The sequence below is a fragment of the Ekhidna sp. genome, from assembly GCF_964218185.1.
GTDB lineage: Bacteria > Bacteroidota > Bacteroidia > Cytophagales > Cyclobacteriaceae > Ekhidna.
Window position 1 is genome coordinate 1 of sequence record NZ_CAXPLV010000006.1, and the last position, 42993, is coordinate 42993.

The window sequence follows — 42993 nt, forward strand, 5'->3', positions numbered from 1 at the left end:
GATGTCGGCTCGTCACATCCTGGGGCTGGAGAAGGTCCCAAGGGTTGGGCTGTTCGCCCATTAAAGTGGCACGCGAGCTGGGTTCAGAACGTCGTGAGACAGTTCGGTCCCTATCTGTTGTGGGCGTAAGAAATTTGAGTAGATCTGACTTTAGTACGAGAGGACCGAGTTGGACTAACCGCTGGTGTACCAGTTGTTCCGCCAGGAGCACTGCTGGGTAGCTACGTTGGGAAGGGATAAGCACTGAAAGCATCTAAGTGCGAAACCCACTACAAGATGAGATTTCTTTTAAGGGATGTTCTAGATTAGGACGTAGATAGGCTACAGGTGTAAAGGCAGTAATGTCAAAGCTGAGTAGTACTAATTACCCGTAAACTTTTTTGAAGCGTTTCGATAAACTCGCGTTTTTCATGTGAATCTTTCATTTTTAATGTCAAGACATTAAGTCCTGTCCATAAAGGATATAGGCAAATTTTATGGTGATTATAGCGACGGGGTCCACCTCTTCCCATTCCGAACAGAGAAGTTAAGCCCGTCAGCGCTGATGGTACTGCCGTAACAGGTGGGAGAGTAAGTCGTTGCCAGTTTATTATAAAAGGGATATTGTGTAAACAATGTCCCTTTTTTTATGCTCATATGTTAATTGGAGTTTTTATCTTCAGTGAAGGAAAAATGTATGAAGCCGGCCACCACATTTGTATAACTTGCTAGCAAATGAAATCGTTAGACATTCAAATTAATTTGTTGACGTGAGTTTTTGGTGGTTTTTTATTCCTTTTTTGCTGGTACCAATCCTGGTACATCTATTCGATTTCCGCAGAGCTAAGAAGCTGCTTTTTTCCTCTATCCAGTTTATTTCAAAGTTTTCTACTAAGGCTAAGTCGGTATCAAGGCTTAAGTATTTACTAATTCTGAGCAGCCGTCTCTTTATCTTTTTGTCTGTTATTGCTTTTACTTACTTGATAATAACCATTCAAGGTAAAAGCTCGGAATTAGATATTGCCATTTATTATGATAATTCGTTTAGTTCAGCTGTCTCCTCAAAAGGCATAATGCCGATTGATTTCTTGACCAAAGGCTCAATAGTGTACTTTGATAATGATGAACGCCAACTCAGATCGGTTTCCGATCTTGTTTTGAGTGATCCATCATTGACTGATGGTACTTTTAATAGCAGACTTTCAAGCGTTCTATCAAATGGTAGTAATTTAACTTATGTTTTATCTGATTTTCAACTTCAAGATTCTGACAATCTTAGATCAATGTTGAGTGATTCATCCAAAAGGTTTCATTTAGCTATTACACAAGATATTAATCTAGCTAGGAATGTAAGTGTGGATACTTTATATATTCAGCCCAATCCTGATAATTTGACTGAGCTAAAAATCATTGTTGTGTTTAGTGTATATAATATCACTGATGGGAATATTGTTGTTAAGCTGATGGATTCCGGAAAGCAATTGAGTTCACTTGTTCGAGATATCTCAGAATTGGACATTCTAGAGTTTTCTATTCCTAAATCTGAATTTGGTAATTATTTGATAAAGATAGATGGCGATGATGTTGTATTTGACAATTCATTTTACTTCTCAATTGGTGAGCAGGTCAAGCCGTGGATTACTATCATAAATGAATCGGGATTTAAGTTTGTTGATGCAGTTTATGGTAACTCTGAATTGTTTAATCGTGATTTTCAAAGCTTGAGTAATTTGGATTATGAAAGATTGAGTAAGTCTTCTTTGATTGTATTGGGAGGAGTGAAAGAAATTCCATCGGGGATAATAGAGCAGTTGGATGTTCCACTTTTGATTTTTCCTCCCGGAGAAATTGATAAGGAGAACTATAGCGGAACTTTAGGTATTAGTATAGAGAAATCCGAGAGACTTGTTCTTAATGAACTGGATATTGATTTTAATCATCCTTTGTTGCGTGGGGTTTTTGATGAAAATAATGATGAGCAAGATCGTCAGACTGCCAATGTATTTTCAAGGATTTCAGGTGAGTATGAAACGATTATTCCATTCAGGGGAGGGACTCCTTTCCTTCTGAAGACTAATAAAGCATATTTTTTTAACACAAGTTTTATTGGAGAACATGATGAGTTTCACACCAAAGCTCTTTTCCTTCCTATTTTGTATCAAATAGCTTTTTCGGAAAATAACAGAATTGAATCAGCATATTTATATCCTGGAGATTTGTTGAGAATAAGAGGGACAGCTTCTGATACTCCTCCAAATATCATTGGAGCGGATTATGAAGTAATACCATCATTTAGCTCAGATGGCAGAGATTTAATCCTTGAAATTCCCTCAACTATTGATCCTGGATTTTATACTCTGGTGCATGCTGGTGATACCTTGAAGAACATAGCGATTAATATCCCTAAGTCTGAATCAATAATGAAGGCCCCAACCCTAGAGCAGTTAGAAAAAGCATTTGAGGATTATGATCATGTAACTGTGACATCTTTATCAGATAAGGGGGGGATATTGAACGCTGGAGTTAATTCTAAGTCAAGCTTATGGAAATATGCATTAATTTTGACCTTGTTGTTTGTTCTGACTGAAACAATGCTGCATAGATATCTCAAATGAGCTTATTGCTAAAGAACGTACTCGTCCTAGATACAAATTCTCCCGCTCACCAACAGCAAGCCAACATACTTATTGAGAAAGGACTGATTACATCCCTTAATGGAAAGTCTGCTAAAAAAGAAATTGATCTAAAAGGACATCAGTTGAGCTGTGGCTGGTTTGATTTGAATGCTAATTTCAATGATCCTGGAAATGAACATAGAGAGGATATTGAATCTGGAATAAAAGTAGCTCAGTCTGGAGGCTTTACGGATGTCTGTCTTACTCCAGATACTTCACCTCCCATTGAATCAAAAAGTGATGTAAACTATCTGATTAGAAAGGGCAATAACGCGGTAGAACTTTACGTCTCAGCGGCTATTAGTGAGGGATTGAACGGAGAAGGATTGACTGAAATTCTGGATCTGAATGATGCTGGTGCGGTTTCTTTTTCCGATGGTGATAAACCAATCTGGAATGCAGAATTACTACTGAAAGCTCTCCAGTATACCAAGAATTTGAATACTCCTGTTATTCAAAATGCGAGAGAGGTAAATATTTCCAGAAATACGCATATGCATGAGGGGCGGATGAGCACCAATCTTGGTCTTAGGGGGGAGCCTTCTCTTTCGGAAGAATTGATCATTCAAAGAGATATTGAGATACTCAGATACAGTGGCGGGCATCTTCACTTTTCACGGGTTTCTAGCGCCAAAGGAGTAGATCTAATTAAACGAGCTAAAAAAGAAGGACTTTATATCACATGTGATGTAGCTATTCATCATTTGATTTTTACAGATGATTCAATTGGCGAGTTTGACACTAACTTCAAAAGCCTGCCACCTTACAGAACGGAGAAAGATCGGAAGGCACTTATAAAGGGACTTAAGGAGGATGTGATTGATGCCATTTGTTCGAATCACAGGCCCTTAGATCAGGAGAGTAAACAGCTAGAGTTTGACCTTGCAGAACCTGGTAATATTTCACTGCAAACCTTCTTGCCAGCACTATTGAGTGTTTCTAAAGAGATTTCATTGGATATCCTGATAGACAAAGTAGTGAACGGGCCAAGAAGTATTCTAAACTTGCAGCCTGCATCAATTGATGTTGGTCAGGAGGCTAAACTCACCATATTTGACCCGAAAGCGAAGTGGACGCTGAATGACTCAACAAACATCTCAAAGTCAAGGAACTCACCATTTTGGAACAAAGAAGTTGAGGGAAAAGTGGCAGGAACTGTCAATCGGTCTTATTTTAAAATCAATAAGTAGAAGTGATAAAATCAACTTTAAAGTATTCCATACTTTGTGGTCTATTCCTGATTGGCCTTTTCTTTATTTCCATCAATTTTGGTAGCAATCCCTTGCTGGATAGTCGTCATTTTTGGTTCGACCTAGGGGTTTATTTCTTGTTTATATTTTTTGCAGGCAAAGAATACAAGGACTTTAGAAATGGTGGGTATCTACATTTTTGGCAAGGGATATCTATTGGATTTATAGTATTTATACCTGCGATTATACTTTTCGGAGGTGTCTTGCTTGTTATGCTCAATATTGACGATGCAATATTAGAGGCGTATAAAGAAGGAGCGGAAGCATTGCTAAAAAGTAACGAAGATTTTTACAAAGAAGAGCTGGGTGAGGAACTCTTAAATGAGCGATATACCGATATAGCCAGCATGACACCCACTCAACTAATCCAAATGACCTTTCGGAATAAACTGTTCTCTGCTTTTTTGATTACGCCTGTGGTTGCCATAATTTTAAGAAAAAAACCTAAATAGATATGAAAAATCACGCAATCAAGTCAGGGGTAATGATCGGTGTAATCGGAATCATCATCACATTACTTCTATATATTGTAGATCCCACCACGTTTGCAAAATGGTGGCTTATGATGTTGCTGGGTGTGTTGAACCTAACTTTAATTGCCGTCTTTGGAGTGAAATATCGAAATGAGATTGGTGGTTTTATGAGCTTCAAAGATGCTTATGTGTATTCTCTTATTACCATGGTTGTTATGGTTTTGGTGGGTACTTTATTTAGTATAGTTATGTTCAATGTGGTTGATCCGGGTATATCTGAGACTGTAGCTGATGCAGTAGCTGAGAATACTGAATCTATGATGAGAAATTTTGGAGCTCCTGAAGATGGAATGGATGAAGCGATTGATAAAGCACGAGCTGATACGTTGGATAGATTTACTATGGTGGGAATGATTAAAGGAGCTGGAATTAGAATATTAATTAATGTAGTTTTCTGTTTAATTCTTGGAGCAATCATCAAAAAGAATGAACCAGAACTTGAAGGATAAAAAATTATCAATAGTAATACCCGTTTACAACGAGGAAGAATCCATTCCAGAGCTTTTGGAATGGATTTTTCGTGTTGTAGACTCGCAAGATATTTCTACCGAAGTACTCCTTATAGACGATGGTAGTACTGATTCTTCCTGGGCGATCATCGATGAGTCTGCAAAGAAGGACTCTCGTGTAGTAGGCCTTAAGTTTAACCGGAACTACGGGAAGTCAGCAGCCCTGCAAACAGGCTTTGATCATGCCTCTGGTGAGGTAATCATCACCATGGATGCGGATATGCAGGATAGCCCGGATGAGATTCCAGCATTAATGGATATGGTGCTGGCGAAGAATCTTCATATTGTTTCAGGATGGAAGAAGAAAAGACATGATCCTATAGGAAAAACAATCCCATCGAAGTTCTTTAACTGGGTGACGAGAATGGTTTCAGGCATCAAGCTTCATGATTTTAATTGCGGGCTGAAGGCTTATCATCGCGATGTGGTGAAAAACATCAATGTGTATGGTGAGATGCACCGATATATACCATTGATAGCTAAGTGGAACGGTTATAACAGGATTGGAGAAAAAGTAGTAGTGCACCGTGCGCGAAAATATGGCACTACAAAATATGGAATGAAAAGATTTGTAACTGGATTCCTCGATCTTTTGTCGGTTACTTTTGTTTCCCGCTTTAAGAAAAATCCGATGCATTTCTTTGGAGTATTTGGTAGTCTATCCTTTATAGGGGGCTTTTTCATAACTATCTGGGTGATTGGTGAAAAACTCTACAGGCAATATCATCAAATGGAAAGAAGAGATGTGGTGGATCAGCCACTGTTTTTTCTCGCACTTGTCGCACTCATTGTGGGTATGCAGCTGTTTTTAGCTGGATTTATAGCTGAGATGATGATTCAGGTCAATCAGCGAAAGGGTGATTATCTCATCATTGAGAACACCAGTAAAAAGGATTAACCCGGCTTTTATGCCTACTTTTTCAATCATCATACCTGTTTATAATCGACCTGATGAAATAATGGAATTGCTGGATAGTCTATGCCAGCAAACCAATACCGATTTTGAGATAATAGTCATTGAGGACGGGTCGAATCTGACTTGTGCGAAAGTGGTGGAGGATTATGCTTCCAAACTGAATATCAGCTATCATTTTAAGGAAAACTCGGGTCAAGGTTTTAGTAGAAATTATGGGGCTGTGGATGCGAAAGGGGACTGGCTTGTTTTTTTTGATTCGGATTGTGTCATACCTGAGCGTTACATTGAAAATTTAAGTAAGCTGATAGAAGTTGAGAATTTCAAAGCATTTACCGGACCAGATGCTGCGCGAAATGATTTCTCCTCACTCCAAAAAGCGATCTCTTATAGCATGACCTCATTTCTTACCACAGGGGGAATTCGGGGTAAAAAAGTAAAAGTGGACAAGGAGGCTCATTTGAGAAGCTATAATCTGGTCATTCTCAAGGATGTGTTTCAAGAACTTGGAGGGTTTAGAAAGACAAATATGGGTGAGGATATGGAGCTTAGTCATCGATTTGGCAAATCAGGATATAAAGCTTTGGTAACTGACGAGATCAAAGTTTTTCATAAGAGACGGAATACTCTCTGGTCATTTTTCAAACAAGTTTTTTCTTTTGGTAGGACTAGAATTCAGCTCAATCGGGTCTATCGAATACCGATAAAAATCCCTCATCTTTTGCCAGCGAGCTTTACTCTAGGGTTTGTCTTTACAGTTCTATTGACCAGTTTTATTCCATCTATTGGGTTAGTTTTTCTGTCAGTTTATGGGGCCTATTTTCTTATGATTTTATTTCATTCCACGGTCAGCATGCGAAGTTTGGTGGCCGGATTTCTGGCAGTAATTACCACATTCGTCCAGCATCTTGGTTATGGATTAGGCTTTATCAAAGAAGTACTGATTCCTTCAAAGCCTTGAGTCCTATCTTTACCCTATGCAAATCACACTAACCACACCGGCTCTTCTTTTCCCAGCGATCTCTTTGTTGCTACTGGCTTATACCAATCGTTTTTTAGCTATAGCCACCCTGATCCGACAGCTTCATAAAAGCTATCTGGACAATCCAAAAAGCGTACTCGAGGGGCAACTTAAAAATCTGAGAAAACGCCTTTTTCTTATTCGTGCAATGCAACTTTTTGGTGTTTTGAGCCTACTGCTCTGTGTACTGGCAATGTTTTTCATCTACCTAAAGGGTGGTGAATGGGGGAGTGCGATTTTTGGTATTTCTCTTGTTTCATTGCTGCTTTCGCTAATTATTTCTTTAAGAGAGATCCAGCTGTCTACAAAGGCACTTGATATAGAGCTTAGCGACATGGAGTTGGGTAGTAAACTTAAGTTTTAAGCAAAAGCAACTCCCGTACCATTTGTACGGGAGGCCTTTGCATATCCACCAAAAAAGGACTTAACCAAAAAACCACTTAGAAAAAACTAGTCCATCCATTTCATGGGATGCTGATCATTGTAAAACTTCATTACTTTGGTAAGGGTGAATCCCTGATAGAGTACCGAACACACTACTACCACGTATGTCATTGTTACGATTATTTCCTGGCCTGGAAAATTGGTGAGTGAAAGTGAGACAGCTACCGGTAGCCCTCCTCTAAGTGCTCCCCATGACAGCACCGGAATGGTGCCGTCATCAAAGGAGCGACTCATCGACATCAACCTGATGGGTATAAAAACACTGACCCATCTAGCGAATAACGCAATATTGACTGCAAAAAAACCTAGTGCGAAATAGTCTAGTCGAAGAGGAATCACTAACATTTCAAAACCTATGAGCACAAATAGCATAGCAGCCAAAGTTTCTTCAAGCAATTGCCAGAAGCGATATACGTAACTTCCTACCGCATTTTCACCCTTTTCATTTCGGCCAAAATTCCCTAGAATCAAGCCTGTGGTGACAGCCACCAGCATGGACGAAACGGAAATGAGATCGGCCACATATGAGCCACCCATGACCAGTGCCAAGGTTACTAATACCTCTACCTCTACGGCATCATTGTCTATGTACTTTAGGACAGAGAAGCCCATCCAGCCAAAGAAAAGGCCGGCGATAAGTCCACCTCCCAGGTCCCTAATCAAGACCCAAGCTGCGCCTGTAATATTTAGTGAACCTAAGGCGGCCTCTTCTTTGTAGATATTTACAAGGACAAGCGCTAGCACGATGGCTATACCACCATTGAGCAGTGCTTCCCCAGATATTTTTGTTTCCAGCTCGTTAGACATTCTAAACCGCTGGATAGTTTTCGTGATAGCTACCGGGTCTGTAGACGATATCAAAGCCCCGAAAACCAAACTAGCGAGATAGCTTAGCTCTATGCCCATTGCTCCTGCGGTATAGAAGATCAATGTAGCAATCACGAAGGTGGAGATAAGTACCCCAAGAAATGAAAGCACCAAAACAGGGATGAGTTGGTCTCCAAGCTTACGGAAGTCAACATTTAGCGCTCCAGCAAATAGCATCACGCTAAGAACAAACCGGTAAAGTACTTCTGCAAAATCATATTTTTTAACGTGCTCTGCCAGATGAAACTCTGGAAAAAGTACTCCGAAAATGAGAACAAGGAATGAAAGCACAAGCGCCAGGATCGTCAATCCAATCGAGGAAGGTAGCTTCAGGTAAAATGTATTTATGAAAATAAATACACCTGAGAAGAATATTAGAATGGCAATGATGTCGAAGATGCTCATACTAGTAATGGTTGAGACATCAAACTTAGATTCACAAGAGGTCGAAAACACTCTGAAGATTATTGTATAATCTTTTAAGCGAAATTCACGATAGAGCGATCAGTATTTATACTGATCGCTTAAATAAGCTTCAGGTGGGCTGCTTTTTTGATGAGCTCTGCAGAGTTTTGAACCTTTAGCTTTTTCATCATATTCACCCGGTGAGTTTCGACAGTCCTGGCACTCACAAAGAGCTGATCAGCTATTTCTTTGGTCGTTTGTCCTTCTGATACCAGCGTCAGCACCTCCATTTCCCTGTCAGATAATTTTTTATGCGATTCCCCCTCGATAGCCATGTTTCCAATCATCAGCTGGGAAATCTCACTATTGAAGTGTTTTTTACCATCAGCTACATTTTTTATAGCCGAAATCAGTTCATTCTCGTCTGCATTTTTGATCAAATATCCGTAAGCTCCATTGCGAACAGCCTTAACCACATACTGCCCTTCGGCATGCATGGTCAGCACTATGAATTTCACATCAGGATATTTAGAGCGTGCATTCTCAATCACCTCTAATCCATTGGGGCCAGGCATGGAGATATCAATAAGAACAATGTTGGGGGATGTGCTTGCCAGCAACCCAAACAAATCTTCAGCTGATGCCGCTTCACCTACAATCTCCAGGTCATCATTTTTCGAGAGCAGTGAAATTATTCCTTCTCTGAATAACTGATGGTCATCTACAACTATTACTCTAATCTTGCTCATGATAATGGAATTTCTACTTCAATTGTCGTTCCTTTTTTATTGCTACGAATGTCAATGGTTCCATTGGCCAGCTTCACCCTTTCTTTCATATTACGGATTCCATTCCCTTCGGTAGATTGATCCTGGTCAAAACCTACTCCATTGTCAGAAATGAAAAAGCCTACATGATCTTCGAATTCACTCATCGAAACCTTCAACTCAGTAGCTTTTGAATGTTTTATTGCATTATTGATAGATTCCTGCGCAATTCTATAGAGCGCAATGTGAATAGCATCATCTATATCTGATTCCGCAGGCATGTCATTTTTGTAAAGAACCCGAATCGAGAAATTTTCTTCAATTTGCTTTAACAAGTTACCGATTGCTTCGCCGGCTCCAAAATCTACCAATACATTAGGCATTAGGTTGTTGCTCATCCGTCGTACCTCGCCTATAGTCTCATCCAGCCTTTCTAGAATTGCATATTTGGTTTTTTCATTCAAATCTGCTGCTTGTAGATTCATACGAAGTGTGGTAAGCAGAGGACCTAACCCATCATGCATTTCTTTTGAAAGTCGAGATCGTTCTTTCTCCTCCCCGTTTAGTATTGATCGTTGATTTTCCTTTAAGAGGCGCTCTTCATTTTCTTTGAAAGCCCTGAGTTTTTCTTTCATTTGAATCAGAGCAGTTCCCATTTTGTCTTCGTCACTCAAGGGCTTGTATTCAGCGTTAAAGTTTCCTGCTCCAATTTCGCCGGCAAAGACTACCGTTTCCTGAAGAGCAATTACCAGCTTTTCAAGCGCCCTGAACATTCTACCTATTTCATCCTGCCTGTTGTCACTATGGATTACTTTGTTGAGGATTCCCTTGGACATATCCATTAAGTTTTTTTCCATAGTAATAATCGGGCTTACGATCATTCTGGAGAGGAAATATGAAACTACCAGAACAAAGACAAGAATGATGATCAGGATATAAATCAAATTTCTCCTGAGCTGCTCCAATGGGAATAGCGCCTCCTGATGATTTATTTCGGTAAGTATCACCCATTTTATATCACTCATTTCAATTTTTTCATATGAGCTAAAAACTTCCATTCCGCGATAATCCAGAATTAAATCTTCTTCTGATTTTCCCGCAAGCGCTCGCAAAACACCCACTGTTTTTACTTCGATAGACCTGGGATTTTGAGTGAAAAATCGAGACTTGGTTTTTAGTTTATAATCACTTCCTACGATGTACGATTCGCCTGTTTGTCCCAGTCCGGTTCTTTCCAGCAAGATGTCCTGTACCTCGGGGATCTCAGCAATGGCCACCAGAAATTTATCGTCAGTTTTAGCAAAAAGTGCAACAGTGATTTCGAAATCAATATTTTCGGGAGTGATATCCTTCATGACCACTCTATCGCCAATGTCTTCTGACGAAGTGTTTAGATTCAGGCCCATAATAGATTCGGGCATAGAATCATAAAACTGAAGGTGACTGAAGATTTGATTTTGTTCGATCAGCGCATCAGCAGGGTTATCGAGAATATCTCGAAATACAGACATGCGGTCAGTAAGCTCATTTTTGATTTTGACAATCTTTAGCTGCTTTACTGATGACAGCTGAAGCATGACCCGCTCCTGGAGGGCTGTGTCAAACTGCACATAAAAGAGGGTAGATAACAGCGCAATCACAACTAGCGATAGCGCAATCATGATTAGTGCCAGCTTGTTTCCAATGTTGATTTGCTTCAGCATCGAGTAAAATTATTTACTTCTGGGCACAATGAAATCCGAAGAAATACGGATAGAAAAATGAGAAAAGCCGGAGTTGATTCCGGCTTCTTAAAGTCACTTTTTCATCTTTAAAATCAAATAGAGAACTATAGAGAGGAGGTATATGATCACTCCATAAATTGTAGTTATCATAGATACCTTTATACCTCCGGCAAGCATCGCAGGGGATACGCTTCCCATTTGTTGAATAGCTTCAAAAGCTGAGAAAAGCCCGATCAATTGTCCGAGAATACCAGTGATTGCTGCGAGCAAGCCAGTGGATTTCACAAGCTTCAAATCTCCTTCAAAACTATCCGATTTTTTCAGGCATCTCATAACGAAAAATCCTACAGCTAGCAACTCAATTGTAAGTATGCTCATGAATAGCATACCGCCCATGTGAAATAACTCAATCATAATTATTTTGGTTAAAGTAAAACATGCTTACAAAGCAAGCCGGAGCACTATCAATGTGAAAGGTCGTATCCAGTTCTAACCCGGTCGTTTGTCTATTATTCATTTAAATTTTATCAATTTAGCCCATATTCGAAGCAATGATTGCAAAACGACCTCTCATTTTCTGGCTCCTTGTATGGGGGACTTTAACTATACTTTTCAGCACTTCACTTGATAGTGTTTTACTGTCATTCTTCTTTGTCACCTTCCTGATACCCGTTGTAATGGCGACCTCATTGTTTTTCAACCAGTATTTGGTTCCACATTATCTAATGGCAGGACGAAAATTGAGATTTATCCTCTATTGTATTTACATGATAATTGTGTCCATCTATCTGGAGTTACTGGTAATGGTATTGGCGTTTGTGATTTTGGCAGATTATCAAATTGATAACTTGGGTAAGATTGCAGGTGACATCTACCTGCTTACTGTAATTCTGTACTTTATCGTTTTCTTCGATGGTTTGATATTGGCCATTCAAAAGATGAATGAGAAAGATCGCATTATCACGGAGATGGAAGATGAATTGAATAAGAATAACCAGTCTGAAATCAGTATTAAAGTAAAACGAAAGAATATTCCGCTAAAGCTTGAGGATATTCTCTACGTGGAGAGCCTTGGTGATTATGTAAAGGTGCATACTTCTGATCAGGTTCACATAACCAAAGAAAAGATCAGTGCGTTGGATGAGCGTTTACCGAATTCCTTCGTGAGAATTCATCGGTCATTTCTGATCAACCGAGATCATATACAGTCTTACAATAAAGAATTTGTCACTGTAAATAATATCGAGCTTACTATTGGGAGAAAATATAAGAACGTAGTGGAAGAAAGGCTCTGAAAGTGATCACTTCCTGAAAAACTCCTGATCCTTATACTTAAATGAATTTTGGGTATTGAACTGAAAAATAGTGGTGCTGTCCGATGAGAGTGATAGGGTAGATTCATTATTCAATTGGAAGTACTCATATTCAAATCCTGAGTCCGAAATATTAAGTAGGTAAAACTGATTTTTAGCTTCATCAAACCCAAAGTATTGAATTGTCTCCTCTATTGATTCAATTTTCAATACATTTTTCCTCACCTCACTTGCTTCCCAGGAAAGACCGTCATTTGTTCCATAACTCCCATTCAATATGGACAAAATTTGGTCTTTATCAGTATCATCTCCACGTGGGTATACTCGCGTACTGGCAATGATCGCTTCTTCAAACTTTTGCTTTACTATCTGCGCATAGTTTGCCAGGCTGTCATTCAAGACTTCAGGAAAGGATAAGAATAGAAACGATGTACTGCTACCCCTCCGCTTATTGATTGTTTTGTGGATCAAATCATGAAAGGCGAAGGTTCTCAGTTCCAGCATATCTCCTTTGACCAGTCGCCCCTTTGTCTCTTTAATCTTTGTGACTTTCAGACTTTGAGGATTTATATCCTGTATTCTGAACGATCGTATAGTGTACGTCTTATTTTGAATATTTGCTGTATTGGGCCTGCTAGATGCAATGTGCTTGATGGTTACTTCTTTTTTGTCATTGATATAGAAGGTGTTGTTCCACCATTTTTCGCCCACCTCATCGTAATAGATGTAGTTAAGTTTACTATCCAGCCAGTCCACCGCTGATTGAAAAATAACCTCATCTTCATCGGGAGCCTGGCCAAAAGAAATGATTGGAATAAGAAAAAATAGAACGAATCCTCTTAATGTCATTTAATCACCGACTGTCTTTCTTTATTCACATTTAAGCTTAAAACATCAGGGCGAGAATAATGTCCTGAAGGGTCAAAGTTTTGTCTTTCCTCCCTCACTTTTTGATGATCAAGCTCTGCGATGATAAGTCGCTCCTCGTCAACCACCGGTTCCACAACCCAGCTCCCATCCGGAGCAGCAATGCATGACCCTCCATCAGCTAACGTATCTTTAGTTGCTTTTCGCATTTCATCTGCATGAGGAAAATCATGCGGGATATCCTTCGGTGCGAAAAGACCAGACACACCCACCACATACGAGCGTGATTCCTGGGCAATCATAGGGATTAGTTTTTCTGTATTACGCTTGTTTCCCGGCCATATAGAAACGTGGAGGTCTTCACCCTGAGCGTACATTGCAGCTCTGGCCAGTGGCATCCAGTTTTCCCAGCAGTTGAGTCCACCTATAGTGAATGGCGGTAATTTGTGCGTTACAAGTCCATGTCCATCACCTGTGCTCCAGGAGAGCCTTTCCTCGTAGGTTGGCATTAGCTTTCTATGCACTGACTTTACTTCGCCTGTTGGGTCTATATATACCATGGAGCAATAAAGACTATGTCCTCCACGATCTTGTGGTCGCTCAATAGTTCCTAAGTATAGTGCTATACTTTTCTGCTTAGCCAGTTTGCAGAGTCCATCGAGATGTCCCTCTTCAATACATACGGCCTGGTCCATATAATGCGCATGTATTTCTTTTTGAATAGTGGAATTAAATGCTGCTCCATTCATTTTATCCAGCCAAAAAGGATATCCAGGGACAAGTGCTTCTCCAAAAACAATAAGTTGGACGTTATTTTCCGAAGCTTCAGAGGTGTACTGGGCTACCTTGTCTAAAGTTCCTTTTTTATTAAGCCAAATTGGTGAAATTTGAGCTAAGCCTATTTTTAAAGCATTCATGCTAATTCCGGTTGATCATCACTAAAATAATTGGAATTAACTTACATGCATAACCACATCCAAGAAGAGCCTTGAAGGTTGACGATTTAGAAGAAAAACTACGCCTTTTTGAGTCCTCAGTCACCCATCTTTGGGTGAGGTGGGATGACCCGGAGAAGGTCAATGTGACGGATTGCTCAAAAGATTCGTTCCTTCCTAAAGGATCGTACAAATTAGCCGACTTGATTGATGAAAACGAATTAGCCAACATTAAGGACTATCATCAGACGATTGCGGAAGAAGTATCTGCGCGAGAGTTTTATCTTAAATATCAGTCTAAGAAGACAAGAATTTCCTGTTCATCCCAAAAGATAAATGATGAGACTACATGCCTTTGGGTTGTAGTGCCGGAGGTCGATCACACCACCAAGTATCTGCAAAATGCAGCTCACGATATAAAAGCCCCGCTCGGTTCCATCCTGAGTATTGTCAATCTGATGCATCATCAATTAAGTGATGAAAATCCGATAAGTGAGCAAGACATAAAAACATTTCTGGATATGATAAAGCTGAGTGGCTCCAAGGCTCTGCATATCGCGAATGAAGTTTTGGAGCTGGCTGAAATGGAATCCCCCGGCTATCAACTCAACACTGAGAAAGTGATTTTTTCTGATTTCATAGATCAGTATATCAAGACTCATCGCTTGCTAGCCATTAAGAAGCAGATCAAGGTAAATTTTAAATCTGACTCTGCAGCTATGGTGGAGCTCAACACAGCAAAAATAACACGGGTGCTAGACAACCTTATGAGCAATGCCATCAAGTTTAGCAAGGAAAACTCCAGCATTGATGTGAGTATTGTGGAGGATGGAGGTCGTCTTGAGCTTCGGATGAAAGATCGGGGGATAGGCATGAACTCGGAGATACTCGAGCACATTTTTGTGAAATTTGGGAAATCGAGACGGAAGGGACTTGATGGAGAAACTCCTCATGGACTGGGTATGTCCATTGTAAAACAAATAATGTTGCTTCACAGAGGAGATGTTCGTGTGAAGAGCAAAGAGAACGAAGGAACACAGGTGAGCCTGTACTTTAATATAGTGTCATGAAAAAAATATTAATAGCGGACGATTCCTTTTTTCAGCGCAAGATTCTTACAGATATCGTAAGTGATATGGGGTATGAATTTGATGCGGTGGGATCTGGTGAAGCATTGTTGGAGAAAGTAAACGATTCGTACGACTGTATTTTTTTGGATTTGCTAATGGATGGGATGTCTGGAATTGATGTGTTGAAAGCTCTGAAAGAGCGGGAAAATAAGGTGCCAGTGGTGGTCATCACTGCGGACATTCAGAAAGCAAGGAAAGACGAATGTTTTGAAAATGGAGCTACAGCCTTTATGAATAAGGTGGTTTCTAAAGATGAATTAATAGAAATTTTGAATGGTGTTTTTAATCAACCAAAATAGAAGATAATGCTTACACCTCAACAAAAAGATACGATAACTGAAATCATCAATATCGGTGTAGGGAAAGGTTCTGCATCACTGAGCCAGATGATTGATGGAGAGATAATTCTTAATGTACCCTACGTTAACTTGATCTCTTTTGATCAGGTTTTCTCAGAGCTAAGGAAGCTCCAGGTGAGTGATGTGCATGCGGTGGAGTTAAAATTCTCAGGCGAATATGAGGGGCTGGCAAACATTATCCTTCCTGAAGACAGTGCAAAGCTTCTGGCTTCACTACTGATTCACGAAGATCCTGACTCTGCCGCAATAGTTGAGATGAAGGACGGTTTGATGATTGAAGTCGGTAACATCATCCTAAATGCCATCATGGGGTCATTTGGCAATATGCTGGATGTTCCATTGGATTACCATATGCCCAAAAGTTACCAGGGAGATATTACCAAAATATATGGAGAGCTTGACCAGGAGCGATTCAATCAAATCCTGATATGTCGAACCAATTTTAGAATCAGAGACAAAGACATAAGCGGAGAGATTCTCATTATGTATGAAATGAGCTCGTTTAGCAAACTGAAATCAGTCCTCGATAAATTGGTGGAGGGTTAACCCCGAACAATTTCGAATGAATGAGTTTGTTCTGCTTTCAATGAGCCAGCCACAGAACAGTACTTTGTGGTAGCCAGACTCACGATTCTGTCTGCCTCTTCATCTGTCAAATCCGGTGAGGTGATGATATACTTCAGATGAATTTTAGTGAATCCGCGTGGGTGCTCATCTCTTCGCTCACCACTTATTTCTGCATGTAGATCTACAAAGGTCTTCCTACGCTTTTTGATCATGGATACGATCTCCACAGCGGCACAGGATCCCAAGGCTGACAATAAAAGCTCTGTAGGAGATTGATGTTGCTTTTGGTCGGCAGGTCGCATATCTACTTCTGCCTTATTTCCATTTTGGTTTACTGTGGTAAACTCCTCGTCACCTTTGAATTTTAGGTCTATTTTCATGTGTCAATGTTGATTTATTCCACTTTCCAAGCGAGTGTATCATGATGCTCGGCAAGGAGTGAACGCAAGTAGCTGCCAATAAAGTTCACACCCTCAAAGCCTGCATCTCTGGCCGCTTGATCTTCTTTTTCGAATGGTATTTCCGGACCTGCGAAATCATGCAGATCCTCGTAAAAGCCGATTGTGAAGTTGTCCCAACTAGGACCAAATACTCGTGTGAAGATGAAGTTTGGTCGATGCTCAATGCCAGCATAAAACTGATTTTCTGCCAAACGCTGCTCCAAAAGTTCACTTTGCTTTCCCGCTAAAGCGGTGAATATTTCTATGTGAAAAAGTTTATATTTTTCGAATGCTCCTATAAAGACATTAATTGGTGGGCCGTTTACGATTGCCTCTTCCTGAAAGGATACATTATCAAAAAAGTCACTTCCATACGCTTGCTCTATAGTTCGGGAAGCTCCTCGCTGTGAAGCTTGCTCGGGAGAGAAATAATTACTTAACTCATCAATTGGATAGATAAGCATTAAATCCCAGTGATCTCCTTGACTATGCCGAAGAAGATACGGCTTGTTGTTTCCAAGAAAACTTTCATAGTTCGCAATGTCTTTTTGAATCTCATCAATCAACGTGAGCAGCTCACCAGGCTTGGCTCGTAGCAGCGTAACCTTGTAAAGTTGATCCTGAGCATTGACCAGTACAAACCCGCAAAGACATATTCCAAACAGTAGTTTTTTCATCCGATTGTCGTTCTCCCGCTAAGGTAAAACGATCAATCATCATTCTGTAGAATACTCGAGGGATTCGTACGCTCAATCTTGAAGAACTGTGCATAAAGCGTGAGACCACTGATAAGGGCTACCAATATTAGCGCAAATATCAGAATGGTAAAGTCCGTCTGTATGTGGTAAGCGAAATTCTCTAACCATTTTCCACTCGCCCACTGTACCAATGGCCATGACACGATCGTGCCGATCAAAGCTGTCCACAAAAACACTTTGCCAATATTTAGTAGGATGTCAATTGGTTTGGCACCCAGTACTTTTCGAATGCATACGGATTTTATTTTCATGTTGATAGCAATGGAAGTCAGCCCCCAAAGCCCAAGGCATGCAATCAGGATGGCGAGTATGGTAAAGAGTTGAATAAGCTGACCAAAGTATTGATCTTTTTGATATTGCTGATTTAACACATCATCTAAAAAACGAGCGGTAAGCGGACCGGCAGAGCCCCCGGTGGCTTCATTCCAGCTATCTTCGGCGAATGCAATCAGCGAGGATAGATCTTGAGTTTTAAACCTAACAAGTATGTAGCTGGGATTTGCAAACGGCATGACTAGCGCCATCGGCCCAACCTGATGGTGCAAGGACTGATGATGAAAGTCTTTTATGATACCAATGACCTCCATTTCAGTGCTTGTGGTAAAAAGTACTTTCTGTCCACTCAGCTCATTTATTTCCATCGCCCGGGCTGCTGATTCATTGAGAATTACCGCTTGGGTGGAATCGCTTGGGATGTTGGGTGAGAATGTTCTGCCCTGTAGAAGTTCTATCCCCATTGTTTCTAGGAACTCATGGTCAACCTGATAGTAGGCCGTTTGATGTGTTTGATCATTTGGCCAGGTAGAAATTCGCATGGGGCTTCCTGAGGCGCCACCTTCAAAAGCATGGCTTGAGATGGTCACGTTGGTAATGTCAGGGTTTGAAGAAACAAGATTTTTAAACCTCCTATAATTGTTGGTGATCTGATCTGGAAGGCCGGACAAAACCAAAATACCTTCACGATCATAGCCCAGCTCCTTTTCATTCATAAAATTGATTTGACGACCAACAACGATGCTTACCATGATCAATCCAGCGGCAATCACGTACTGGACAAAGAGCATTGAGTATCTAAATAGATTATTACCTGAAGCTGGAGTTTTTGTACCCTTCAGGAGTTCCAACATTTTAGAATCAATAAGTGAGCCGCCAGCAAGAAGCCCTACAACAAGTCCAAGTATTGTGCTCAGTGCCAATAGTCCCAAAATCATATAAGCGATTACTTCTATGGTAATAGCACTAGCCAGATTTAATCTCGAGACACCCATGGTGAGAAGTCCATAAGCTACACCCAAGCCAATAAGACCGGAAATGCACACCATGATTGATGATTCGGTGATTAGCTGCCAGGTGATTTTTCCTTTGCCAGAACCCATGACCTGCCTGATTCCCATTTCTTTGAATCGGGTTTGAAAAGAGGCAGTTGTGATGTTGAGGTAATTAAATGATGCCACAAAAAGGATAAGAATCGCTACTCCCATTAAGCTCATAGTGGTATTTATGCTGTTGGTAGCGAAGATTCCTCCATGGGGATTGCCAAACTCCCCCGATCCTAGATATATATCAAAAAGTGGCTGGAGCATGATTTTGGTCTCTCGATTAGCTGCGGATGTATTTAACCCCGTGTAGGCTTCCAAAAGTGAAGCTTCCAGATCATCCAGATTTGCATTGTCGCTTAGCTGAAAGTAGGTGGGAAAGCCAAGCCATGACCAGCTGTTGAGATCTGCCAGATAGCCCTCAGGTACAACATAAGTGGGGAACGAGATCAGAAAATCAAAGTTGATGTGCGAGTTGACGGGAACTTGTTTTAAAAGTCCAGTCACTTTTAATGGCCGATTGTCATCAAAGGTCAAAACCTTTCCCATCGGGTTTTCACCTCCAAAATATTTTGTTGCCAGATCTTTTGTCAGGACAATTGAATTAGGCTCGCTAAGTGCCTTTTTTGCATCTCCTTTTTCCAGTTCAAATGAAAACATTTGAAGAAAGGATGAGTCGGCATAGAATCCACCGGACTCATAAAATTGCTTATCTCCATACTTTAAGAGTATCTCATCTGAAGTTCTCAGACGGGTAACACGCTCAATTCCCGGCAAACTCGTCCCAATGGTGGGGGCCAGTGCTGGCGGAGCAGAAGGGTATTTGAAGTCCCCGGAAGATCGCTTGAAGATATTGACCACCCGGTAGATATTTTCACCATTTTCATGAAATCGATCATAAGTCATCTCCTGCATCACGTAAATGGAGATGCCAAAGACGCTGGAAAGGCCTATGATAAGCCCAAACAGATTAATAGCCGAATATTGCCAACGCTTTCGCATACTTCGGAAGCTGACTTTGAGAAAGTTTTTTAGAAGGGAGGTAGGGATAATGGATTTAGGTTCTCTCATGTTCAAAAATTCTTTAGAGACGATTTTTAAGTTGTTCCAGTCTCTTTCTATGATTTGATTAAATGCCGATTCTTCGGTATTCCCGGATTTGATCAGATCTTCAATGTTGCTACGCAGGTGATCTTCCAATTCTGCGATATCTCCAGGTTCCAACCCCTTTTGGCTGTGAAGTTTCTTCCTCCAGTTCTGGATAGCATTTTCAAGGCTGAAGTTCATGATGCAGGTGTTAGATTCCACATCTTGCTGAGCATGTTTAGCACCATTACCCAGTCTTCCTTGCGCTCTTCCAACTCTGCCCTCCCCAGCGAGGTAATCTGATAATACTTTCGTTTACGTCCGTTCTCAAGCTCAGCCCACCGAGCCTGGATCAGGTTGTCTTTTTGAAGGCGATGCAAGACAGGATAAAGCATCGCATCACTCCACTCCAGCTTTCCTCCGGAGTATTCTCTCACTTTTTTGATCAACTCGTATCCGTAATTTTCTCCTTCAAGCAAAATGGTGAGGAGGATGGGAATGGTAGTCGCACCTACAAGTTCTTTTCCAGGCATACCTAATAGCATTATGTATTTTACCTAATACGATTAGGTATACTAATTGGTTGCTTCTTTTTATGTGATGCTCCATTTTTCCATGGTGTATATGTTCTTTATTGATGTGAAAATTATCAGATCATGTCTTGCTTTGGCATAGGGAGGTCAGCTGTAAACTGGTGAGCCATTAACTTTAGTGATATGAAAAGACGGACCCTCATTTGGCACATCATTTTTTGGGTGGTTTATATGTCCATTTTCACATTTGTGGAGGGTGGGTACAACAATCGATTTAGGGACGCCATGCTTATTGAGGCCGCCTATTTCCCCATTCGCCTGTTGGTCGTATATACCAACTATTTCATCCTTATGCCTCGACTGCTGCTAAACGGGGCAACCATAAGGTATATTCTGATGACACTTACTACGATAATCATAGGAGCTTTGCTTCAACGTTGGTTTGCCTTCTATCATATCAATGAGTTGATCTTTCCGGGGTGGGAGCAGGGTGAGTTCTGGCAGCTCTATCGGATTGTTCAGACGGGGATGATCATCACTTCTCCTATGATTTTCTTAATTGGTATCACGGTGGTGTATCGACTGGTGGAGTCTCAGCGAAAGCTGGCTGAAATTGCCGAAGAGCGAACCAAGGCTGAGCTTCAGTATCTAAAAAATCAGATCAACCCACACTTCTTTTTTAATACGCTAAACAACCTCTATGGACTGGCACTGGCCAAGTCTGACAAAACTTCGGAGGTGGTGATGAAGCTGTCAGAACTGATGAGTTATATGCTTTATGATACCCGACAAAGTACTGTGCCGCTTACAAAGGAGCTCAACTATATTCAAAATTACATTGAGCTGGAGGAGATTAGGTTTGAAGGACGATTTAGCTGTAATGTGGGAATGGAGGGTGATGTGGAAAGTGTGAACTTGCCCCCTATGCTATTGTTGCCATTTGTAGAAAATGCATTTAAGCACGGAGTAAACACAGCTTCGAGAGATGCTTGGATAAATGTTATTGTGAAAGCTGATCGGGATAGATTGAGTTTCGTTGTAGAAAACAGTGTAGGGGAGAAGAAAGCAGAAACGAAAGGAGGGCTGGGAATTGAAAATGTAAAGCGGAGGCTAGAGCTACTTTATCCCCAAAAGCATACGCTGGAATACGGAAAGACTGAAGAAGGGTATAAAATCACGCTAGAGCTAAACTTATGAAAAAGGAAAAGATAAAATGTCTCGTTGTTGATGACGAGCCAATAGCTCGTGATATTTTAGTAGGCTACATAGTCCAGTTAGACAATTTGGAGCTTGCAGGAACCTGCATCAATGCGATTGAAGCAAATAATTTCTTGCAGACGGAATCTGTGGACCTTATTCTCCTGGATATTGAAATGCCACAGGTTAGTGGCCTGAACTTTCTGGCCAACCTGGAAAATCCACCCAAGGTAATCATAACAACGGCCTATAGAGAGTTTGCACTGGAAGGCTTTGAGCTGAATGCGCTGGACTACCTACTCAAGCCCATTTCAATGGAGCGGTTTATGCGCGCCATCCAGAAGATAACTCAAACAGAATCAAAAGAACTCCCAGAAGCATCATACATCTACTTGAAAGCAGATAAGAAGATGGTGCAGATTTTCTTTCACGAGATCGAGTACATTGAGGGGCTGAGCAATTACGTGAAAATTCACTTAACCGATAGAATGATCATTAGTTATCAGAAGCTGAGTCATTTGGAGAAGGTGCTGCCGGAGCACGATTTCATCCGTATTCATCGATCATTCATTGTAGCCAGAGTTAAGGTGAAATCATACACTACATCTTTTCTTGAGGTAGGAGGGGCTGAGATCCCAATTGGCGGAAACTATAAGGAGGAGGTGCTAGGAAAGCTGAAGGAGTTTGAAGGGTGAGTTATAAACTGTTCACACACGTTAGCTTTTGATCAATCGCTTCCCAACTATGGACAAAACGGTAAGGGTTATTAGCATCAACATGAAGATAGCGGCTATGTTTATGGCTGCACTTTGATATCCAATTTCGGGGATGTTTAAAAATGGATATGGGTAATAACCAGACAAAGAACCCCTTACTAGTATATATAAAATATAGGTCAGCGGGTAGATCATCCATTTGAGCAATGGCTGTATTGCTAAATCTTCTTTTTTCATATTGGAGTGCCAATATCCAAGCATAAATAGAGGGATGACAGTATGTAACAGCTCATCAACAACGTATTGAAGGCCGGTTGGAGCCCAAACTTGTCGCAAAGCAATCTGATACACCAAGCCCACAATAAATATGAATGCTGTTAAGGCAGTGATTGTGGTTTTTGCTGAAAATAACTTAAAGGGGAAGCCTTTCAGTCTGAATGCAGAAGTGGTAAAAAACAGCGCCACCAAAATATTGGTAAGGATAGTGAAGAAGCTGAAAAATCGTACTGTGGTTTCCAATATGTCTGCCTGTCTATTTTGAATCATTAAAACGAACTGAGCTATGATAGCAAACCATCCCATGACAAGTCCTAGTATTTCAAATTTCGTTTTCATTTTTTAACTGCATAATGGTGTTATTCCAAATCTATCGAATCATGATTGGTTCTGAAAATAATCTCAGGCCCCTGAAACTATTTCTTTTTGGCCATCATCCTAAAGTCAAACAGTTTTTGAAAGCCATGTGTGAAGAAGAATCTAACCGCCTAAAAGAAGTAAATTAGATGCCCGTGGATACCCTATTAGACATAGCCATGGTGCATGCCGACACTACCATAGAGAATGCTCAGCGTGGCGATGAGAAAGCGCTGAATAGATTGGTCAGTCTCTGGTACAAGCGCATTTACAACTACGTGCACAAGTATCACGCAGATCATGATATCGCTTCTGACCTGGCTCAGAAGACTTTTATTCAGATGTTTAAACACATCTCCAAACTGAAAGAGGCGGATCGCTTCAAACCATGGCTCTATCGGATAGCAACCAACCTGTGCTTTGAAGAAAGCAGACAGATGAAACGAAATAAGCTAGTATCTATTCACGAAGGTGGAGATGAAGATGATGTGAAAGTAAAAATGCAGGTGCTGGAGGCGAAAGGCAATTTTTTCAACCCTGAAAGGAACTTTCAGCAGGGAGAATTGGCAGAGGCTTTAGTAGCAGCATTGAATGAATTGAGTGAAGATCAGCGAAGCGTGGTGATCATGAAAGAATATGAAGGGATGAAATTTACAGAAATAGCGGAGGCCATGGATGCCTCAGAAAACACGGTGAAAACGTGGATGTATCGGGGGCTAAAAAACCTGAGAGTGATATTGGAAGGAAAGCAGATTACAAAAGAAACAGTGCATTATGAGCTATAAACCAGACGAAGCAATATTGGCTGATTATTTGGCCGGAGAGCTAACCAAGGAAGAGCAAGCTAAGGTGGAATCATACCTTACAGAGCATCCGGAAATGAAAAAGGAGCTGGAAGAAATACAAGCTCTGCAGCAAATGATGGGTAAAGTCGAAGATAAAGAAGTGGTTGCGCCCAGCTTTGTGTTTGAGGAGCCACCGGCTGTTGTCATTACAAAGCAGCGAAGCACAGATAGGCTCATCAAGTCCACATTGGCTGTTGCGGCTAGCATTACGCTACTTTTGGTGGCGGGGTACTTCACCCAATTTTCCATCACCAATGGTGATAATGGACTGCAGGTGAGCTTTAGTGCTCCCCCAACTTCAAGTAACCCAGCTTATACTGAGGCGGATATAAAGTCATGGATGCAGCAAGCGATGACTCAGAACAATAGTGATCTCGTGGCTCAGATCAACGCTGTTAAGAATGAACTGGGTGAAACCGATTTGAATAAACTAGCAAGTCAGCCAGCGACCAGCGGTACTATAGATCGAGAGCTGTTGAATCAGTACATCAATGAACTGAGACTTGCTAATCGCGATATCATTCAGGGATTACTTCAAGATACTGAGCGATCTCAGCAGGAGTATCTCACACGGGTGATGACCGATTTTGCAGATTTCATGGAGTTGCAGCGTCAAAAAGATCTGGACGCCATCCAGCTTCAATTTACCAGCCTGGCCAATGGTAATGAAGGAGCAGAGCTGGATAGCTACCTTAATAGCGAATGATACATGTTGAAACCTGCCTTTTGAAATTAATTTGAAACGAAAAATGCTGTGTAGTGCAGCGCTAAAAAAATGAGAACAATAAGAAGAACTATTTTTTCCCTGGGACTAGCAATTTTAATTGTAGGGAGCACACTTGGACAAGGTATAGATCAGGAGCGTATGGATCGTGATCTGAAAATTGCTGAGAATATTTTAGGCACACTTTCAAACGATAGAAATCTCTTTTCCGGACGAAACATCGAGAGCAATTATGTGCCGGATTATGGTGTCATATTTAGTATGCCTCAAAGTTCCATTGTCTTTGCCAGTGGAAAAGCGGAAAGTGTGTCTGTGGTTTCATCTGGTAGTGGCTATAGCTATGTAGTGGCGGATAGCCCCAGCTCTGATGACAGGGAGCGTGAAGTTGCAAAAAAAGCCAGCGCCGAAGAGCAGAGTAAAGGCTATGAAGAAAAAGTGAAAGAGCAAATGACCCTGTTTTTGGTAGACTATGCGGATCTGATTGGTCAGTTGAAGCCGACCGACCGTATCATGGTCAACCTAAAAAAATCCAGGAACTATGTATGGGTGAGTGGAGAGAAGGTTGAAGATAAAAACATGGGCATGACCGCTGAGATTTTAAAGGGTGATTTGATTGCCTATAAATCCGGAAAAGCCAGTCGTGAGCAGACCATCAGCAAGATCAAGTTTACTGAGGTAAATGACAAAATGGAAAAAGATCTGGAGTTATTCTCCAGTATTTTCAGCAGACTTTACGAGCCGGACATGTCCAATACATACTATGCTTCGTCACGCAATATCAACTATGAACGGATGGATAATCTGGGAGCGATATTCAGCATGCGGGTGTACTCATCATCCAGTGACAACAATGGTCTTCACACGATTCGAACTACGGGAGAGGGAGGACTGACTCAGGAGGAGCGAAATGAAAAGGTAAACGCCATGTATCCTGATTTTGAAACTTCTTTAAGGCAAAACGTGGTGGACTATGGACGCACTATCAAAAGCTTGAAACCATCTGAGCTTCTAATCATTCGGGTAAGATTGACCGAATGCAAGGGATGTGAAATGCCTAAGTCCATCGAACTTTCTGTGAAAGCGAGCGTACTTTCGGATTTTGATAGCGGTAAAATCAGCCGTGACAAAGCGATGGAAGCTATCTCGATCAAGAAAGAGAGCAATTAAAAAACTTAAAACCCCGCCACGGCGGGGTTGTTTTTTGTCATCACAGCTCTGTTGAGTTTTTAATCTTGACGTTTCCTCTTCCAGTTAGACTCACTCATTTTCACCCAGCTATCTTCTTCATTTTGTCGGTGATAAGTCTCCGCTTTCATTTCATTATCGGAGATGATATAGTGAATATCTCTTGTCCAAAATGATGAACCATCTGGATTGGTTGTTTTGAAAACAATATCGAGGTGCTGCCCTTGATGAATTGCAACAGTGCCGGAGCAATGTGCTCCCCACGAGGTTCGCGTACCAAAATAGCATGTTGCGCGGATGGGATGGTGTAGTTCCAAACTTCAATGAGTTGAAGCGTGTCACCATTATTCCGAACGCCATAGATGTCTCCGGTTACTGATTTTTCGGATGACCAGTTTTGAAACTTCATATAGAATGAAGAAAAGCTTTCAGGCTGGTTGTCGTTTTGCTTTTTTTCGGAAACCCAGATGCCTCCAATCGGAAAGTTGAGCAGTTCAGTCAATGACTTTTCCTGAGCATAAATAATATGGGTGGTGAAAAATGCGAGGGTAAACCATAATACTTTCATTTTAATCAATTCTTACTTTCAGAATTACCGGCTCATAGAGTCTCTCCATTGGCCATATGGTTCCGTCTTCATTAAAGCTACCAAATTGTGCATTGGCGATATAGTAAAGCTCATTACCAACTAAAACGCCGGTTGTTGGATTCATCATCATAGGGTGGTTTTGCTCAAGAATCTGAACCTCATCTAATCCATCCCCCGCTTCATTCAAGGGCATTTTTGTCACCATTGATTTGCCGGGATGCACCCCAACAAGCGTCCATTTATAATAGTATAATCCATCAATACTTGCACGCCTAGAAATGTCCTGACCTTCGGGAATTTTTAGTTGAGTGATTTCTTTGGTCTCTAAATTGATTTTGGCAATGCCATTGCTATGCGCCACAAACAATGTTCGCTGATTATCAGCCAGGGCTAGTCCATTGGGATAGGGGACGGCTGGGGAGGTCAGGAAAACCTCAATTTCATCATTGCTGCCAATTTGGTAAATAGAATGATCACTAAACATATGTGTGATGTAAACAGTACCATTTCGGGCAATGACCAGATCATTCATAAAATGAACTTCTCCTGCGTTTTCAAAGGTGTACTTCTTGATCAGGTTCCCTGTGTTGAGGTCAAACTTAAAAATACCCGCTGGCCGACCGTCTGTATCATCTTCTTTATCATAGCCTTCCAGGTTATCCCCTCCGGAGCTGCATACCCACAGGTATCTTCGCTGCACATCTACTTTCATCCCAATCGTCATCCAGAGTCCATGCTTTTTTGAAGGTATGAAATCAGTGACATTACCGTCTCTATCTATCTTCACTACTTTGCCTTTGCGGGTGCTGCTTACATAAAAAACATCCTCCTGAGGGTCATAAGCTATGCTTTCAGGGAGCAAGTCTTTCTCCGGGATAGTGAATGCAACGGAGCTGTTGTTAATTCTGACAGTTTCCTGGGCTTGACCAAGAAATGACATAAGAAGAAATAGAATGGATAGGTTTCGCATAGAATTTTTTATTTAATCTACGGAAATCAAGGTGCCGGTATTAAAATCTTATTCGGTTTGGTAGCTTAGTTATGTTGATAGGTACATTGTTTATGCAAAATCACTTTCGATTGTTGTATTCCTTGATCAACTCGTTGAGCCGCTTGAAGTCCAATACCCCCTTAGCTTCTTTCAGGTGATGCATGATCGCCAGGCCTTTTGCTAGTTGGCTATCTACATTTTTTACCTTCTTCACTATGTATATAAGGCTTCTTTGTTTGCCCTTGGTCAATCCTTCAAAATGGGTTCGTCCCTCATCATCCTGATCCAGTAAAACCTGAAATGACTCGGGGACATCATGACCAAATTCTGAATGATCTTTTTCAATTGTCACTGTGATTTCATCCCCTTCATCAATCCCAATCTTCTTTCGCTCCTGATTATTGACCAAAATGTAATAGCCACCCTCCATGTGCATGAGGGCACATTGATAAGGGGTATTTCCATTGATTGAGCAAGTAATTCTGCGGTTATCTCCATCCACAAATTGATCGCCGAGCTCTTTAGTGATAGGAATGTAATAGCGAAAAAGCTTGGAATGAAAATCTGCGAGATGGGTGGTGATTGTTATTTTTTTAGATTTCATATTCACTTCTCTACAATCAACGGTAACATAACTGATGCTGTTGTGCCGTCACCCCATTTGGATGAATAGTTGAGTGAGCCGCCGTGTTCATTGATAATAGAATAAGTAATGGAGAGTCCTAATCCTGTACCTTTTCCGGGTTCTTTGGTGCTAAAAAAAGGTTCTGTTATCTTCTTTAGATGCTCCGGTTTGATGCCATGACCTGAATCGATAAAATCGATAAAGACAGAACTTTGTGTCACTTTTGTTCTAATGGTAATGCTGCCATCCTTGTCAATCGCTTGAATAGAATTCGTGATGATATTTAAAAATGCCTGGTGAAGTTTGCCATTGTTGCCATTCACGAATGCTTCTTTCTTGTCGAACTCTTTGATTAACTCAATGCCATTTTTGAGCCTATATCTGATCATAGTGAGGCAGTTTTCGATCAGATGATGAATGTTGCAAGGCTCCAGTTTCTTATCAGAGGAGTGGCTAAATTCATTGAGGCTAAGCACGATAGTAGAAGCACGCGAGATTCCCTCCTTTATAGCCTTTATGAGCACCTCATACTCTTCTTTCTTTATTTTTTTGCTACGCTTCAGCGTTTGCTCCAAACCTTCTACTCCGCCCTGAATAAAATTTAATGGGTTATTGATTTCATGTGCTACACCGGCAGCTAATATTCCAAGGGAAGCCATTTTATCTGATTGGATCATTTGTTCTTGTGCATTCTTTAGTTGCTCAATAGCTACTTTCAGTTCCTGTTTTTGTTTTTCCAGTGCATTGGTCCGATGGGAAACCGTCGCTTCAAGTCTTGCATTATTGGCGGTCAAGGCTCTCAACCTCAACCAGTATACCAGAATGGCGATGCAAATGATAAGAATGGCTGCAACTATTTTGGCCCACACTGTCTGCCACCAGGTGGCTTCAATGACGATTCTTTGACTTAAAATAGGACTGAAATAGTTGTCATCCAGTCCGGTTTGGAGCTGAAAATCGTAGGTGCCGGGTGCCAGATTTGTGTATAAGCCATCCCTATTATCAAGTGCATAAACCCAGTCATCATCGAAGGGTGTAAGGCGGTATCTAAACTGAAGAAAATCTGTCTGCGCATAGCTGATCCCCGTAAAATCAATCAAAACTCTATCTGTCCCGGGAGGTATGGTTACCCTGTCTGAAAGAGGTACCTTGACATTATCAGCATAAATATTTTCAATGATGGTTTTGGGATTGAAATTGGGGGTTCTGATTTCATTTGGGTTCAATCTCACAATTCCCCCAATTGTGGGAATCCAAAAATGTCCCTTGGAGTCTGTATATGATAAAACTGCCCCGATGCAATGACTATCTTTCATGCCATAGCTTTTATCATACTGCCTCACTTTTATTTCCTTTTCAGGATTTTCAATAGCCGCTTCCAGGTCAGCAATCCTCACGCTCAAAATTGAATTTTCTGAGGGCATCCATAGATTACCATTCTCGTCTTCGATTACATCATACACAATATTTGACGGCATTCCATTTTGAGTATTGAAATTGACCACTCTGGTGTCGCTATACCCAGTGAGTCCATCGTTTGAGGCAATCCAGATGTAATTCGGAGTAGTGTGAGTGGCAAACATGAAATTGGAGGGAAGACCATCTTCAATAGTTACAGATTTCACTACCTTCTTGTCTTTGACAATATTCAGTCCACTGATTGTGCCGATCACCATGTTGTCAGCTGAGTCCTGCTCTATGGAAAGAATATAATTGGAGCTAAGTCCGTCATCAATTGTAATCATCTCCCACTCATCCAGCGATTTAAAGATGACCAATCCGGCATTTTTTGTTCCTACCCATACATCCCCATTCTTATCCTGATAAGCCACCCGAATGGAGTTGTCTGGAAATCCATTCTCCACATTATAAAATCTGCTATTCTCATCATTAAGCACTACCAGTCCGCCATAGGTACTTACCCACAATCTGCCTTTATCGTCTTTATACAAGTTTTTCAGACGCTCCGATGGAATAGGTATTGGAGGCTTGAATTCAGTGATTACTCCATTTTTCAGTTGATTTAGCACCCCATTTTCATTTCCCAATAAGTAGGTGTCTTCGGCTATTTCTACAGCACTACTGATTATGTTGGTGGCAAGCCCGTCATTTTTTGTGTAGCTGGTAATGGAGCCATCCATTAGCATAAAAATCCCTTTTCTGTACGTACCCACCCATAAGTTTCCATCCTGATCAAAGGTCATGTTTCGAACGATGTTGTTCGGCATGCCGTTATCCTCTGTTAGTGAGTCAAGTAGTGATTTTGATGGTTGCCACCTAAATAATCCTCTCAGTGTGCCCAGCCAGAGCTCATTATTATTACCTGAAATAAGTGTCGTGATGGAAGTGTTTTCCAAGATTGGGCTTTTGGTGATTTGGGCGTCATTCTTTATATAAAGCCCCCTGCCCGTACCAAGGTAGAGTAAACCATTCTGCACATGCATGGCATTTATGCCATTCACCTCATCGCTCAATTTGGTTCGTTTTATCCCCTCATCTTCAGCATATGATACCAACCAGGAATTGTCAGTTCCAAAATAGATCGTCCCGTTTTCACCTTCCTCGATGCTTAAAGCAGTGCCCTCGGTGAGCTGAAATTGATGGGTGAATTCCTTCATTGCCCCATTCTCATAGCAAAAGATTTGATTTGATTTAGTGCTAAACCAAACCTTACCTCCTTTGGTAATCAGCATTTCTTCGATGCTCATTGTCCGAGTACTCTCAAGTCCGGGTGGGGCGTAAAACTCTCCATTTTTGTATGCGATAATGCCATGGAGTGTTCCAAGCCATATTTGATTTTCCAACCCTTTTTTCACACAAAGTACATTTGGTGAGGGAAGAATGCTATTTTGGCTGGTGAAGATGGTAAAGTCCTGCCCATCAAATCGATGTAGGCCTGTATAGGTTCCTATCCAGATGTATCCGTCATCAGACTGGATCATTTCGTTGGAAGATTCGGAAGACAGGCCATCTTCTGTGTCCCATCCCCTCAGTACATATTGGCTTAGTCTTTTTGCCGGATCCAGACCAACTTGTGATAAGAGCGTGGTTGAAAATAAGAGTAATGACAAAAGCATGGTTAGCCTGATCTTCGCAAAGCACAGGAAGTTGGCAAGTACAGGCATACTTATCAGATGACTAATCATGCGGCAGTAAGTAGTTCATTAATTTAGGGAATCCAGCCCGCATTTAAAGATTATTGCCAAAATGTTTTTACTGAATTTCGACCAAACTAAGGAAAAAGAATGTGCGAATAGATCATAATAAAGTGGCTGGCACTACCGCCTAATACACATATATGAAATACTGCGTGGTTCATAGGTAGCGAGCGTATACTATATAAAATGGCTCCCAGCGTGTAGAAAATACCTCCCGAAAGTAGCCAAAGTAGTCCATCGGTACTCATGGTAGATAGCAGAGGTTTAATCGCGAAAATGGCAATCCATCCCATGGCTATATACATGATAGTAGACAGCCGATCAAACCGACCGGTGAAGAAGAGCTTGAGCGTGACTCCACAGATAGCCACGATCCAAATAACAATCAGCAGGGTGGTTCCCACGGTTTCTGATAGGGTGATCATGCAGACGGGCGTGTATGTGCCTGCTATTAAAATGTAGATAGCTGCATGATCGAAAATGCGCAACCTGGCTCTGGTGTGAGGTGCTTTCGCTGCATGATAAAGGGTGGAGGCCGTGTAGAGGATTATTAAGCTTACTCCGAAAACCAAAGATGAAATGATCTCTACCGGATCATCTGATCGCACAAGCATGGCGACTAATCCGACAATGCTTAGCACCACACCCAATGCGTGGGTGAGGACGTTTAGTCGTTCTTCTGCGGGGGTGTAGTGTACTTCGGGCATTTGTGAAAAGTACTTCAAATATCACACATCAATTCCTTACGGGTATTATCAAATAACTGCTTTTTATATCAATCTAAATCAAGAGAAGAAGCGTGTCTTGCTAAGTTTGTGATATGAAAAAAATTATTTTCTATATTCTCTTTTTAGTGATCCCAGGCATCCTGGTCTTTTTTCTCGTTTATCGTCTTGTAGTCACAGATGGATTGACAAAAGACGACTACCTGTTGATGGTCATATTATTTTCACTTCTACTTGTTCGAAGAATAATTCAATGGAGAATTTAGAAAGGGAATCCAATTACTTAATGGGTAGCAATAAAAAAAAGCGCCAGGCGGGGCGCTTTTTTAAATGTTTAAACGATTTGCGTTTTGTGCGGTGATCAGAGCGATCTCAATTAATCAATAGTGACAGAATAAGAACCAGAAGTAAAAATTTTCCTGCTAATTCCAGGTGAATCCGCTCTATTGATAGACTTTTAATAAGTTGACTCATAGTAGTTGTGAATAGATGATATCACAAAGCAAGGGCCTTTTTGTGGGGTTATCAATACCCTAAACATGGTATTTTCTCTCTCTTTCGATGAACGTATTGAACCACTCTACCAGCACTGAATTATTGGATATAAATATCATATTCAGTAACTTATGGTAAACCAATACCAAAAATTATGGGTCTCGTTCAGAAAATTGAATCGATCAATCCACCCATTTTGGTAGATTTTCTACGTATTGTTTTGGGTGGGTTCATCACTTACAAGGGAATTGTCTTTGCAAGCAATTTTGACAGTTTCACTGCAAATATCCAGTCGGTAGGCTGGATTTTCGTAGCGGCCCATTTGGCGCATGCTATTATTTTCATCCACATGGCGGGCGGTATCATATTGATGTGCGGGGCACTCACACGCTGGATGTGCCTGATCAATATTCCTATTTTGGCAGGAGCGGTAATTTTTAATTACAAGCAAATGCTCACGGCAGACAACTACATGGAACTACCGATGGCGGCTAGCATTCTTGCCCTGTTGATTGTGGTGGCAATTACAGGCAGTGGTAAGTTTTCGCTCGATTACATCCGAGATCAGCGGATAAAAATGAAATCGACCTAGCGAAGTAAGAGCGAGCTGTCACCATAGCTAAGAAAGCGGTAGTTGGAGTCTAGTGCTGCCTGGTACACCTTTTTCCAGTCATCACCGATGAATGACGCCACCAGCAGAATGAGTGTGGACCCGGGTAAATGATAGTTGGTAACCAGTCCATCGCATATCTTGAAATCATAGCCGGGGTAGATAAATATTTCCGTTTGTCCACCGATTTTTTCTACTCCGGTTTTCTCCATTTCCTGGAGAACAGCATTCAATGCTTCCTTTCGATCTATTGCCTCGAGGGAGTAAGGATCGGATTTGTCAATAAAAAAAGCAGACTCTCCACGGGTGAGCTTTACACCGTACCAATACAAGCTTTCCAAGGTACGCATAGAGGTAGTTCCAACGGCTATCACCTTTTCAGCGGCAAGCAAGTTTTCCAGATTCTTGCGAGTGATCCATACTTGCTCATTGTGCATGGGATGCTCGCTGATCTTTTCACTTTTGATTGGCTGAAACGTCCCGGCAGAAACGTGCAACGTCAGGAAGTCTGTCTTTATGCCTTTGGAAGTAATTGCTTCTATAATTTCATTGGTAAAGTGCAGACCAGCTGTAGGTGCGGCTACTGCACCTTTCATTCTTGAGTAAACGGTTTGGTATCTATCTTCGTCCGCACCTTCCACCTCTCTGTTGATATAGGGTGGAAGCGGAATCTTGCCTATCTCGGTCAGCAGGTCTGAGAAGGTAAGGTCACTGCCCCACTTGAAAGTCACTTCATCTTGCCCGGTGCGAATCGCCTCCATCGAAATTGAGGGTATACTTAATGAGGTGTCGGGTTTCCACTTCTTCGCATTCCCGATCATGCACTTCCATGTACATGTCTTTGTAGCGTTCATCACTTCTTCATGCACCTTGGATGGGAGCACAGGCTCTAGTAAAAATATCTCAATGCGAGCACCACTCTCTTTATGCATGATAATGCGAGCAGGAATCACCTTGGTGTCATTAAAAACCAGCAGCGAATTTTCAGGGATTAGGTTTTCAATGTGCTTAAATTCGTGATGTGAAATATCACCTTTCTGATAGAAAAGAAGCTTTGAGTCAGCTCTATTCTTGGGTGGGTGTTTTGCAATCCTGTCGTCAGGCAGCTCGTATAAAAAGTCTTCTAATTTTAGATCCATGTTGAGCCTCGAAGTTAAACCGTATGTCCTTGAATTTAAATTTTCTGCTCGCACGAGTAGAGGGGAAATGAAAGATCGGAAAGTGTGGTTTTTGAAAGTGCAGGACGAACATGGAGTGACTGGAGTGGGAGAGGTTGCGCCAATTCACCGATTGAGTCCAGAGCACGTTGAGGATATTCCGGAATTTCTTAATCAGCTGGCTAAAGAAATAAAGCAGGTCACAGTGCTACGTACGGAAGAGGAGGTTTTGGAGCAGGTGTCTGGATTGGTGCCACCAAATATGCCTAGCGTAAGATTTGGGTTGGAGGTGGCGTTGCTTGATCTTATAAATGGAGGTAACAAGCATGTTTTTTCAAATAAGCTTTCGGGGATCGAGGTGCCAATAAATGGTCTTGTGTGGATGGGGGATCAAGCTTTTATGCAGGAGCAGATCAAAGAGAAACTTGATGCGGGATTCCGATGCATCAAATTGAAGGTTGGGGCATTGGATTTTGATACGGAAATAGGAATTATCAAATCACTGCGAAAAACGTCGGACGACCTGATTATCCGACTGGATGCCAATGGAGCTTTTCATACCAACGATGTTTTGATGAAGCTGAAGAGGCTGAGTGAATTTAACATTCATTCCATAGAGCAGCCCATCATGCCAATGCAGCCAGAGGCGATGGAGTTAATTTGCAGTCGTAGCGAGATTCCAATTGCCTTGGATGAAGAACTGATTGGGATCAATTCATCCCGAGATCGGGTGGATCTTTTGCAAGACCTCAAGCCCCACTACCTTGTTTTAAAACCAACCTTGCATGGAGGGTTTGCTTCCGTGAAAGAGTGGATTGATCTGGCCGAAATGCATGGTATTGAATGGTGGATTACCTCCTATCTGGAATCCAATATTGGTTTGAATGCCATTGCACAGTTTGCATCCAGATTTCCACAAAATGATGAGTATCATGGCTTGGGAACAGGTGGTCTGTATCACAATAATGTGGTTTCTCCCATTGTGATTGATCGGGGACATTTCACCTATGCCAAGTCCAGCGTATGGGGTGAAGTTTAGCGCTACTTTTTGCGTTCTGAATAACCAATGGCTTGCTGTGTCAGCAGCACCCAAAAAGGGCTGATAAAAATAGTGATGGCTATGACGATTACCGTAATCTGATAGCCGTAGGTGGTTATGATATCTTGTTGTAATCCGATTGTGGCCAGTACAAAGCTAAACTCCCCGATCTGGGCCAGGAATGATCCACCCAGAAGACTTTCTTTCCAATTGTTGCCCAGCAATCTCAACGATACGGCATTGATCCCATGATTTGATAAATAAACAATGAGCACCAACAGGCTGACTGCCAGCCAGTGCTCCATTAAAAATTCGAGATCTATCAGCATGCCTACCGATATAAAAAAGACAGAAATCAGCACCACTCTGAAAGAATGCAAACTATCGTGAAGCCATTTGTTGGAATCTGAAGCATTGATCAAAATGCCCGAAACCAGTGCTCCCAAACTGGCAGATAGCTCGAAAAGAGAGGTGATCAAGGCGATTCCAAAGCAGGCGATGAGTCCTGCAAAAATTTGTAGTTCATGATCCTCACTCAATACTTTTTCAAATGGGAATTTTATCTTTTGCTTCTTGATTAGATAGATCATGGTAAGCACAATCAATACACCACCAATTATTTGGAGTGTCACTTGTTTCACATCCAGAGCTTCACCGCCTAAGATGGTGATGACAATCATCATTGGCACGATCAAAATGTCCTGTGTGAGGAGGATGCTGATCACATTTCGACTGGTTTTGCTTTCCGGGTTTGACTGATCCTCGATTAGCTTTATCACCACCGCAGAGCTACTTATCGAGATGATAAAGCCTAGCAGAATCATGCGGTTGAGAGACCAGCCAAAAAAGCTACCAAGCAGATACATCAGCAGAATACTAAAGACTACCTGCATACCTGTACCGAAGAATGCCACCTTCCATCTTTTTAGAAAGTCGGGAAGGGAGATCTCCATACCGATAAAAAACATAAGGATTATCAATCCTATGTCACCGAGATTTTGAGCCACGTCTATGTCTGTCACAAAAGAAAGACCGTGTGGGCCGAGAATTACTCCTGAAAGGATATAAGCAATAATATAGGGCTGATTGAATCGACGAAGCATGAGCCCGAGGACTACAATTACCAGGCTGACAATGAGCAGCAGGTTTATTTCGGACGCAAGTGCGTTAATGAATATCACGAAGTAAAAATAGCGGATTGGGAGAGCATCCGCATGAATTCACACTAACCTTTTTGAATGCTAATTTTTGAAAAAAAATATTGATAGTTGATTTCCTTCTACTGGAGGAGATCATGCTCCCCAAGATCCTCTTCACTATCGTAGAGAGCCTTACATTTTTCAGATAGCTCATCGTATTGAGCTTTATTTTCATCGATAAAATCCTGGTAGTCCGCTTTGGCCATCCATTTGTCAATCAGAATATAAGATTTACCATCTGCACTCTTCATTAGCTCACTTCCGAGATAGTCTTCAGATGTCTCGAAAAACTTGAACCAACTGCCATTGCGACCATATTCTTCTTCAAATTTTGCTTGGTTTGATGACACATTGTATTTCCAAACGAGGCAGTACATTGACATAATTATATCTTTTGAGGTTAGCTAAAGATATAGAAATATGTAGATATGAAAGCGAATGGTCGAAATTTTACGACTGCCCCTTGACTATTATCGAACAGATTCCTTAATTACTCAATACAATTCTGAAACCATAGCTATATGCAGCAGCAAATTGAATTGATGGAGATTGGTAGCATAGCGATTTTTGCCGCCTACAATATTGTTCTTTACAGTCAGGTAAAGAGAAATCACTACCTATACCTGGGGCTGATGTCATTTTTCATATTTCTCAGAGCCACACTGGTGGACGATGGGTCAATGATTTTTTATTCATTTTTCTCAGAGGTTTCGCTTACGATGGGTAGAAAAATAGAGTTCTTTAGTAGCTATGCCGGAGCACCACTTTCAATTCTCTTTGCTTACAGTTTATATCCATATCAAGCTCTCAGAAAATATGTAAAAGCATTTCTAATTCTGTCTGGCATATTCCTGGTTATTGTTTTAGTAACTCCATACAGCTTTTTTTATCACACGCTGGATTATTACAATATTGTGATACTGATTTCATATGTGCTGATGTTCACAATTCTAATTAGGGCGATTCGTCAACATAAGGTTGGTTCGATGTACGTATTTACCGGCACAGCTCTGTGTTTTCTTTTTGTCATGGCAGAGTTGTTGAAGATATCGGGAGTCGTGTTTATCAACGCAGGCCCTAACCTGGTAAATACTGGATTTGTAATATTCTTATTTTTTCAATCCATCGCACTTTCAGAAATATTCGCATCCTCATTCAAAGAAAACAAAGAGCTCAATAAGAATTTGGAAAAAAGAGTGGAGGAGAAAACAAGAGAAATTTCACGCTCCAGTTTGCTTCGGGATACTTTAATCCGCATAGTTAGTCATGATATTCGTGGGCCACTTAGCAATCTTAAAAGTGTGATTTCGCTTGTGCGGGAAGAGCAAGTGGGGATTGATCAAGCTAAAGAGTTTATGAGCACAATCGACAAAGGCGTAGATCATACCATTCAGATGCTGGATGAATTGATGGAGTGGGGACATGCTGCATCACAGGACAAACGAATAGATCAGGAAGAGTTGGTACTCAAGGATATAATGATTCCGACGATGGAGCATATGCAAAGGCATATCGATGGAAAGGAATTGTCTTTTGAATTATCAGGAGACATTGATGCCAAGTGCTTATTTGATAAGAATGCATTGAAAGTGGTAATGCGGAATCTGTTTTCTAATGCAGTCAAGTTCACTGAAAAAGGAGGATTTATCAACGTTAATGTTGAGGTGGGAAACGAAATTGTAATTGACATCAAAGACACTGGTATTGGAATTCCTGATGACATGAAGGCCAATTTGTTTGAAATGAAAAAAGACAATAAGCGTGTGGGGACTGATAATGAGAAAAGCTCAGGTGTTGGCCTTTTCATTTGCAAAGATCTTATTACCCAAAATGGAGGGACGCTAAGTGTGAAAGATAATCCGGATGGTAAGGGAACTGTTTTTACGTTTACCTTAAAAAAATCAAACTGATTTTTTGGAGTTTGAGATTAGAGCTTTCAAGAAAATTATTTATTTTAAGATAAATAAAACTGCCAAGTTTGAGACAGTCAATAAGTATTTTGCTTAGCTAAAAATAGATATCTGTTCCTCAGTAAATCTTGTATTTTTGTAGACAATCTAATTGCACATGGAAACACTCACAGCAGAAGAAAGAGCAGAAAGGAGAGCCGCACGAAGAGCTGCCAGACAAGCATCTAAAGTTGATAAGGAGTATACAATCCTTTATGTAGATGATGAAATGCCCAATCTGAGAGGCTTTAAATCTACATTTAGAAGGCTTTACAATGTTCACACTGCTTTGGGTCCACAAGAGGCACTTGAGGTTATCAAGAAAGAAAAGATTGACCTGATTGTTACCGACCACCGCATGCCGCACATGTCCGGGGTTGAGCTGCTAAAGGATGTTTTTACATCTAATCCTGAGATCAAAAGAATGATCCTGAGTGGGTTTATTAAGCGAGCAGATCTTTATGAAACCATCGGTGATTTTGGGATACATGATTTTGTGACCAAGCCATGGGATTTCGAAGACTTAAATGGCATTTTTCAACGCATACTTACCACAGATGCTGATGTCAAAGACTTTAGCAAGTTAGGCTAATCTGCTGCTTCTGATCTGAATGAAATCACTATTTTGGTAGGCTTAATTGTCAATTTCGCCTCAAGTTGTTCAGCCAATAGCTTTATGAGCGATTTGTGACTCTGAGGGAAATCACCTAACTCTCTGGAAGAAACCTCTAACTTGAAATCATCTTTCTTCACTTTCAGCGAAATCTGAATTTTAGTAATATCTGATGTGCCAATTCTATTAAGAATCTTTTGAAGGATTATACCCAGAAGCAAGGCCTTTTCATGAAAAAGCAGTCCGTCCTGAAGGTCTGATTTTACATTTTCAAAGCGTGCAGATTGACTAAACGTGACAATAAGCTTTTCTAGATAAGGTCTTATTTCAACCTGCTTGTAATCTTCTGTGTGATAAAGCGGATCATGCGCCCTGGCGATGGTATGGATACTCTCAATAATTTCAGAAAGTTCACTTTTTGCTTTTGGGGTTCCATACGTTTCTAGCTCGATGAGAGAATTTATGAGGAGGAGGTTGTTTTTAACCCGATGATGAACAAGTCTCAAGAGTTCTGATTTAGCGGTTAAATTTTCAGCAATTTCCCCTCTCAACCTTTCTTGGGTAGCTAGTTCTGCTTTAACCCTATTCAGGCTATCCTTGGAAATCTTTGAGAAGCTATACGTGATGAAAATGTGGACTATGGTAACGGAAAGCACCACCGCTAGGTCAACGATGCGAGCCTCTGGCACTTGCTGAGACGGAAAAAGTCCATACATTTCCCCAAAAACTAAAAGAGCCAGGCAGAGAGTGACAGCAATAGTTGTAATAAGTATACCACGAACGTTCATCACTATACTTGAAAAAATCACAATGACAGGGAAAATAATGATGCCTGTCTCGTGAATGCCATTGCCTAAAACGCAACTAATGGTAGTGGTTACTATTAGCGTGGAAACAATGATGACGATCGACATATTGGTAAACCCTCTGACGAGAAAAAGAAGCGATATTCCACAAACCAGTGGTACTACCAGGGTTGTGAGTGCTATTTCGGTAAGTCCTAAAATGAAATTGACAATAGCGAGGACAATAGCAACAATGGGAATGATGAGTAGAAAAAGCTGAATTAGCTTCCCAACCTCTTTTCTGGAGGTATCATCAATGGGATCTTCAAGCATTATCCAGCTGGAGAAATTCATGAGTGGCGATTAGAAGTGAATGATAATAGAATGGAGCTAGCATCTTGCCGTAGTGTTCCTTTAAGCTGCTTGGTTAGTAGCTCAATGACTAAACTTGGTTTGTCAATCTTATTGAGTTCAGAGCCACTTAGCAGGAAGTCAACTCTTCTTTCTTTGATGGAAAGTTTGATGCTCAGGGACTCTTTGCTAAAACTATCCGCCATATGCACGAGCTCAATGATACAAATACCAAAGTTTATCGCTTCATCCAAGATGGTGAAGCATGATTCGGTATTCAAATCTATGTGAAGCATTTTAGTGCTCATGTCTTTTTCGTACCGGTTAAATATTGATTGAACCAATAACTTAAGATCCAGAATAATGGGTGCGCCCGCATTCAGAAGTATTGCGTGGGCGCATTCAATCACCAGAATTTTCCGCTTCACACTTTCATATGTTGGTGCTAGCTCATCCGATTCATCATACTTGAAATCAATCAGATGCTGAATATATGTGAGGCTATTCAACACAGCCTGGTGAGTTTCCTCAATGATTTCTTGTTTAGATTCAATATCTTCAGCTAACCTTTTAGATCCGCTTCTACTTAGTTCCACTTCATGACTCACCCTCTTCATTGAGCTTTTCATATTGCTCGTGAGGCTGAAGGCAACCAGCCCACCCATTAGGATGAGTAAGCTTGAGATTATGAAATCACCTATAGTGCCCGGGGATGCAATTATTGGATCATAAAGACCACTAATTTCACCCCAAACAAGCCATGCTAGTCCAACAACACTAAGTAACGAAGTGAAAATGAGTCGTTTGAAATCAAGAATAATGCTTGAGAAACCTATGATAATGGGGAATCCAATAAGTCCAATATCGTGAACCCCATTGCCAAGAGTACAAATCGCTGTTAACAAAATGCTGAAAAGTATCGAGAAAGCTATGACTGAATTGTTCAGGTGGCCTTTTAGAAATTGATGCCGGCAAAGAAATGAAATACCAACACCAGCAATGGTAAGTAGTGCAATATCATAATCAGCTTCCAAAATTTGTCTTATCAAGACAACAAGTAGGAGAACCGGAAGAAAAATAAAAGCCACATTCAGTACCCTGGCGATACTCTCCACTTCGGTATCAGCATATGCTTTGGGTGAATTTAATGGCGATTTCAAGATTAGGCGTTTGGTTATTAAAGCTAGAGAAATTTTTTGAGGAGATCATTTCTGCCGAATTTCTACCGTTCATCCAATTCTGATAACTTTCCGGCTTTTCTCTCGTAACTAACCCGAACGAAAACCGATCTATGAGAACCCATGCCTTATGGAGCTGCTTTCTTGCAGTTCTTTCATTTCAATTATCTGCACAAGAATTCACAGCCTATAAGCCTGGTGAAATCAGGCAAAAACTCGAAAAACTTAATGTGTTAGGGACTGTACTATATGTTGCGGCCCATCCGGATGATGAAAACACAAGACTGATTGCCTACTATGCAAATGAAGAGCTGATGAGGACCGGCTACTTATCAGCCACCCGTGGAGATGGAGGCCAAAATCTTATTGGTCCGGAGATCCGTGAGGAGTTGGGTTTGATAAGAACTCAGGAGTTGTTAGCTGCGAGGAGGACTGATGGCGGGCAACAATTTTTCTCGCGAGCCAATGATTTTGGATATTCAAAGGATCCGGAAGAAACTTTTAACATCTGGGATAAAGACCAGGTCCTGGCTGATTTCGTCTGGACGTTTCGGAAGTTTAAACCGGATGTAATTATTACACGTTTCAACTCAGATGGAAGAACACATGGACATCATACCGCAAGTGCTATTCTGGCGAGAGAGGCTTTTGAGCTAAGTGGGGACAAGACTGCTTTCCCCGAACAATTAAACTATGTAGACCCGTGGCAACCTCAAAAGATATTCTGGAATACTGGCTGGTGGTGGTTTAGAGATTCTGGCGGTGATACCACCAATCTTAAAAAATTGAACGTCGGTCAGTACAATCCATTGCTGGGAGAATCCTATCCAGAAATAGCGGCGAAAAGTAGGAGCATGCACAAGAGTCAGGGCTTTGGTTCATCAGGTTCCAGAGGCGACCAAATAGAGTATTTGGAGCAATGGGGCGGTGAAGAAACAGATGAAGTTTTTGGAGGAATAGATACTTCCTGGGGAAGGGTGAAAGGATCTGAAGAGGTAGCATTCTTTATAAACAAAGCAATTGAGGCCTATGATCAACGAAATCCTTCGACCATCATAGCCCCGCTCATGGGCGCCAGAGATGCCCTTACAAAAGTTGATGATAAGTTTTGGAGGGAGATAAAGCGCAAAGAGATTGAAGAACTGATCATTGCAGCTTCGGGGCTGTATCTTTCTTTGAAGGCAAATGAACCCAATTATGCAATTGGTGACTCCATAACGATCTCACTGGAGGCTGTAAATCGAAGTGATGCAAGCCTCACACTGGATGAAGTACTTTTTGATAACTGGCCAAACCCAATCTCATTCAAAACAGCATTATTAAACAATAAGCCATTTGTTTCCAAACTCAATTTTCAATTGCCATCAGGAACACCTTTCTCACATCCATACTGGCTGAATGAGGAGGGATCGTTGGGGATGTACACAGTCAATGATCGGGAGCAGATTGGAAAGCCGGAAAACGATCCGGCCATCATGGGGCAGGTCGTGCTTTCCTTAGGGGATGAAAAAATTCGGGTCGATGTGCCGGTGGTATTTAAACGTACAGATCCTGTAGATGGAGAGATCACAGAGCCACTCACTATTGGGCCTCCTGTAATGGTCAATGTATCTGCAGGCGTTCTTGTGTTTGGGGATAATGAGCCAAAATCGGTGGATGTCAGAGTGATTGCCGGCAAGAAAAATTGCAAGGGAAAAGTGTCGATTGATGCACCTTCAGGTTGGACCATCAGCCCTAAAGAAAGTGAGTTCAACCTGATTCAAAAAGGAGAAGAGCAGTTGTTTACATTCACTATCACACCTCCTTCTGAGGCCTCAGAAGGAGGTGTGATAGTGAAT

Annotated in this window: 43 protein-coding genes and 2 rRNA genes; 24 read left to right on the forward strand and 21 right to left on the reverse strand. The window is 41.2% G+C overall.

Annotated elements, in window-relative coordinates; translation table 11 throughout:
• The 9 genes from ACEQZT_RS11300 to ACEQZT_RS11340 form a co-directional block, all read left to right on the forward strand.
• A 23S ribosomal RNA gene (locus ACEQZT_RS11300) occupies nt 1–385 on the forward strand; the annotation flags it as partial.
• Between the two features lie 90 nt (nt 386–475).
• Nucleotides 476–587 (forward strand): 5S ribosomal RNA (gene rrf, locus ACEQZT_RS11305).
• A gap of 162 nt (nt 588–749) precedes the next feature.
• Nucleotides 750–2594 carry a BatA domain-containing protein gene (locus ACEQZT_RS11310; RefSeq protein WP_370089549.1) on the forward strand — a complete coding sequence of 615 codons (1845 nt, stop codon included), beginning with the start codon at nt 750–752 and terminating at the stop codon, nt 2592–2594.
• Nucleotides 2591–3844: a dihydroorotase family protein gene (locus ACEQZT_RS11315; RefSeq protein WP_370089550.1), complete on the forward strand. Its 1254-nt coding sequence runs from the start codon at nt 2591–2593 to the stop codon at nt 3842–3844. The genes ACEQZT_RS11310 and ACEQZT_RS11315 overlap by 4 nt, the downstream gene beginning before the upstream one ends.
• 2 nt (nt 3845–3846) lie before the next feature.
• Nucleotides 3847–4356, forward strand: a complete 510-nt coding sequence (locus ACEQZT_RS11320) for a DUF4199 domain-containing protein (RefSeq protein WP_370089551.1) — start codon at nt 3847–3849, stop codon at nt 4354–4356.
• Nucleotides 4357–4358: 2 nt separating this feature from the next.
• Complete coding sequence (locus tag ACEQZT_RS11325; protein ID WP_370089552.1) at nt 4359–4886, forward strand: DUF4199 domain-containing protein; 528 nt, start codon at nt 4359–4361, stop codon at nt 4884–4886.
• The gene (locus ACEQZT_RS11330; RefSeq protein ID WP_370089553.1) at nt 4864–5844 is read left to right on the forward strand and encodes a glycosyltransferase family 2 protein; all 981 of its coding nucleotides are present in this window, start codon (nt 4864–4866) and stop codon (nt 5842–5844) included. The genes ACEQZT_RS11325 and ACEQZT_RS11330 overlap by 23 nt, the downstream gene beginning before the upstream one ends.
• Before the next feature lie 10 nt (nt 5845–5854).
• The gene (locus tag ACEQZT_RS11335; RefSeq protein ID WP_370089554.1) at nt 5855–6820 is read left to right on the forward strand and encodes a glycosyltransferase family 2 protein; all 966 of its coding nucleotides are present in this window, start codon (nt 5855–5857) and stop codon (nt 6818–6820) included.
• A 16-nt stretch (nt 6821–6836) separates the two neighbouring features.
• Nucleotides 6837–7244, forward strand: coding sequence for a DUF2721 domain-containing protein (locus ACEQZT_RS11340; RefSeq protein ID WP_370089555.1), 408 nt, complete (start codon nt 6837–6839; stop codon nt 7242–7244).
• Nucleotides 7245–7330: 86 nt separating this feature from the next.
• Here the strand turns inward: ACEQZT_RS11340 and ACEQZT_RS11345 are convergent, their stop codons facing one another.
• The 4 genes from ACEQZT_RS11345 to ACEQZT_RS11360 all read right to left on the reverse strand — a co-directional run bounded on the left by ACEQZT_RS11345 (nt 7331) and on the right by ACEQZT_RS11360 (nt 11501).
• Nucleotides 7331–8596 (reverse strand): cation:proton antiporter, encoded by a 1266-nt coding sequence (locus ACEQZT_RS11345; RefSeq protein WP_370089556.1) that lies wholly within the window; start codon nt 8594–8596, stop codon nt 7331–7333.
• Between the two features lie 119 nt (nt 8597–8715).
• Nucleotides 8716–9345: a response regulator gene (locus ACEQZT_RS11350; protein ID WP_370089557.1), complete on the reverse strand. Its 630-nt coding sequence runs from the start codon at nt 9343–9345 to the stop codon at nt 8716–8718.
• Nucleotides 9342–11066, reverse strand: coding sequence for an ATP-binding protein (locus ACEQZT_RS11355; protein WP_370089558.1), 1725 nt, complete (start codon nt 11064–11066; stop codon nt 9342–9344). Before ACEQZT_RS11355 ends, ACEQZT_RS11350 begins: the two co-directional genes overlap by 4 nt.
• A 93-nt stretch (nt 11067–11159) precedes the next feature.
• Complete coding sequence (locus ACEQZT_RS11360; protein WP_370089559.1) at nt 11160–11501, reverse strand: MotA/TolQ/ExbB proton channel family protein; 342 nt, start codon at nt 11499–11501, stop codon at nt 11160–11162.
• 137 nt (nt 11502–11638) lie between these two features.
• Here ACEQZT_RS11360 and ACEQZT_RS11365 point away from each other — a divergent pair, with 137 nt between their 5' ends.
• Nucleotides 11639–12382: a LytR/AlgR family response regulator transcription factor gene (locus ACEQZT_RS11365; protein ID WP_372530158.1), complete on the forward strand. Its 744-nt coding sequence runs from the start codon at nt 11639–11641 to the stop codon at nt 12380–12382.
• A gap of 6 nt (nt 12383–12388) precedes the next feature.
• Here the strand turns inward: ACEQZT_RS11365 and ACEQZT_RS11370 are convergent, their stop codons facing one another.
• The gene (locus ACEQZT_RS11370) at nt 12389–13249 is read right to left on the reverse strand and encodes a hypothetical protein (protein ID WP_370089561.1); all 861 of its coding nucleotides are present in this window, start codon (nt 13247–13249) and stop codon (nt 12389–12391) included.
• Nucleotides 13246–14184, reverse strand: coding sequence for a carbon-nitrogen hydrolase family protein (locus ACEQZT_RS11375; protein ID WP_370089562.1), 939 nt, complete (start codon nt 14182–14184; stop codon nt 13246–13248). The genes ACEQZT_RS11370 and ACEQZT_RS11375 overlap by 4 nt, the downstream gene beginning before the upstream one ends.
• 71 nt (nt 14185–14255) lie before the next feature.
• On the opposite strand from ACEQZT_RS11375, the gene ACEQZT_RS11380 reads away from it, so the two are divergent.
• Genes ACEQZT_RS11380 through ACEQZT_RS11390 form a run of 3 tightly spaced genes read left to right on the forward strand, consistent with a single transcriptional unit; the run spans nt 14256 to nt 16237 of the window.
• Complete coding sequence (locus tag ACEQZT_RS11380) at nt 14256–15272, forward strand: sensor histidine kinase (protein WP_370089563.1); 1017 nt, start codon at nt 14256–14258, stop codon at nt 15270–15272.
• Nucleotides 15269–15631, forward strand: a complete 363-nt coding sequence (locus ACEQZT_RS11385) for a response regulator (RefSeq protein WP_370089564.1) — start codon at nt 15269–15271, stop codon at nt 15629–15631. Before ACEQZT_RS11380 ends, ACEQZT_RS11385 begins: the two co-directional genes overlap by 4 nt.
• A gap of 6 nt (nt 15632–15637) precedes the next feature.
• Complete coding sequence (locus ACEQZT_RS11390) at nt 15638–16237, forward strand: hypothetical protein (RefSeq protein WP_370089565.1); 600 nt, start codon at nt 15638–15640, stop codon at nt 16235–16237.
• Here the strand turns inward: ACEQZT_RS11390 and ACEQZT_RS11395 are convergent.
• Genes ACEQZT_RS11395 through ACEQZT_RS11410 form a run of 4 tightly spaced genes read right to left on the reverse strand, consistent with a single transcriptional unit; the run spans nt 16234 to nt 20391 of the window.
• Nucleotides 16234–16638: an OsmC family protein gene (locus tag ACEQZT_RS11395; RefSeq protein ID WP_370089566.1), complete on the reverse strand. Its 405-nt coding sequence runs from the start codon at nt 16636–16638 to the stop codon at nt 16234–16236. The two genes, ACEQZT_RS11390 and ACEQZT_RS11395, sit on opposite strands and share 4 nt — an antisense overlap.
• 14 nt (nt 16639–16652) lie before the next feature.
• Nucleotides 16653–17375 (reverse strand): hypothetical protein, encoded by a 723-nt coding sequence (locus tag ACEQZT_RS11400; RefSeq protein WP_370089567.1) that lies wholly within the window; start codon nt 17373–17375, stop codon nt 16653–16655.
• Nucleotides 17376–17407: 32 nt separating this feature from the next.
• On the reverse strand, nt 17408–20059 hold the full coding sequence (locus ACEQZT_RS11405) for an ABC transporter permease (RefSeq protein WP_370089568.1): 2652 nt from the start codon (nt 20057–20059) through the stop codon (nt 17408–17410).
• Nucleotides 20056–20391: a PadR family transcriptional regulator gene (locus tag ACEQZT_RS11410; protein ID WP_370089569.1), complete on the reverse strand. Its 336-nt coding sequence runs from the start codon at nt 20389–20391 to the stop codon at nt 20056–20058. Before ACEQZT_RS11410 ends, ACEQZT_RS11405 begins: the two co-directional genes overlap by 4 nt.
• A gap of 183 nt (nt 20392–20574) precedes the next feature.
• Between ACEQZT_RS11410 and ACEQZT_RS11415 the strand changes: the two genes are divergently transcribed.
• On the forward strand, nt 20575–21588 hold the full coding sequence (locus ACEQZT_RS11415; protein WP_370089570.1) for a sensor histidine kinase: 1014 nt from the start codon (nt 20575–20577) through the stop codon (nt 21586–21588).
• Nucleotides 21585–22283 (forward strand): LytR/AlgR family response regulator transcription factor, encoded by a 699-nt coding sequence (locus tag ACEQZT_RS11420; protein ID WP_370089571.1) that lies wholly within the window; start codon nt 21585–21587, stop codon nt 22281–22283. Before ACEQZT_RS11415 ends, ACEQZT_RS11420 begins: the two co-directional genes overlap by 4 nt.
• Nucleotides 22284–22304: 21 nt before the next feature.
• Here the strand turns inward: ACEQZT_RS11420 and ACEQZT_RS11425 are convergent, their stop codons facing one another.
• On the reverse strand, nt 22305–22919 hold the full coding sequence (locus ACEQZT_RS11425) for a Pr6Pr family membrane protein (RefSeq protein ID WP_370089572.1): 615 nt from the start codon (nt 22917–22919) through the stop codon (nt 22305–22307).
• Between the two features lie 173 nt (nt 22920–23092).
• On the opposite strand from ACEQZT_RS11425, the gene ACEQZT_RS11430 reads away from it, so the two are divergent.
• From ACEQZT_RS11430 to ACEQZT_RS11440, 3 genes are all read left to right on the forward strand, one after another.
• Entirely contained in the window at nt 23093–23722 is a 630-nt protein-coding gene (locus tag ACEQZT_RS11430) for an RNA polymerase sigma factor (RefSeq protein ID WP_370089573.1), read from the forward strand.
• Nucleotides 23712–24488, forward strand: a complete 777-nt coding sequence (locus ACEQZT_RS11435; RefSeq protein WP_370089574.1) for an anti-sigma factor — start codon at nt 23712–23714, stop codon at nt 24486–24488. Before ACEQZT_RS11430 ends, ACEQZT_RS11435 begins: the two co-directional genes overlap by 11 nt.
• Before the next feature lie 69 nt (nt 24489–24557).
• Complete coding sequence (locus tag ACEQZT_RS11440; protein WP_370089575.1) at nt 24558–25673, forward strand: hypothetical protein; 1116 nt, start codon at nt 24558–24560, stop codon at nt 25671–25673.
• Between the two features lie 145 nt (nt 25674–25818).
• Here the strand turns inward: ACEQZT_RS11440 and ACEQZT_RS11445 are convergent, their stop codons facing one another.
• From ACEQZT_RS11445 to ACEQZT_RS11465, 5 genes are all read right to left on the reverse strand, one after another.
• Complete coding sequence (locus ACEQZT_RS11445; protein ID WP_370089576.1) at nt 25819–26259, reverse strand: hypothetical protein; 441 nt, start codon at nt 26257–26259, stop codon at nt 25819–25821.
• A 1-nt stretch (nt 26260) separates the two neighbouring features.
• On the reverse strand, nt 26261–27250 hold the full coding sequence (locus tag ACEQZT_RS11450; RefSeq protein WP_370089577.1) for an SMP-30/gluconolactonase/LRE family protein: 990 nt from the start codon (nt 27248–27250) through the stop codon (nt 26261–26263).
• 100 nt (nt 27251–27350) lie between these two features.
• The gene (locus ACEQZT_RS11455; RefSeq protein WP_370089578.1) at nt 27351–27875 is read right to left on the reverse strand and encodes a YdeI/OmpD-associated family protein; all 525 of its coding nucleotides are present in this window, start codon (nt 27873–27875) and stop codon (nt 27351–27353) included.
• Between the two features lie 2 nt (nt 27876–27877).
• Complete coding sequence (locus ACEQZT_RS11460; RefSeq protein ID WP_370089579.1) at nt 27878–31042, reverse strand: two-component regulator propeller domain-containing protein; 3165 nt, start codon at nt 31040–31042, stop codon at nt 27878–27880.
• An 86-nt stretch (nt 31043–31128) separates the two neighbouring features.
• Nucleotides 31129–31761, reverse strand: coding sequence for a hemolysin III family protein (locus ACEQZT_RS11465; protein WP_370089580.1), 633 nt, complete (start codon nt 31759–31761; stop codon nt 31129–31131).
• Between the two features lie 113 nt (nt 31762–31874).
• Here ACEQZT_RS11465 and ACEQZT_RS11470 point away from each other — a divergent pair, with 113 nt between their 5' ends.
• Together ACEQZT_RS11470 and ACEQZT_RS11475 are read left to right on the forward strand one after the other, a co-directional pair.
• Nucleotides 31875–32045 (forward strand): hypothetical protein, encoded by a 171-nt coding sequence (locus ACEQZT_RS11470; RefSeq protein ID WP_370089581.1) that lies wholly within the window; start codon nt 31875–31877, stop codon nt 32043–32045.
• Nucleotides 32046–32428: 383 nt separating this feature from the next.
• Entirely contained in the window at nt 32429–32866 is a 438-nt protein-coding gene (locus tag ACEQZT_RS11475; protein ID WP_370089582.1) for a DoxX family protein, read from the forward strand.
• Here the strand turns inward: ACEQZT_RS11475 and ACEQZT_RS11480 are convergent.
• Nucleotides 32863–34023, reverse strand: coding sequence for an S-adenosylmethionine:tRNA ribosyltransferase-isomerase (locus ACEQZT_RS11480; RefSeq protein WP_370089583.1), 1161 nt, complete (start codon nt 34021–34023; stop codon nt 32863–32865). The two genes, ACEQZT_RS11475 and ACEQZT_RS11480, sit on opposite strands and share 4 nt — an antisense overlap.
• On the opposite strand from ACEQZT_RS11480, the gene menC reads away from it, so the two are divergent.
• Complete coding sequence (gene menC / locus ACEQZT_RS11485; protein ID WP_370089584.1) at nt 34022–35080, forward strand: o-succinylbenzoate synthase; 1059 nt, start codon at nt 34022–34024, stop codon at nt 35078–35080. The genes ACEQZT_RS11480 and menC overlap by 2 nt on opposite strands.
• Before the next feature lie 2 nt (nt 35081–35082).
• Here the strand turns inward: menC and ACEQZT_RS11490 are convergent, their stop codons facing one another.
• Complete coding sequence (locus ACEQZT_RS11490; RefSeq protein WP_370089585.1) at nt 35083–36261, reverse strand: cation:proton antiporter; 1179 nt, start codon at nt 36259–36261, stop codon at nt 35083–35085.
• 98 nt (nt 36262–36359) lie between these two features.
• The gene (locus tag ACEQZT_RS11495; protein WP_370089586.1) at nt 36360–36656 is read right to left on the reverse strand and encodes a hypothetical protein; all 297 of its coding nucleotides are present in this window, start codon (nt 36654–36656) and stop codon (nt 36360–36362) included.
• Nucleotides 36657–36800: 144 nt separating this feature from the next.
• Here ACEQZT_RS11495 and ACEQZT_RS11500 point away from each other — a divergent pair, with 144 nt between their 5' ends.
• Nucleotides 36801–38189 carry an ATP-binding protein gene (locus tag ACEQZT_RS11500; RefSeq protein WP_370089587.1) on the forward strand — a complete coding sequence of 463 codons (1389 nt, stop codon included), beginning with the start codon at nt 36801–36803 and terminating at the stop codon, nt 38187–38189.
• Between the two features lie 157 nt (nt 38190–38346).
• Complete coding sequence (locus ACEQZT_RS11505) at nt 38347–38820, forward strand: response regulator (RefSeq protein WP_370089588.1); 474 nt, start codon at nt 38347–38349, stop codon at nt 38818–38820.
• Here ACEQZT_RS11505 and ACEQZT_RS11510 read toward each other — a convergent pair.
• Together ACEQZT_RS11510 and ACEQZT_RS11515 are read right to left on the reverse strand one after the other, a co-directional pair.
• A complete protein-coding gene (locus tag ACEQZT_RS11510) occupies nt 38817–39980 on the reverse strand; it encodes a histidine kinase dimerization/phosphoacceptor domain -containing protein (protein ID WP_370089589.1) in 1164 nt (387 codons plus the stop codon). The two genes, ACEQZT_RS11505 and ACEQZT_RS11510, sit on opposite strands and share 4 nt — an antisense overlap.
• Entirely contained in the window at nt 39977–41137 is a 1161-nt protein-coding gene (locus ACEQZT_RS11515; protein WP_370089590.1) for a hypothetical protein, read from the reverse strand. Before ACEQZT_RS11515 ends, ACEQZT_RS11510 begins: the two co-directional genes overlap by 4 nt.
• 131 nt (nt 41138–41268) lie before the next feature.
• Here ACEQZT_RS11515 and ACEQZT_RS11520 point away from each other — a divergent pair.
• Nucleotides 41269–42993 (forward strand): PIG-L family deacetylase (locus ACEQZT_RS11520; protein WP_370089591.1); only part of this gene is annotated, 1725 nt, incomplete at its 3' end.

Excerpts from the sequence above, each read along its gene's own strand:
- ACEQZT_RS11495 (WP_370089586.1), bottom strand. The coding sequence starts at position 36,656 with ATGTACTGCCTCGTTTGGAAATACAATGTGTCATCAAACCAAGCAAAA.
- ACEQZT_RS11460 (WP_370089579.1), bottom strand. The coding sequence starts at position 31,042 with ATGATTAGTCATCTGATAAGTATGCCTGTACTTGCCAACTTCCTGTGC.
- ACEQZT_RS11340 (WP_370089555.1), top strand. The coding sequence starts at position 6,837 with ATGCAAATCACACTAACCACACCGGCTCTTCTTTTCCCAGCGATCTCT.
- ACEQZT_RS11410 (WP_370089569.1), bottom strand. The coding sequence starts at position 20,391 with ATGCCTGGAAAAGAACTTGTAGGTGCGACTACCATTCCCATCCTCCTC.
- ACEQZT_RS11395 (WP_370089566.1), bottom strand. The coding sequence starts at position 16,638 with ATGAAAATAGACCTAAAATTCAAAGGTGACGAGGAGTTTACCACAGTA.
- ACEQZT_RS11475 (WP_370089582.1), top strand. The coding sequence starts at position 32,429 with ATGGGTCTCGTTCAGAAAATTGAATCGATCAATCCACCCATTTTGGTA.
- ACEQZT_RS11365 (WP_372530158.1), top strand. The coding sequence starts at position 11,639 with ATGATTGCAAAACGACCTCTCATTTTCTGGCTCCTTGTATGGGGGACT.
- ACEQZT_RS11355 (WP_370089558.1), bottom strand. The coding sequence starts at position 11,066 with ATGCTGAAGCAAATCAACATTGGAAACAAGCTGGCACTAATCATGATT.
- ACEQZT_RS11445 (WP_370089576.1), bottom strand. The coding sequence starts at position 26,259 with ATGAAAGTATTATGGTTTACCCTCGCATTTTTCACCACCCATATTATT.
- ACEQZT_RS11375 (WP_370089562.1), bottom strand. The coding sequence starts at position 14,184 with ATGAATGCTTTAAAAATAGGCTTAGCTCAAATTTCACCAATTTGGCTT.
- ACEQZT_RS11415 (WP_370089570.1), top strand. The coding sequence starts at position 20,575 with ATGAAAAGACGGACCCTCATTTGGCACATCATTTTTTGGGTGGTTTAT.
- ACEQZT_RS11385 (WP_370089564.1), top strand. The coding sequence starts at position 15,269 with ATGAAAAAAATATTAATAGCGGACGATTCCTTTTTTCAGCGCAAGATT.
- ACEQZT_RS11420 (WP_370089571.1), top strand. The coding sequence starts at position 21,585 with ATGAAAAAGGAAAAGATAAAATGTCTCGTTGTTGATGACGAGCCAATA.
- ACEQZT_RS11315 (WP_370089550.1), top strand. The coding sequence starts at position 2,591 with ATGAGCTTATTGCTAAAGAACGTACTCGTCCTAGATACAAATTCTCCC.
- ACEQZT_RS11325 (WP_370089552.1), top strand. The coding sequence starts at position 4,359 with ATGAAAAATCACGCAATCAAGTCAGGGGTAATGATCGGTGTAATCGGA.
- ACEQZT_RS11470 (WP_370089581.1), top strand. The coding sequence starts at position 31,875 with ATGAAAAAAATTATTTTCTATATTCTCTTTTTAGTGATCCCAGGCATC.
- ACEQZT_RS11390 (WP_370089565.1), top strand. The coding sequence starts at position 15,638 with ATGCTTACACCTCAACAAAAAGATACGATAACTGAAATCATCAATATC.
- ACEQZT_RS11505 (WP_370089588.1), top strand. The coding sequence starts at position 38,347 with ATGGAAACACTCACAGCAGAAGAAAGAGCAGAAAGGAGAGCCGCACGA.
- ACEQZT_RS11370 (WP_370089561.1), bottom strand. The coding sequence starts at position 13,249 with ATGACATTAAGAGGATTCGTTCTATTTTTTCTTATTCCAATCATTTCT.
- menC (WP_370089584.1), top strand. The coding sequence starts at position 34,022 with ATGTTGAGCCTCGAAGTTAAACCGTATGTCCTTGAATTTAAATTTTCT.
- ACEQZT_RS11450 (WP_370089577.1), bottom strand. The coding sequence starts at position 27,250 with ATGCGAAACCTATCCATTCTATTTCTTCTTATGTCATTTCTTGGTCAA.
- ACEQZT_RS11455 (WP_370089578.1), bottom strand. The coding sequence starts at position 27,875 with ATGAAATCTAAAAAAATAACAATCACCACCCATCTCGCAGATTTTCAT.
- ACEQZT_RS11465 (WP_370089580.1), bottom strand. The coding sequence starts at position 31,761 with ATGCCCGAAGTACACTACACCCCCGCAGAAGAACGACTAAACGTCCTC.
- ACEQZT_RS11500 (WP_370089587.1), top strand. The coding sequence starts at position 36,801 with ATGCAGCAGCAAATTGAATTGATGGAGATTGGTAGCATAGCGATTTTT.
- ACEQZT_RS11435 (WP_370089574.1), top strand. The coding sequence starts at position 23,712 with ATGAGCTATAAACCAGACGAAGCAATATTGGCTGATTATTTGGCCGGA.
- ACEQZT_RS11440 (WP_370089575.1), top strand. The coding sequence starts at position 24,558 with ATGAGAACAATAAGAAGAACTATTTTTTCCCTGGGACTAGCAATTTTA.
- ACEQZT_RS11360 (WP_370089559.1), bottom strand. The coding sequence starts at position 11,501 with ATGATTGAGTTATTTCACATGGGCGGTATGCTATTCATGAGCATACTT.
- ACEQZT_RS11405 (WP_370089568.1), bottom strand. The coding sequence starts at position 20,059 with ATGAACTTCAGCCTTGAAAATGCTATCCAGAACTGGAGGAAGAAACTT.
- ACEQZT_RS11330 (WP_370089553.1), top strand. The coding sequence starts at position 4,864 with ATGAACCAGAACTTGAAGGATAAAAAATTATCAATAGTAATACCCGTT.
- ACEQZT_RS11510 (WP_370089589.1), bottom strand. The coding sequence starts at position 39,980 with ATGAATTTCTCCAGCTGGATAATGCTTGAAGATCCCATTGATGATACC.
- ACEQZT_RS11425 (WP_370089572.1), bottom strand. The coding sequence starts at position 22,919 with ATGAAAACGAAATTTGAAATACTAGGACTTGTCATGGGATGGTTTGCT.
- ACEQZT_RS11335 (WP_370089554.1), top strand. The coding sequence starts at position 5,855 with ATGCCTACTTTTTCAATCATCATACCTGTTTATAATCGACCTGATGAA.
- ACEQZT_RS11350 (WP_370089557.1), bottom strand. The coding sequence starts at position 9,345 with ATGAGCAAGATTAGAGTAATAGTTGTAGATGACCATCAGTTATTCAGA.
- ACEQZT_RS11480 (WP_370089583.1), bottom strand. The coding sequence starts at position 34,023 with ATGGATCTAAAATTAGAAGACTTTTTATACGAGCTGCCTGACGACAGG.
- ACEQZT_RS11400 (WP_370089567.1), bottom strand. The coding sequence starts at position 17,375 with ATGAAAAAACTACTGTTTGGAATATGTCTTTGCGGGTTTGTACTGGTC.
- ACEQZT_RS11345 (WP_370089556.1), bottom strand. The coding sequence starts at position 8,596 with ATGAGCATCTTCGACATCATTGCCATTCTAATATTCTTCTCAGGTGTA.